A 55,052-nucleotide genomic window follows, 5' to 3' on the forward strand; every position below is an offset into this window, starting at 1 on the left:
TTCAACTGTGCGGGAAGACAAATTTGTTAAAGAGGGCTTAACGTTTGACGATGTATTGCTCATTCCAGGAAAATCTGAGGTTTTGCCAAGGGATGTTGATTTGCGAGTACAATTGAGTGAGAATGTGAAGCTGAATATTCCTCTGATCAGTGCTGGGATGGACACCGTAACGGAGTCTGGACTTGCAATCGCCATGGCTCGCCAAGGTGGTATCGGGATTGTCCATAAAAACATGACCATCGAGCAACAAGCAAGCGAAGTAGATCGTGTAAAACGCTCTGAAAGTGGCGTTATTACCAATCCATTCTCTTTGACCCAAGAACATACCGTTGAAGAAGCGAATGCTCTTATGGGTAAATATCGTATCTCCGGTGTTCCTATTGTCGATGCGAATCAAAAACTGATTGGAATTCTCACCAACCGCGATCTGCGCTTTGTGCATGACTTCTCCATCAAGATCAAAGAGGTTATGACCAAAGAAAATCTGGTGACGGCTCCTGTTGGTACTACACTGCAACAGGCAGAATTGATTCTGCAACAACATAAGATTGAAAAGCTCCCATTGGTGGATGAGAATAACACCCTGCGTGGACTCATTACGATTAAAGATATTGAAAAAGCAATCCAATACCCAAATGCAGCAAAAGATAACCAAGGCCGCTTGCTGTGTGGTGCTGCTGTTGGGGTATCTGCAGACACGTTTGAGCGTGCAGCAGCACTTGTACAAGCTGGCGTGGACGTTTTAGTCATCGATACGGCTCATGGGCATTCCAAAGGCGTAATTGAAACGGTAAAAGCAGTTCGCAAAGAATACCCAACGCTCACCATCGTCGCAGGAAACGTTGCAACTGGAGAAGCTACTCGTGATCTGATCGAAGCTGGCGCATCTGTAGTGAAGGTTGGTATCGGTCCTGGTTCCATTTGTACAACTCGTGTTGTAGCGGGTATCGGGGTTCCGCAAATTACAGCGATCCACGATTGTGCACAGGTAGCTCGAGAGTACAATATTCCAATTATTGCCGACGGCGGCATTAAATACTCCGGTGATTTGCCAAAAGCAATTGGTGCAGGTGCTTCAGTGATCATGATCGGAAGTCTGTTCGCTGGTACAGAAGAAAGCCCAGGTGAATTCGAGATTTTCCAAGGGCGTCGTTTCAAGGTATATCGCGGAATGGGATCGATTGGCGCGATGAAAGCCGGTAGTAAGGACCGTTACTTCCAAGAGAACGCACAAAAGCTCGTTCCGGAAGGGATCGAAGGCCGTGTTCCTTACAAAGGCCCGTTGGCGGATGTCACGTATCAGTTGATTGGTGGACTGCGTGCAGGTATGGGATACTGCGGAGCGAAGACCATCGAAGATTTGATTCAAAACTCCCAGTTCGTTCGTATTACCGGCGCTGGCTTGCGTGAAAGCCACCCACACGATGTACAAATTACTAAAGAATCACCTAACTACTCAATTTCCTAAGCGAAAAATGATACGGAAGACCTACGTCCCCTTTCTTTTATAAAGAGAGGGGATTTTTACTAGGTACTAACATATGGAAATAGGGGGAATCTCGCTTCAAGCTACCCTGCAACCTATGGTACACTTACAATTGTGTGCTTGTTTCATAAAAAATGAAATCGACAGAAATAGGAGAGTGAGAGATTACATGAAGCGAAAGACATGGACAAAGCGATTGACGGGTCTGTTCCTTTCTGTCGCTGTTTTTGCTACAGCAATGGGAGGAATGGTTTCAAAGGTGGAAGCTGCCCCTGTAGCATCTCAAGCGAATCTACAACTGGAAGCGAAGTCAGCCATTCTTGTTGAGGCATCGACGGGAAAGGTTCTCTATAGTAAAGATCCTGACGTAGCACTTCCGCCTGCGAGTATGAGTAAAATGATGACCGAATATCTGGTTCATGATGCCATCAAGCAAAAGAAAATGAAATGGGATGATGTCGTCCCTGTAAGTGAATATGCGTTTTATATCGCTAAAATTTCTGATTCGTCTGGTGTGTATTTGAATTTAGGCGAATCCTTTACGGTTAAACAATTGTACGAAGCGATGGCAATTGTATCGGCCAATGACGCTACTGTACTTTTGGCTGAGCATATCGCAGGCAGTGAGGCAGCCTTTGTTGAACTGATGAACAAAAAGGCAGCAGAGCTTGGTATGAAAAATACTTCGTTCGTCACTTCAACTGGTTTGCCAGCCGATGAGTTAGGTCCATACTCAGTTCAGACCGATCAAAAAGAAAACCTGATGTCTGCTCGTGATTCAGCGATTCTTGCCCGTGCGCTGATTCACGATTTCCCGGATGCGTTGGAGACCTCCAAAAAACCAATCTTCACCTTCCGTACAGGTACACCAAATGAGTGGACTAAGAAAAACTATAACTGGATGCTGCCTAGTCTGATCAGTTACTACCCAGGTGTAGACGGATTAAAAACGGGGCACACAGATGCAGCAGGTTTTTGTTTTACAGGTACGGCTGTTCGCGACAACATGCGTTTGATTAGCGTCGTGATGAAAGCAAGCACCGAGTCAAAGCGTTTTGCTGAGACGAGAAAACTGTTTGACTACGGTTTTGGCAATTTCAAACTCACAAAACAAATGGACAAGAATGTACCAGTCAAAGGCTTTGAAACAGCTCCTGTAAAAAACGGTGTAGAGGTAACTGTACCAGTCGTTACAGGCAGTGAAGTAAATATGATCACCAAAACCGGTACGGAAGCAAAATACACGCCAACGGTTACCTTCCAGGAGCTAACCGCACCGATTCAGCAAGGACAAGTTGTCGGTAAGATCGTTTTGAAAGAAGAAGGTATGAAGGAATCGGATTACTTGCAGCCTGAAGACGCAGCAAAAGCAGGTGTGGATATCGTAGCAGGACAGGCAGTAGAGGAAGCAAGCTGGATTCGTCTGTTCTTCCGCAGCATTATAGAGTTTTTCAGCAATTTGTTTAGCAGTGGAACCGGAAATTAAATAACTATTGTTTTCCCCTACATCTATCGTTTACAATGACGGTAACAGGAACCATAACACCGCATAACAGTTTCGGTTCTGACTCATGATGTAGGGGGTATTTGTAATGGTACAAGTAGGAACGTCCCGCGTTAAAAGAGGTATGGCTGAAATGCAAAAAGGCGGCGTCATTATGGACGTCGTGAATGCTGAACAAGCGAAAATTGCAGAAGCAGCGGGTGCTGTTGCTGTAATGGCTTTGGAGCGTGTACCGTCTGACATTCGTGCAGCTGGTGGAGTTGCGCGTATGGCTGACCTTAGCATTGTAGAGGAAGTACTGAATGCTGTTTCGATCCCTGTTATGGCAAAAGCTCGTATCGGTCATTTTGTTGAAGCGCGTGTTCTCGAATCTCTGGGTGTAGATTATCTCGATGAGAGTGAAGTGCTCACTCCGGCAGATGACTTGTACCATATCAATAAAAAAGAGTTCACTGTACCGTTTGTATGTGGCGCCCGTGATCTGGGTGAAGCCCTCCGCCGTATTGGGGAAGGTGCATCCATGATCCGCACAAAAGGAGAGCCAGGTACCGGAAACATTGTAGAGGCTGTTCGTCACATGCGCACGATGATGTCCCAAATCCGTAAAGTGCAAGCCATGTCCTACGATGAACTGATGGCGGAAGCCAAAAACCTGGGTGCCCCATACGAACTGCTTGAAGAGGTACACAAAACAGGTAAGCTGCCAGTTGTAAACTTCGCAGCAGGTGGAGTAGCAACACCAGCAGATGCTGCCCTGATGATGCAACTCGGTTCCGATGGCGTGTTTGTTGGCTCTGGTATCTTTAAATCAGAGAATCCAGAGAAGTTTGCTCGCGCGATCGTGGAAGCGACCACCCACTACACGGATTACGAACTGATTGCTCGCGTATCCAAAGGCTTGGGGACGGCAATGCCAGGAATCGAAATCTCCAAAATTCGTGAAGCTGATCGCATGCAAGAGCGCGGCTGGTAAGGTGAGTAGCATGAAAATCGGCGTACTCGCTCTACAAGGAGCTGTAGCAGAACATCTGCGAATGCTAGAAGAGGTTGGTGCCACAGCTGTCCCGGTCAAAAGAGTAGAAGAACTGGATGACCTTGATGGACTGGTCATTCCTGGCGGAGAAAGCACCACGATTAGCAAGCTGATGCACAAGTACGGATTCATGGAGGCGGTTCAAGAGTTCGGTAAGGCGAACAAGCCGATCTTCGGAACTTGCGCAGGAGCGATTCTTCTGGCGAAACGGATTCAAGGACAAGACGATTACCATTTAGGCTTGATGGATATCAAAGTGGAGCGGAATGCTTTTGGTCGCCAAAAGGAGAGCTTTGAAGTCTTGATGCCTGTTGCCGATGTGGGGGCAGATTACCCGGCAGTGTTCATCCGGGCACCGTATATCATGGAAGTGGGAGAGAACGGTCAAGTCTTGGCTAAGCACGAAGACAAGATTGTTGTCGCCCGAAGCGGTCACTATTTGGCAGCAGCCTTTCACCCAGAATTGACCGAAGATACAAGACTGCACAAATACTTTCTCGACATGGTTAAGGAATACAGAAGCTAGTTGTCATACCGGAAGATCGGGCCCTTAAAAAGGCGCCGATCTTCTTTTTTCTGTAAAGATCGAGGTGGGCTGCTCTTTACATACGTATAGAACCTGTAGTACAGTTAACAATAATAGTATTCATGAATGAGAATGCGATGATGAGAACAAGTACTTCACAAGAGCCAGGCCTAGAGAGTCGGTGGTAGGTGCGAACCGATCCGGTTATGTGAGGGAATCCATCTCGGAGTGGCAAAGGAACAACAACTTTGTCCGGAACCGTCCCGTTATGACGGAAGAGTGGACATATGCATGAAGGATTACTGCATGTGTCAACGAGGGTGGCAACGCGGGTATACAACACTCGTCCCTTACCAGGGGACGGGTGTTTTTTGTTTTTTTTCAAAACGATTCGGAGGGATTTACACATGTTGGACGTAAAAGTATTACGCCAGGATCTAGAAGAAGTAAAACGCCGTTTGGCTCACCGTAATGAAGATATTTCTGCGTTGGATCAATTCGTAGAAGTAGATGAAAAGCGTCGCGAAGTCATCCAAGAAGCAGAAGCGTTGAAAAATAAGCGTAACACGGTATCCGAACAAGTAGCGGTTATGAAACGCAATAAGGAAAATGCAGACCATCTGATCGCGGAAATGAAAGAAGTAAATGAGCGCATCAAGGCTTTGGATGAAGAGCTGCGCCAACTGGATGAACAGCTGGAGTTCATTTTGCTGAGCCTTCCGAACCTTCCGCATGAAAGCACGCCGATCGGTACGACAGAAGACGATAACGTGATTGCCTGGACATGGGGAGAGCCACGTGCGTTTGACTTCGAGATTAAGCCTCACTGGGAGCTGGCTAGCCAAGCAGGCATCCTCGATTTTGAAACCGCGGCAAAAGTAACAGGGAGCCGTTTTGTTTTCTATAAAGGCTTGGGCGCACGTCTGGAGCGCGCACTGATGAACTTCATGATGGATTTGCACTCGAACGAGCATGGCTATGAAGAAGTGATCCCACCGTTTATCGTCAACCGTACGAGTATGACGGGAACGGGTCAATTGCCTAAGTTTGAAGAGGATGCATTCAAAATCGAGGGACCAGATTACTTCCTGATTCCAACGGCAGAGGTGCCAGTCACCAATATGCATCGTGATGAAATCATGGATGGAGCGGATCTCCCTCGCTATTACACTGCTTTCAGCGCATGTTTCCGCTCGGAAGCGGGTTCTGCCGGGCGTGATACGCGTGGGTTGATTCGTCAGCATCAATTCAACAAAGTTGAGCTGGTGAAATTCGTGAAACCAGAAGAGTCTTATGACGAACTCGACAAGCTGGTGAAAAACGCTGAAAAGGTACTTCAACTGCTTGGACTACCATACCGTGTTCTTAGCATGTGCACAGGCGATCTCGGATTTACGGCTGCGAAGAAATTCGACATCGAGGTTTGGATTCCGAGCGGCGACACATACCGTGAGATTTCGTCTTGCTCGAACTTTGAAGATTTCCAAGCGCGCCGTGCCAATATCCGTTTCCGTCGCGATACGAAATCGAAGCCGGAATTTGTGCATACATTGAATGGTTCTGGTTTGGCGATTGGACGTACAGTAGCAGCGATCTTGGAGAACTACCAAGAGGCAGACGGAGCAATCGTGATTCCAGAAGTTCTTCGTCCATACATGGGCGGAGTAGACAAGATCGCACCGAAGTAATAACCGAGAGATTTAAAAAGCAGCTCTTGATCCATAACGGGTCAAGGGCTGTTTTATATTGTGTACTAATACAGGCGAATTTTTTTAAAAAACGTGTTGCACTGTACTAATCTCTGTTATATAATAAAAACAAATTTTAAGAATATTGTTTTAATACAGAAATGGAGGAATGGAGAATGGACTGTTATCGGTGTGAAGGAAACGGAGAACAAAATTGCCCAAGATGTGGAGGCGTTGGTCGTGATGCCAACGGAGCGGCTTGCCACAAGTGCATGGGAGACGGGCATGTATGCTGCAGTCATTGTAGTGGCAGCGGGTATCAGGAGTAAGGACATTTTTTTTGTCACTACTGTTATATAATAAAAATAATTTTATCAATCTGTACCATAATAACTTTGAATTGAGGGAGGAGGGGCTGTTTTGACTACCGTACCAACGAATCCATATCCGCTGGAGGTGCAGATTTCCGGTGAGATGCACCCTGGTTATCAAGAAATCCTGACACCAGAAGCGATTCAATTCGTGATGAAGCTGGAGCAAAGGTTTGGCGACAGACGACAACAATTGTTGGCGAAACGCGTGGAGCGTCAATTGCAAATCGATGCAGGCCAACTGCCGGATTTTCTACAGGAGACAGCGGACATTCGTAAAGGAGATTGGACTGTTGCTCCATTGCCCAAAGATTTGCAGGACAGACGGGTGGAGATTACAGGACCTTCGGGTGACCGAAAAATGGTCATCAATGCACTGAACTCGGGTGCTCGACTTTTCATGGCTGACTTTGAGGACGCGAACTCACCGACCTGGGAGAACACCATCCAAGGCCAAATCAACATGAAGGATGCGGTACGCCGCAATATCTCTTACATCAGTCCGGAGGGCAAATCATACACCCTCAATGAAAAGACAGCGGTTTTGATCGTGCGTCCTCGTGGCTGGCATCTTGAAGAAAAGCACATCCTCCTCGATCAAAAACCGATCTCCGGTAGCCTGCTTGATTTCGGACTTTACTTTTACCACAACGTAGATGCTCTTATCGCGAATCAGACAGCACCGTATTTCTACTTACCGAAACTGGAAAGCCACTTGGAGGCTCGACTCTGGAACGACGTCTTCCTTTTCGCGCAGGATGAATTAAATATTCCACGCGGTACAATTCGGGCGACAGTATTGATCGAAACGATTCTCGCAGCCTTTGAGATGGATGAGATTCTGTATGAGCTGCGCGAGCATAGTGCAGGACTGAATTGCGGACGTTGGGATTACATTTTCAGCTATATCAAAAAGCTGCGGAATCAGCCTGATGTGATTACACCGGATCGTGCCCAAGTAACCATGACCGTTCCGTTCATGAAAGCATACACAACGCTGGCCGTGAAGACTTGCCATAAACGGATGGCACCCTGCATCGGCGGAATGGCGGCACAAATTCCGGTGAAAAATGACCCGGTACAAAATGCTGAAGCCATCGCCAAAGTGCGCGCTGACAAAGAGCGGGAAGCGTACGATGGACATGACGGGACTTGGGTTGCTCACCCTGGGCTAGTGCCAGTAGCTATGGAAGTGTTCGATCGCCTGATGAGAGAGCCGAACCAAATCTGGTACAAACGTGAAGACGTAGACGTATCTGCTAGTCACCTGCTGGCAGTCCCAGAGGGCACGATTACAGAAGCGGGTGTCCGTACGAACATAAGCGTAGGCTTGCAGTACATCGAGGCTTGGTTGCGAGGCTCTGGAGCTGTGCCGATCAACAATCTGATGGAGGATGCGGCTACAGCAGAAATTTCCCGGGCACAGGTCTGGCAATGGATGCGTCATCGTCACGGAGTCTTGCAGGATGGTAGAAAGGTGACGGAAGGCTTGGTGAAGCAGTGGCTGAGTGAGGAGCTGCAAGCGATCAAGCAAGCAATTGGCCAAGAGAGGTACGACAACAGCAAGTATACGATTGCAGGTGATCTGTTCTTGCAATTGGTAACGACAGAAGATTTCGAAGACTTCCTAACGGTACCGGGTTATCGCTATTTGTAAAAATAAAAAGAGTGGGGGAAATGAAAATGACGAAAGTAAACAAGCAAGGCGCGATTCAACAGGTGGAGCAAAGCTGGCAGGGGGAGCGGTTTGAAGGGATTACACGCCCGTATACGGCAGAAGATGTCGTTCGTCTGCGCGGTTCCGTACAAATCGAGCATACGCTGGCTCGTCTGGGAGCAGAGCGTCTGTGGGAACTGTTGCATACCGAGCACCATATTAAAGCGTTGGGGGCTTTGACTGGGAATCAAGCGATTCAGCAGGTAAAGGCAGGATTAAAAGCGATTTATTTGAGTGGCTGGCAGGTAGCGGCCGATGCCAATCTGTCTGGTCAGATGTATCCTGATCAAAGCCTCTACCCGGCAAACAGTGTGCCACAAGTCGTAAAAAGAATTAATCAGGCATTGCAACGGGCGGATCAGATCGATCAATCAGAGGGAGGTACCGACACGCATTGGTTTGCTCCAATCGTAGCAGACGCGGAAGCGGGTTTTGGTGGCCCGCTCAACGTCTTCGAATTAATGAAGGGTATGATTGAAGCGGGCGCAGCAGGCGTGCATTTTGAAGACCAGCTGGCTTCCGAGAAAAAATGCGGTCATATGGGTGGAAAGGTGCTCATTCCGACGCAGGCGGCTGTACGTAATCTGATTTCCGCCCGATTTGCAGCAGATGTGATGGGAGTCCCGACGATTATCGTGGCGCGTACCGATGCCAATGGCGCTTTCCTAATCACTAGCGACATCGATGAGCAGGATAAACCATTCCTGACGGGTGAACGAACAGCAGAAGGATTCTTCCGTCTACGCGGCGGATTGGATGCAGCGATTGCGCGTGGCCTTGCGTACGCTCCTTATGCAGATTTGATCTGGTGCGAGACTTCTGAGCCGAATCTGGAGGAAGCACGCCGTTTTGCAGAAGCGATTCATGCCAAATATCCGGGCAAACTGTTAGCGTACAATTGCTCACCTTCCTTTAACTGGAAAAAGAAGCTGGATGAACAGACCATCGCTCGCTTCCAGGAAGAGATCGGCGAGATGGGCTACAAGTTCCAATTTGTCACGCTCGCTGGCTTCCACTCTCTGAATTACAGCATGTTTGAACTGGCGCGCGGCTATCGTGACCGCGGAATGGCTGCTTACTCTGAATTGCAGCAGTCTGAGTTCGATAGCGAAGTCCATGGCTATACGGCCACTCGTCATCAGCGTGAAGTGGGTACCGGGTATTTCGATGAGATTGCGCAGGTCATCTCTGGCGGCAATTCCTCTACGACTGCCCTCAGCGGGTCAACGGAAGAGGAGCAATTTGCTCACAATTAAAGAGGAAAAACGAAGGCCTAGGTGGTTCTCTGGTATTCAGAGGGCCACTTTTTGCGTTCACTTCTATTTTTCATAGAGTCTTAATAGCTTTTTAACAACGCATTTATATCAGTTTCATTTTGATTGTGTACGATTGGGTTAGAAAAAGCCAAAAGACCAAACACAAATAAAAACGAAAAGGGGCCTTAAAGATGAGAGGGAACCAGTTAAGCTGGAAACGAACCGTTGTTGTCATGACATCTGTTTTTCTGCTTGCGGGATGTGCCACCGAGACGAAATCAGGCACTTCTCTGGATACGTCGCAATTGACCCTGGATCAAATCGTGGAAAAAGCGAAGCAGGAGGGAGAAGTCAACTCCGTGGGTATGCCAGACACGTGGGCAAACTGGGGGGAGACCTGGAGCAATCTCGGAAAAGAATACGGCTTGAAGCATACCGACACAGATATGTCGAGCGCAGAAGAATTGGCTAAGTTTGAAGCAGAAAAAGAAGACGCTACTGCAGATATCGGTGATGTAGGTATCGCTTTTGGACCGTTAGCCAAGCAAAAAGGGCTGACGCTGCCTTACAAAACCTCTTACTGGAACGACATTCCCGACTGGGCAAAAGATGATGAAGGACATTGGTTGCTAGGCTATACCGGAACGCTGGCTTTTATCACTGACAAGACAAAGGTGCAAAATCCCCCGAAATCCTGGGCAGATTTGAAAAACGGAAGCTACAAGGTCGCGATCGGCGATGTCATGAAAGCGAACCAGGCGCAGTTTGCCGTTTTGGCCGCCGCCTATGCTAATGGGGGAGATGAGAAAAATATTCAGCCCGGCATTGACTTTTTCGCTGAATTGGCCAAAAACAAACGGCTCAGTACGAGCGATCCGAGCCTTGCCAATCTAGAAAAGGGTGAGGTCGAAGTCGCAATCTTGTGGGACTTCAATGCGCTCGGGTATCGGGACAAAATCGACAAAAACCGCTTTGATGTCCTCATCCCGGAGGAAGCATCAGTCAGCAGCGGGTACGCTACAGTAATCAACAAGTACGCCAAGCACCCACACGCTGCCATGCTGGCTCGTGAATATATTCTCTCCGACGCTGGACAGTCCAATTTGGCTCGCGGCTATGCACGACCGATTCGCGCCAACGCCAAGCTGGATGAATCCGCTAAAGCCATGCTGCTCCCCGATGATATGTATAAAAACGCACGTCCGGTGGGCGATTTGACTGCTTGGGAAGAGACGGCTAAAAAGTTGCCGCAGTTATGGCAAGAGAAGGTGTTAATCCATGTGCGCTAGCAAGCTCGCCATGATTGTGCTCGACGGATTGAGATTTGACACAGCCGTCTCGCACATGGGGTATCTTCATCACTTGGTCGAATACGGCATTGCGGCCCGTTTTCAGGTGAGATCGGAATTACCCAGTCTGTCTCGTCCCTTGTACGAGGTTCTTTTAACAGGAACTCCTGTGTGGAAGAACGGTATTTCTAGCAATCAGACGGTTCGGCTTTCGCATCAGGAGAGTCTCTTTCATCTGACGCGGAAAAACGGGATGTCCAACGCTGCTGCCGCTTATGGCTGGGTAAGCGAGCTATATAACAAGGCTCCATTCAATCCGTTTCACGACCGGATCCAATTGAACTCCGACAAACCGATACAAAACGGGATGTTCTACTGGGAGGATCACTATCCGGATACACACTTGTTTGCTGACGCCAACTTTTTGTTGAATGGATACAATCCAGATTTTCTTTACGTCCACTCCATGAATATCGACGATGATGGCCATAAGCATACGGCCGATTCAGCGCAATATCGAAATCGCGTTCTGGCGGCAGATTCGATACTGGCAAATGTGCTTCCTGCGTGGATCGATGCGGGTTATCAAATCATCGTGACAGCTGATCACGGGATGACAGCCGATGGAAATCATGGTGGTACTTCTAGCGCTGACCGGGACGTTCCCTTGTTTGTCATCAGCAACCTGATATCTCCGGGGATTCGCGAGGAGGCAATTCCGCAATTGCAGGTGGCTCCGCTTGCCTGCCATTTGCTCGGCATCTCCCCCTCGAAAGAGATGCAGCCATTGAACGTATGAGGGCTGAGCAAGACGTCTCCCTAAGGGGGCGTCTTTTCCTCTAAGAAAGGAGCTTTTGCGATGAAACGATTTGTCAGTATGTTTTGGGTCACGACGATTCCGTTCTTTGCAATGATCGCTCTGTTTCTTCTCGTCCCGTTGCTTTCCATGATTGGAGGGAGCTTTCAGGCCGAGGGGGGCGGCGGTTTTACCATAAGTAACTATCGTGAGATTTTTTCAAATCCGTATTACTTGCAGGCTTTCGAGAACAGTGTGCTCATCTCGTTCCTGTCTGCTCTCATTGGAATCGTCGTTGCTGTTTTCGCCACCTATGCGATTACCCGTTTCCCACAGGCTCTGCAACAGCGAGTGCTTGTCATTACCAATCTAACCTCCAATTTTGCGGGGATTCCGCTCGCTTTTGCCTTCATTGTCCTGTTGGGAAACAGTGGATTGTTTGTTTTGCTCGCGAAGCAACTGGGGATTGATTTTGGTCAGTCCTTTACTCTGTATTCGTGGAGCGGCTTGACGCTTGTCTATATTTATTTTCAACTGCCTCTGGCGGTAATGCTTTTGTATCCCCTGTACAACGCTATTCAGAAGCAATGGATGGAAGCGGCTGAGCTGCTTGGGGCAAGTCCATGGGAGTTTTGGCTGAGAATCGGGTTTCCGGTACTCCTTCCGGGTATCGTCGGCACATTCAGCATTCTGTTTGCCAATGCAATGGGTGCTTATGCTTCTGCCTACGCGCTCACCGGGAGCAACTACAATCTGGTGCCCATTCGGATTGGTGCGCTAGTATCTGGCGACATTTTTGCAAGACCCGAGCTAGGTAGCGCACTCGCAGTACTGCTTGGCCTGACGCTTGCCGCCGCCCTGATCGTGAACGAGTGGCTGACGCGGAAGATTCGGAGGGATTTATCTTGAAGCGGATCAGTTTGCCATCCTTGTCGTTTGCGTTGGTCATGCTGTATTTGTTTTTGCCAGTAGCTGCTACCATCCTCTACTCACTGGCAACCGAGTGGAATAGCACGGTCTTGCCGGAAGGACTCACAGGAAAATGGTTTGCGGAGCTGTATGCCGATCCCCGATTCTTGCAGGCATTCGGACGTTCCTTTCTGCTCAGCTTTCTGACCACTGTCGTTGCTGTCGTCATTATTGTACCTGCTGTATTCTCCATTATCGTCTACGCTCCCAGGATGGAGAGGCTGGTTCAGATTTTGGTGATGCTGACCTACGCCGTTCCGGGTGTCATTATGGCGGTCGGATTGATCCGTACTTATTCCGGAAACGGAATTCCCATGGTCATCATCACAGCAGGGGCGTATTTGGTCGGTTTGCTTCCGTATCTTTATCAGGGAACGCGCAACAGCCTGCTTGCCATGCAGGCACGTTCGTTGATGGAGGCAGCCGAGCTATTGGGTGCGAGCCACTGGCAGGCCTTCGTACGGATTATCGTTCCGAATATCATGTCTGGAATTTTCGTGTCCTCACTCTTGTCGTTCTCCATTTTGTTTGGTGAATTTGTTCTGATTAACATTCTGGTGGGAGGAAGGTACGAAACCCTGCAGATGTATCTGTACGCCAAGCTATCGTCAAGTGGACATGTCGCCAGCGCGATTACGGTCACTTATTTTGTCCTGATGGCTATTATCACTGGCCTGGTTGTAAAATTCACGCGCCGAAGCTTCGCACGCAAGGAGGTCCCCTGATGAGTTACGTCCAAATCAAAAACTTGTCCAAAACCTTTCACGGTCAACACGTGCTGCAGCAACTTGATCTTGCGATTGAAAAAGGCGAGCTGGTTACCTTGCTTGGCCCTAGCGGGTGTGGCAAAAGTACGCTGTTACGAATCCTCAGTGGTTTGACGGCTCCTGATACAGGCATGATCTACATTGACGGCAAAGATGTGACGGACGTGTCGCCAAAAAACAGGCAGATCGGCATGGTGTTCCAATCGTATGCGCTCTTTCCCAATCTTACGGTCAGTCAAAACATTGCCTTTGGCCTGGAAATGAACAAAATCTCGAAAACGGAGATTCGTCTGCGTGTCCAGGAAATGATTGAGCTGGTGGGATTGGTGGGAAAGGAGCAGGCTTACCCACGAGAATTGTCTGGTGGTCAGCAGCAGCGTGTCGCACTTGCTCGTTCTCTGGTCACCCGGCCAAAAGTACTTTTGCTCGATGAGCCACTTAGTGCGCTTGATGCCCAGATTCGAAAAAATTTGCAAAAGCAGCTACGCACCATCCAACGTGAGTTAAATATGACGACTGTGCTGGTTACTCACGATCAAGAAGAAGCCATGGCTGTCAGCGACCGCATCTACATCATGAATGGCGGAAGAATCGTTCAGCATGGCAGCCCTCAAGAGATTTACACGCAACCTCATTCTGAATTTGTCGCTCGTTTCATTGGCAATTACAACGTGCTGACTGCCGAACAGCTTACCCGAATCATGCCTAAACTGTCCCATCCGGCAGTTGAACGTTTTGCAATCCGCCCTGAGACGTTTCGTGAGCAGCCTTTGAATGGGGAGGACATCTGTTTGACCGGGAATATCGCTCAGGTAACCATGCTCGGCAACATTACCCGTTACGAGCTGAACATTGGTGATGTTCCTGTACTGGTGGACACTCTTCATCTGTCCTTCGAGCAGGAGCAGATAGGCACAACAAAAACATTGTATGTAAGTCCCAAGGATGTGATTCCGCTTTATGACACTATTGCCTGAAGAACGACAGCAAGTGATTCTCGCCGAATTGAACCGCCACGGTAAAATTCAGGTGATGAGTCTGGCTAAAACCCTGGCAGTAACACCGGAGACCATACGACGTGATCTGGACCAGTTGGAGCAGCAGCGTTTGTTAAAGCGAGTGTACGGAGGAGCGATCCCTTATCATTTGGCGAAACGCGAGCCGCATTTTGAAAAGAAACAGGCGATCCAACAGACGGCAAAAACGAAAATCGGGCAGATCGCGGCAGAACTTTTGTCTGACGGGGATACTATCGCGCTCGATGTCGGGACGACAACATTGGAATTGGCACGTGCTATCAAGGGCCTCAATCAATTAACGATTGTCACGAATTCGCTCCCCGCCGCTTCTTTACTAAACGAGCTGTTAGAAGCCAATCAATTCAACGGTCAGGTCATTATGCTGGGGGGGCTGACCCATCCGGCCCAAAAATCGGTTGCCGGGGCGTTTACCTGCGAGCTGCTCTCTCGTTTTCATTTTGATAAAGCGTTCATTTCTTGTGGAGGGATCACGGCCGATGGCTTCACGGATTATGACATGGAAGAAACGCTGTGCTCGACCATGATGGTACAGCGATCGGAGCAAGTCTATGTATTGGGAGACACATCGAAGATCGGCCAAACGCAATTTTTCCATATTTGCGGCTGGCAGGATGTCAGCGCGGTTGTTTGTGACCAGCCGATGCCAGATGAATGGCTATCGTCTGGCATGCAAACTACCTGGATAAGCGAACATCCGGGAAGGAGAGATTTCACATGTTGATCGACTATCATCTTCATCTAGAAGAAGGGCCTTTTTCATTGCGTTGGCTCGACCGTACCAATATGGCTCTCGACCATTTTTACCCGTTGACTGAACCTCGACATACCCGTGCCTGGCTGCTGGACAGTCTTGCGCGATTAAATAACCGCATGTCTTTGGGGGCATACGACCCATCCTGGATCGATCTGTATTTACGTGAAGCGTTAAACAAAGGCTTGAAGGAAGTGGGGATCGTCGATCATTTATACCGCTTTCGTGAAGCCCGTCCTTACTTTGAACGATATATGGAGCTGGGGGACACCGAGTTGGGTCGTTTGCAGCGAACGTGGCTTAATCAAGTATGCACTGAGAGCCTCAGTGACTTTTGTGTCGCCATTGAGGAAGCAAAGCAGCGTTGGTCGGCAAGCGGTGTGGAGTTGCGGTTGGGGCTGGAAGCGGATTACTTTATTGGCGGGGAAGCAGAATTGGAAAGCTTGCTCGCAGGTGCTTCGTGGGATTATGTGATCGGTTCTGTTCATTTTTTGCAAGGATGGGGCTTTGACAATCCCGAGACTCGCCATCTGTTTGAGCAGCATGACCTGAAACAGCTATACACGGACTTTTTCCACACCGTTGAGTCCATGATCAGGAGCAACTTGTTTGATTTTGTTGCCCATCTGGACAATTTGAAAGTGTTCTCCTATCGTCCAGAGGAATCGGAGCTTGTTCCCTATTACCACCGAATCGCAACTGCTTTGAAGGAAACGGATACAGCGACCGAAATCAATGCGGGCTTGTACTACCGCTATCCCGTTCAGGAAATGTGCCCCAGTCCCGCTTTCCTCGATGTTTTGGTGGCGCATGGTGTTCCACTGACACTCTCGTCTGACGCGCACTTTCCTGATGATATTGGCAGATATGTGGCGGTGAATCTGGAGATCCTCGATTCAATGGGGGTAACGGAGATTGCCACTTTTTTCGGTCGTCAACGGATCATGAGGCCAATCTGCTATGCTTGACTGTGAAAAGCAGCGTGTTTTGAACAAAATAGGATTGAGATGCAAAAAACCTTGGGATGCCAAGGTTTTTTTGTTGTCTTTAGATCTTACTTGTATTTGCCGAAAAATGGATAAACACATATAATAAGAAAGTAGGTGCGGCGTCAGAAAAAGTCTCTTTGTCGCAAATCATACTTGTCCCCGTAGCTCAGCAGGATAGAGCAACGGTTTCCTAAACTGTAGGTCGGAGGTTCGAATCCTCTCGGGGACGCCATTGTAGGAAAAACCTTGGTTTATCAAGGTTTTTTCTTTTTTATGCATCCCCTCTCATCGTTTATTTGGAAAATACTGAGACGTAGATCATGTCTCACACGTATACCTTGTAGCAAAAAACGCTGGAGATAAGGGGTGTTTCCTTTGAAAAAAGTGATCGTAAGCATGGTCTTGGCTATTTTCTTTAGCGGCTGTAGCTCAGATGCGGTCGTACAAAATCAGACTGCCGCGCCACCTGCAAAAGAGGCAGCGAACACTGGCACAGAACAGAAACAATCGGTGGACAGCACTACAAGCTATGACAAAATTGCGGGCTATTTGCAAGAAGAGAGCAACAAAGCTTTCTCCCCCTACTATGAGCTGCTCGAGTTTACCCTGTCGGATTATGAAGAGAAAACCGTAGATGGAAAAGTAGAAGCTACATTCGGATATCAAGTGAAATACAAAAACTTTGACAAAGACCCTGACACCGTAGACTACATCAAGGCTGCAAAAGAAAAGAACGACCCCAACTACAAACAGCTGTATGATGAGTATTTGCAGCCCAAGGACATGAATTTTCATTTGAAAGCGGTAATGGAAGATGTGGACTCCATAACGCTTTACACCAATGTGAGTCCAAAAGGAATCCAATGGGAAAAGGCAGTCATGTCTGATTTCATCATAAAATAGCGACTTGATTGTAGGCCGCGTAGTCACGCGGTCTTATTTATTTTTCTCGCACCAGTACTCGTACTCATTGTCGATCCAATCTTTAATATGGTCGTAATTCTCCCAAGTATCTTCCACGTGATACACACTTGGCTCACAATCAAACGCTTCTAGATAATGATAGCGATACTCCCCAGTTTCGAAATCGAAGTAAAACATCGCGAACTGGTTTCCTTCTTCATTTAGCATGTCTTTAGCCAATACTCCACCCGTCTTCTCATAGACCTCAGGACCAGTCATCTTCCTTTGTTTAAATTCAGCGATTAGGTTTTCGTAACTCTTTTGGAAATCCTCGCTAACCATATCATTATCAATCAACCAGCCAATGAAAAAGCCTGTATGTACATATGCCTGTTTTCGAGGAAGATCCTCCTCAAAGTTTTCGTAATGATATTTCGCTTTATCGTATATCGTTGTCATTAGCAAATCCTCTCTTTCTTTGATAACTGGATGAATGGTCTGAATCTTTTGTGTATGGTAGAATAGTTTACCAACAAATGTGAATCGGAGGAGCATGTCGGATGCAAAATGATAAGCGAATCAAATTCATTAACCCTGAAACAATGCCACCTACATTCGGCTACACCCATGCGGTGGAGGTTCGCAACGCACGGACGATTTATGTATCGGGTCAGGTGGCTCTCAACAAGGAGGGCCAAGTGGTCGGCATAGGTGATTTAGCTGCACAGACAAAACAAGTTTTCGAAAATATCCAATTCGCGTTAGAAGCGGCAGGTGTCAGCTTTGATCATGTAGTGAAATTAACCTTTTTCGTGACGGACATCTCCAAGATGCACATTGTCCGTGAGATTCGAGATCAGTACGTGAATACAGAAACCCCGCCAGCGAGCTCTGCTGTTGAAGTGAGCAAGCTCATTAGGGAAGAGCTGTTGATCGAGATTGAGGCCATTGCCGTGGCAGATATGTAGTTGTCTCATCCCCCTTCTGTTCGATTATTCATCGTTCAGAAGGGTTTTTTTATGCTCATTTGGGAAGATTATGGAGCGAGATAAGCGGATCGGAGTTGGTTGCATGAATTATATCATCGCAGGAATAGGTTTGATTACAATATTTTTGCTTGCTTGGCTGGCAAGTAGTGATAAAAAGCACATTCGGTATCGCCCTATCCTCATCATGATTCTGATTCAGATCGTACTTGGCTTGCTGCTGTTGCGAACCAGTATTGGACTCATTCTCATATCAGGCATTGCCAACAGTTTTTCCACACTCCTGAAGTATGCCTACGAAGGGATTAATTTTGTCTTCGGTGGCATTGCGAATCCGGGTGCGACGCCGTTTTTCTTGCAAGTTTTGCTGCCCATTGTGTTCATATCGGCACTGATCGGCATTTTGCAGTACACAAGGATACTCCCTTTATTCATTCAGTACGTAGGGCTCGTATTGAGTAAAGTGAATGGCATGGGAAAATTGGAGTCTTATAATGCGATTGCTTCGGCGATTGTTGGGCAGTCCGAAGTGTTTATTACCGTGAAAAAACAGCTCGGTGCCATTCCCGAAAACAGGCTGTATACGCTGTGCGCCTCTGCGATGTCCACCGTATCTATGTCGATCGTGGGTTCCTTCATGACCATGGTCAAGCCGGAGTATGTGGTAGCTGCATTGGTACTCAACTTATTTGGTGGTTTTATCATTGCTTCCATTATTACGCCGTATGAAGTGGAGCCGGAAGATGACTTATTGGATCAAGAGAGGGGAGAGAAACAGGCCTTCTTTGAAATGCTCGGGGAGTACATTCTGGATGGATTTAAAGTAGCCGTGGTCGTTGCCGCGATGCTGCTCGGATTTATTGCACTCATTGCGATGGTGAACGGGTTATTCAGTGCAGTATTCGGTATCTCGTTCCAAGCTTTGTTAGGGTACGTCTTTGCCCCGCTCGCCTTTCTTATGGGGGTTCCCTGGCACGAAGCTGTACAAGCGGGTAGTATCATGGCTACCAAAATAGTGGCGAACGAGTTTGTCGCCATCCTCGAATTTACGAAGATTCAAAGCCAGTTAAGCGAAAGAACGATCGCCATCGTGTCTGTGTTTTTGATCTCGTTTGCGAACTTTGGCTCCATCGGGACAATTGTTGGCGCGGTAAAAGGCTTGAATGAAAGACAAGGAAATGTCGTCGCCCGGTTTGGATTGAGGCTGTTATACGGGGCAACACTCGTCAGCATTTTATCAGGAATTATCATCAGCGTTGTGGTGTAAGGGGGACCCTTTCTGGGGTCTTTTTTTGTTAGGGACAGTTTCGTAACCAAATGATGGGGAGTAGCGTCTATCAATTGAGATATTCGTCTTTATTTCTCGGATCGTATCCTTCATCAAAGGAATGGGAATCACGGTTGTTACGCTCTATGAGGACTCTCTGCTTCCGGCGCTTGGCAATCCAATCGATGATAGCTCCAATCAGCAAGAGACCTCCGAAAATAAGTACGACGAGTAACCAGAGTGGCATTCATCCAACACCTCACTTTTTACTAAAAGATACGTCATACGAGTGATGAAGTTGCGTTGAGACCATTCAAGAGGAAGAAAAGGAGCGAATTCGGATGAGAAAATGGGTGTGTATGACCGTAATGGCAGGTTTGATTGTGGGAGGCTGTTCATCTGAAACGAGCGTACCAACAGATTCTAAACAACAGCCTGTAGCCGAGCAGAAGCAAGAGACGGGAAATGCCAGTGGTGACCAAAAGCAAGAAAATCAATCCACTACTGAGGGCCAAATCATTCTGGATGATCAATTTTTAAAACTGCTCGCCAAAAACGAAATCAGTGGCTTCGATATCCACATCGGGATGAAGCGGGATGAGGTTTCTGCGCTATACGGCAAAGTAACGAAACAGGATTATTGGGATGGCGGGCGTTATGAAGTCTTTGAGAAGCTAAAGAGTGCGCTCATTTATTTCGATGGGCAAGATCGCGTATATGGAATTGATTTGGCCGGTCTTCATCTCAATGAAACGAATCTGGACACCATTCGTAAAAATCTGGGGGCGCCCGTTAGTGAAGAGAAGAGCATGGCCGACCAGGATTATGTCATGTTTTTTGAAGCGGGAGACAACTCCGTATTTATTAGTGCAAAGGACGAGCAATCACCAGCAGACAAAATAAGGGTCATCAATAAAAAAATGATCGAGGAATCACCGCAAAAGGAATAAAAAAAGCCAAGTCAGAGGGCTCCAAAATGTGCCCTTCGACTTGGCTTTTATATGTTTCACAATGGTATTACTCCACCGATCTTTTTCCAAACAGAATAGCGTCGAGTGCGAACTTGGTGCTGCCGCTGATACCAAGAGCAACCAACATCGCAAGCAAGGCCAGATCCAATTCATAACCAGCTCCACCTTCACCGCCCATGAAGCCGGCAGCGAGCTTGGCCTTAAAGATCGCACCAAGCATGACAACAGACAACGCACCTGCGAACACGCGAGTACCCAGACCCAGAATCAAGGCAATACCACCTACTACCTCCAAGAAGGCTACCAGATAAGCAATGAATGCAGGAAGTCCCATGGTCCCGAAGAAACCAGCGACATTCTCCAGCCCCATTTGGAATTTAGCCACTCCGTGAATGGCAAAAGTCAGACCAGCAATCACACGTAGAATAAGTGTGCTCCATTCAAAACGATTAGACATGTATGAATCCCTCCGAAAATTTAAATGCGTAATAAAGTTACTTTTCGTTAGTAAGTATACAATAATAATTTCCTAAGTCAAGTGATTCAATAAAATCCCAGTAGTTGGCAAGTGCGATTTTCAAGGTTGATTCACATCATTGCTTTTGATGGATGGAACAAAGAGCGGTATACTGAAAGGAGAATGAGGTGATACCTATGAAGCAGTCTACCCTCTGTCCAAAGTTCGAAAAAGGTATGCAGTTGTTGGGGAAGCGATGGACAGGTCTAATTCTATTCCAGTTGTTGTCGGGACCACAGCGATTTTGTGCATTGGAAGGGGCCCTGCCAGTAAGCGGAAGGCTACTTTCTGAGCGTTTGAAGGATTTGGAGAAGGAAGGACTCGTGCATCGGCAGGTGTTTACTGATTCTGCTCCTGTCCGCGTAGAGTATTCCTTAACGGAAATGGGGAAAGCTTTGACTCCAGTGCTCAAAGGAATTGAGTCCTGGTCGCAGAGCTGGATCGAGTTGAATGCAGACGAAATGGCGAACGACAGCGAAGAATAACACAGCCTATATAAAAAAGCATCAGGAGAGTATGCCTGACGCTTGCCACGATGAAAACCCCTGGAGACAGGGGTTTTTCTGTTATCCGTTAGTTAATCTTTAAGAAGGATTTTCGTTCTTTTCTTGCAAAGCCTTCCACTTTAAAAATTCAATATGGCGCTTGACCTCAATTAGATCCTTCTCTGTCAGGCCATCGACATCCAAAAAGGTCGCCGGTGTTTCCCGGACAGAACCGCGTTGCCAAGATGGTTCCTCCGTGCGACCGTGGAGAAAATCGGTGGATACTTCAAATAAATCTGCGACTTTGGAAATCAGATGAGCATCGACGCCCTTCTTTTCACCTGACTCGATCCGCGAAAGTACTGTATTATGTATGCCCAGCTTTTCAGCTAATTGAAGTTGTGACCATTGTTTTTGTTCGCGCAGCCATTTTATGCGTTGACCAACTATGGACATCGTGAAACCACCTCTATCGTTTTGGCAATTCCATTCTAACAATTTTCCAAAACGGAAAAAACAAGATTGCTAATATGACAAAATCTGTGTTGACTTTGCTAAAATTGAAAGGCTATGATGTAACTATAAATATTTGCCATTTTTGCAAATCAGGAGGGGATAACTGGTGGAACGGCTCAACCTCCCGTTTATCGCGCAACGACGTAATGAGTGCAAGCTAACCTTGCAAGAAATGGCGGAAGCACTCGGGTTTCGAAATGCTTCGACATACTTGAAGTACGAGAAGGGAGAATATGACTTCAAGGCTAATCATTTGCCAGTGTTGGCGAAAAAGCTACGATGCAGCATGCTTGATCTTTTTATCAGAATGGTTTGCTGATTTAGCAAAAGGAGTGGGATGGATTGAACGCTTGGGAGGCAAATAGAAGGCAGCTGGAAATATGGAGAAAGACCGTCGCTTACGAAATTGAAATGATGGCGCCACAGAGTATGCCAGCTTGCGAGGGATTTCTCGAGCGCTTAGTCATGTTTGAAAAGGAGTTGGAAAACAACGCGCGATGCCCATATAGTACGACACATGGTGGGAATGATGCCGGGTCGCGTCCGTTACCCATTCAGGAAGCAGAAAAAAGCCCGGTACGGATTTCACCGTGACCGGGCATTCTTTATCTTTTACAGCTTGCTAATCTCTTCTTTTAGCAGCTCGGAATGGGTTCCGAAGACGACTTGCACGCTTCCTTGACCCAGTCGCATAACACCTGCTGCACCGAGGTCCTTCAAAGCTTTGTCATTGACCTTCTTATCGTCCTTTAAGATGAGACGCAAACGAGTGATGCAAGCGTCTACGCTAACGACGTTTTCTTTTCCACCAATGTGAGTGAGCACTTGGATCGCTTTATCCTGCATCGAATTGTTCCTTCCCGTAGCTGTAGTTGTCATTTCTTCGTCATCCTCACGTCCCGGTGTCTTGAGGTTCAGCTTCACGATTAGGAAACGGAACAGGGCGTAGTAGATCACGGCGAATGCCAGACCAATCGGGATGATCATCCAAGCATTCGTAGAGAGGTGGTAGTTGATACCGTAGTCGATCAGACCCGCTGAGAATCCGAAGCCGTGCTTGATGCCCAAAGAGGTCACGATATACCCGGACACACCCGTCAATATTGCGTGAACAAAATACAAGAGTGGAGCAGCAAACATAAACGCAAACTCAACTACCTCGGTAATACCAGTCAGGAACGAAGCGAGAGCTGCACCAATAAACATAGAAGCAACTACTTTGCGTTTTTCTGGACGCGCTGAGTGAATAATAGCGAAAGCCGCTCCAGGAAGTGCGAACATCATGATCGGATAGAAGCCAGTCATAAACATTCCTGCGGATGGGTCTCCCGCAAAGAAACGATGCAAGTCGCCGTGTACCACTTTTCCTGTCGCATCAGTAAAGTCACCGATTTGGAACCAGGCAATCGCATTGAGTACGTGGTGCAGACCAAATGGAACGAGCAATCGGTTGAAGAATCCGAAGAAGAAGGAACCAGTTGCGCCGAGACCTACGATCCAAGAACCCAATGAGTCAAGGGCAATCTGGATCGGCCCCCAAATGATTCCGAAAATCAAGCCGACGACAACCATGGAAAGGGAAGTGACGATCGGGACGAAGCGTTTTCCACCAAAGAAGCCCAGCCATTCAGGCAGCTTGATCGAATGGTAGCGGTTGTAGAAAAACGCTGCAATAGCACCCGCCAAAATACCGCCAATGACACCCATGTTCAGTTTTACATCATCCGCAATGAAAGGCATGGCAGCAGGAACAGCTGCAAGTACTTTCGTCAATACGACGTAGGCAATGACGGCGGCCAAAGCAGCAACAGCATCTCCAGCCAAGCCAATCGCAACACCGATAGCAAAGATTAATGCCAGGTTGTCAAAAATGGCTGAACCACCAGCAGCCAAAAGCGGAGCGATGTACGTGTCCATAAATGCACCAAAGGCGCCGAGATTGAGATCCTTCTCGAATTTGAGAAGACCAAAGCTTTGCAAAATCGCTGCGGCTGGCAACGTTGCGACCGGGAGCATGAGGGCTCTCCCAATCTTTTGCAGAAAAGCGAGCATAGGATAAAACCTCCTTGGAATGGGATGAATTTATCAGGGAAGCCGCTCTCCGGATGAATGGCAAAATGATGAGGGCACAAGGAATAAGCCGGAGAGAGACCATTCTGATCGATAATATGGAAGCGCTTTCACTATTCGGGCGACAAAACCTTTTATAAGGCTCTGTCTTTCAGATACTGAACGACCTCGTCTACAGTAGAGAGTGTAAGGACGTGTTCAGCCAATCTTTTCGCTTCCTCTAAGCTGGTGGAGCGGATACGTTCTTTGACTTTTGGCATGACCGAAGCGGCACCGCTGAACTCATCGAGCCCCAATCCGAGCAAGAGCTTGGTTGCCAACGGATCTCCCGCCATTTCCCCACACAGCCCGGTCCAAATACCTGCCCGATGGGAAGCCTCGATGACTTGGGAAATCAGTCGTAATACGGCTGGATGGTAGTAGCTGTACAGCTCGGCGATATTGGCATTCATCCGGTCTACTGCCAGCGTATATTGAACGAGATCATTCGTGCCGATGCTAAAAAAATCTACCTCTTTCGCAAACACATCTGCTTGCAGGCAGGCACCCGGTATCTCCATCATCATGCCGACTGCGATATTCTCGTCAAAAGCGATCCCTTCTGCCCGTAGCTCTGCTTTTGCCTGCTCCAGCAATCGTTTGGCTTCACGAAGCTGCTCCATATGGGAAATCATCGGGAACATGATCAGCAGGCGACCGAATGCACTGGCACGCAAGAGCGCGCGTAATTGCACCAGGAACAATTCCGGTCTGGCTAACGAGATGCGCATGGCGCGGAAGCCAAGGAACGGGTTTTCCTCCTGTGGTAGCGCGAGTGCTGGCAAATGCTTGTCGCCGCCAACATCCAAGGTGCGAATGATGACTGGCTTGTCGCCAAAAGCAGCGGCTACATGCTTGTATGCAGCAAATTGTTCGGCCTCATCGGGAAGGGTGCTTCGATCCATGAACAAAAACTCGGAGCGGAACAAACCGATTCCTTCTACACCAGATTCGATCAATGCATCAGATTCTTCTGGCACAGCCATGTTTGCCATCAGGTGAACACAGTGGCCATCGGTGGTTTCGGCAGGCAGTTCCTTAATGGCTTCGTACAATTGGCGTTCCTTTTCTTCCTGCGCGGCTTTTTCCTGATAGGTAGCCAGTGTACCCGTATCAGGTGAAACAATCAGTTGTCCAGAGGTTCCATCGATGATCAGCAAGCTTCCGGAGTCTACTTTTTCCATCAAGGCATCGCCTGCACCCATGACAGCGGGAATTCCGAGAGAGCGTGCCAAGATGGCTGCATGAGAGGTAGCGCCGCCTTTTGCCGTGACAATTCCTCGTACATGCTGGAGTGGAAGCTGAAGCGTCTCGGATGGGGTGACGTCCCATGCAACCAGGATAAAAGGCTCCTCCGGGTAGGAGATGACGGTGTCACCGCCCGAAATATTTCGAATTAGACGGCGGCTCACATCACGAATATCATCCGCGCGCTCTTTCATGTAGGCATCGTCCATACTCTCAAAGAGAGCGATGAACTGATCCGCTACTTGCGAAACGGCGGTAGATGCCGCGAGTTGTTGATTTTCGATGAGCGCACTCATCTCCCCGACAAATGCCGGGTCATCCAGAAAGGCGATATGAGCAGAGAGGATGGCTGCCTTTTCCGAGCCTAGTTGTTCCTCTGTTTGTTCTTTTAGCTTTTCTAGTTGTTCGCGTGCTTGCTCTACACTCTTGCTAAGTAGTCCAAGCTCCTGAGTCGTATCTACTGGAGTGATGGACTCTGCCTGCGTGATGGCTGTTTCGTGTGTGAGGCGTAAAACAGGGGCAATCGAAATACCAGCGGAAACCGGGATTCCTTTTAACATACATCCTTCACCTTCCTGTCCGTCGTTTACACTATATGTTTGACGAGGATTGCTCCAATAGCTGCTGAATCGCAGTTGCTACGTTTTGTTCATCCGCTCCGTCGATCTGAACGGTCAGGGTATCGCCTTGGGAGACACCCAACGTCATGATGCCAAGAATGCTTTTGCCATCTGCGTGTTTTGTCCCTTTGCTCAACGTAATCTTTGACTGAGATTGCGACGAACAATTCACGAGTAGAGCAGCTGGTCTCGCGTGGAGCCCACCCTCTACATTGACGGTTACTTCAAATTGAACCATGCTGTACCTCCCTCAACCATGCACTTCGTTTATTTTAAGACGACAGTCATGAGTGGCTCTTGACCTGCTTGCACAGTTGCTTTTGCCACTACATTTTTTTCAGCAACCCGATCACCGTTTGTAATGACGATGGGTGTCACAATCGGACAGCCCGCATCCTCCAGTACGCTCTTGTCGAATTGGATGAGCTTGTCGCCAGCTTTCACTTGATCGCCAACCGAGACAAATGGGGTAAAGCCCTTCCCGTTTAATTTCACGGTATCAATTCCAATATGCATCAATATCTCAAGACCACTTTCAGTCGACAGCCCGATAGCATGGTGAGTAGGGAAAAGATGTGTTACCTTTCCATCGACAGGGGAGACGAGAGTGTCTGCACTTGGCAGAATCGCTACACCATCACCGACGACTTTACCTGCGAATACAGGATCAGGAACTTCGGACAGAGGGAGTACGGTACCTGTTAATGGTGCAAGAAAGGTTACCTCTTGTTGTTGTTTTTTCCGGGAAAAAAGACCGCGTAGCATAATATCCTCCTTTTGCGTCTGAACCAAAAAAGGCATGAGACGGTTGAATTCATACGACGACATACTTACTATGTCCGTATGATCTCACCGCTCATGCCTAGTCGAGCTAGTAACACGCAGGATTATGATTTAATTTTGTTGTAATAAGCGATAAAGGTGCAGAGCCATGTAACCAACCTCGTCTTCTGGTACAGCGATCTCAAGACGGGTGGAGATGTATTGAGCCAGCTCTGTTGCCAATTGATAGGCTTCTGGCATAGTGGTTTTGACTCGGTCCAAAAGCGGGTTCTTGATGAATTTTTGTTGACGGATGCGCTCAACGGCAAAGCGCAAATGGGTAATGAGGCGAACGTAATCAATCGTACTGCGTTCAATCGTAATGGCTGTTTGCTCTTCAATCAGGCTTACCAACTCTGTGATGATGTTGGTGAATTGGACAGCCTTTTTTACTGGGACGTAGCTGATCGCGGAATGAATGTGCAAGGCCAGAAATCCGATTTCACTGTCGGGAATGTCCAGGTCGAATGCGTTTTTGATCATATCCGCTGCCCGGTTCGCCAGTGCGTACTCCTTCGTGTACAGCGTCTGGATTTCGAACAAGAAGGGATTCACGATCTCCATGCCGTTATTGAGCCGATAGATCGCAAACTGGATATGGTCAGGCAAGGCAACGTGGACGTGTTCGTTCAATTCTGGCGTGATCTCACTCGCAATGAGAGCGATGATTTCTTCCGCAATTCCTACGACAGCAGGATCTACTTGGCTCAGAATGTTCTGATACTGCTTCTGATGACTTTCATTTTCGAGCCTGAAGCGCTTTTCCACTCGCAAGTCATGGGCGGGGATGGTATTCCCGGGTTTTGCGCCAAATCCGATTCCTTTTCCGAACAGGACAATTTCTTGTCCGGATCCGGGTTCTTCCACGAGTACGACATTATGGTTCAACACACGCGTAATTGCGTACGTTTTTTCCTTTTCACGGGACAATCCATTCCACCACCTTTAGATAGACAAAAACGGTCCATGACCGTATTTGCTTACCGCAAGCGGTCACATCCAATTTAATGAAAAACGCCGATGAACCATGACGTTAATCAGAAAAAAGAGCCGAAAAAACCTTTTTAACAAGAAAAAGATCTTCTCGGCTCATGCCTGCATTACCAGTAACACGCCTTGTGAAAACGCTTCAATTAAAGCTTATGATAGCTCACGTCTCGTACATTGTCAATCACTCTGTGAGCGGGAAAAACACGGTGGGCAGGAGATGCAGCAGCCTGTCCCGAATTGTTTGAACCAACAGGATAAGGGCAAAACAAAGCCAGGCGGACGCCCCATTAGCAATCCGCCTGTTTTGTTACTTGGTGTACTTGTCGGCAATCGTAGATGCACAGAAGGAGTTCGGTTTGATCTCGGCACGAAAGTGATTGGTTTCTGCTAAGCTCAACAAAGACTGGATAAACTTACGGGTAGGACCATTCGTGCCGATATCAAAATGCAGGCGGATGGGAGTATCTAAGTGGCGGTCCCGCAAATATTGGCGTACTTCTGTGGCAAGTCCGACTGCGTACATCGCTTCCTGGAATATACGCTGCTGCAAGGATGAGTACCGGCGTTCCTGAAATTTGTGATAAAAGAAGGTACCCCCATGGCCGGGACGGATCACTGTGATAACAAGAGCAAAAAAAGTCCCGCGGCTTTTTAATTGAGAGTCGGCCCCCACAATAATTTCAAATGGACCACCTATTGATGAGATGGTATGTTCGATGTGGGAAAACACTTCTTCTTTTGCCAGTAGACCTCTAGTCGGACTGTGAAAGCGATCAAATAACGTATTTGCAGAGGTTAAGCCCACTCACATCCCTCCAGAAAGAGGCTAACAATGATTTGCATACTTCTCCTTACATCATTAATGTATGTAATCTCGCAGATAGTATGTGAACGGGTAGGGACAAAAACATCTTGAATCAACTTTTTTTTGGGTAAAAGGGTCCGTTTGTTGGGACGAAAGAATGTTTTTTGAAGGAGCTTTAGGGAAACGTGATACAAGAAAATGAACATGATTACTATATGAAACAAGCCATGGAAGAGGCCCGGAAAGCCGCTGCGATTGGTGAGGTTCCAATCGGTGCGGTCATCGTGCGCGACGGGGAAATCGTAGGTCGCGGCTACAACTTGCGGGAAACACAAAAAGACCCTACCTTGCACGCCGAATTGATCGCGATACGGGAGGCGAGTGAACGCTTGGGTGGATGGCGCTTGATCGGGTGTACGCTGTACGTGACGTTGGAGCCGTGTCCAATGTGTGCGGGTGCAATCGTTCAAAGTCGCATCGAAAAGGTCGTGTATGGCGCTCGCGATCCAAAGGCAGGATGTGCCGGGACATTAATGAACCTGCTCGCGGAGCCACGCTTCAATCATCAGGTGCCAGTTATCGAGGGTGTGCTTGCAGAGGAATGCGGGCAGATGCTCAAGGAATTCTTTCGTGGATTGCGCAAAAAAAGACAGCCGGTACAGGAATGACCGGGCTGTCTGGAAAACCGTCTGTTTGCAGGCGGTTTTTATTTGTTTACGTTTTGCAGCATGTGCAGCTCTTCTTCGGTCAGTTCGCGATACTCACCAGGGGCGAGTGACGGGTCAAGGTGAAGCGGGCCCATACGAATCCGTTGCAGATACACGACATGCAGGTCAAAAGCAGCAAACATCCGCTTTACCTGATGGAACTTTCCTTCCATGATGGTGACACGAATCTCTGACGTTTCTCCCGAAGAGATAATCTCCAGCTTGGCTGGCAGTGTAGTGAAGTCCTCTAATTCCACGCCTTTGGCAAACTCCTGAACATGACGCTCAGTGACCCGGCCCTCGATACGGGCAAAGTACTCCTTGTCCACTTTCTTTTTCGGGGACAAGAGGCTATGGGAGAGATGACCGTCATTGGTCAAGAGCAAGAGACCCTCTGTATCAATATCCAGTCGGCCTACAGGGTGCACTTTGATTGCCCACTCGTACGGGAGCAAGTCCACTACGGTTTCATGGACATTGTCCTCTGTAGCTGAAACCACCCCCGGTGGTTTGTTCAGCAAAACATATACCCAGCGCTTAAAGTTAAGCGGTTCTCCATCCACAAGGATTTCTTGCTCCTCGGCAATGACATGCATTCCTGGGTCTGTTGCGACAACGCCGTCTACGACGATCAGTCGCTGTTTTACTAATGCTTTCACTTCCTTGCGCGTGCCGATTGCCATATTGGCCAGCACCTTGTCCAAACGTTCACGTTTCATATATGTTCCTCGCTTTTCTTCTGATCGGATACCAATCGTGTGTGCTGTTATTAGTTTGGCCTAATGAGCCGCGCAAATCAAGGGGCATACAGAGGAATGAGTCTTGCATTTTTGACTGTATTTTGCTATAGTAAGTAATGTTTCTGACAAACTAAATATGGAGAGATACCCAAGTGGTCATAAGGGGACGCACTCGAAATGCGTTAGGCGTCGTGAGGCGTGCGTGGGTTCGAATCCCACTCTCTCCGCTTAGATTTTCGGATCGAAGAGAATGAAGCATATTTTTGCCAGTGCGGCAGAGATATGCTTCATTTTTTTGTATCAGTTGCCGCCACTTGTGAATGCCGCTGCATCCGCTATTGCGATGGGATTATCGACCCTGGAAAATCGATTTCCCTCACTCTACATTTCGTTACGTTATATGTCGATATATTTATTGGTTTCATATATTTGCATCTGAGGAGTGGGAAACATGAGTGGCAAGTTGGGAAATACAATGGGGAGAACAGGGCTTTCACTTCGCACCAAATTACTTGCGGGGTTTCTTACAGTTGTTGCGTTGCTGGCATTTGTCAGCGTTTTTGCATTAAGCCAGATCAAAGGAGTAACCACGATATCTGGGGATATCAATAAGTCATGGATGCCAGCAGTTACCCTTCTTGGCACGATGAATGGAGACATTTCGGATGTGGAGCGTCTTGCGCTCGATATTATCGTTGAACAGAACGAGGAGGAGCTCACGAAGCAGAAGAAGGTTCTGGATCAACTGCTCGTCAAAATCGAGGATGAACGGAAGCAACTTAAGACGCTTGTGTATGCCAGTAATAAGGAAGGCAGTGAGGCTGCCAATCTGTTCGAAGAGTTTAACAGCAAATACGATGCATACTTGGAAAAAATGCCTGAGTTCGTGAAGTTGGGCAGAGAAAACAAATATGATGAGGCAAGCAAGTTACATAGCGTGGCCTACCCATTGTGGTACGAGGCCAATGATAATATCAAGAACTTGATCGATATATACAGTGAGGGGGCCGGACAGGTTAGTCAAAGCGCTTCAGAGCTTTCTCAGCAAGCGTTTGTTATCATTCTGGTGTCTACGTCCGTAGCGGCTGTTATTGCACTGCTCATCGCCTTCTTCATGTCACACATCATCTCAAAACCTGTCCAGAAAATGAATCAGGCCGCTGTCCGAATCGCGAGTGGCGATCTAACGGGCGAGACGATTGTACTGCGTAACAAGGACGAGTTGGGCACGCTGGCGGCTTCCTTCAACACGATGACAGCGAATCTGCGCACCATGATTGAATCGGTGGCTACGACTTCTGAGCAAGTAGCAGCTTCGTCGGAGGAACTGCTAGCGAGCGCCGAGCAAAATGCGCAGGCATCGGAGCAAATTTCCCAAACGGTCGAGGAACTGGCCGTAGGTACCTCCGAACAGGTCAATATTGTCAAGAACTCCTCGCAGGCCATGGGCGAAATGGCTTTGAGTTCGGAACAGATCGCACAGCTGGCACAGAGCGTATCGGTATCGGCCGTTGACGCGGCCAAACAATCTGAGGAAGGTAATATGATTATCAAGTCAGCGGTCGAACAGATGAGTGCTGTCCGGAATTCCATCACGTCCCTTTCCGAGCTGGTTATGGGTCTGGGAGAACGTTCGGCAGAGATTGGAACGATCACCGAGGTCATTAACAATTTGGCAAGTCAGACGAACCTGCTGGCGCTGAATGCGGCGATTGAGGCCGCCAGAGCCGGGGAGCATGGTCGCGGATTCGCTGTCGTTGCCGAAGAGGTTCGGAAGCTGGCCGAAGAATCCTCATTGTCTGCGCAGCGAATTACTGACCTCGTGCAGCTGATCCAGAATGATACAAGGCAAGCGGTTGAAGCCGTTAAAATGAACAGCGACGAGACGCGAAGCGGCATGGAGATTGTCACAGCAGCCGGACAGGCATTCGAGAATATCTCGAATGCAGTCAACAAGGTGGCAAGTGAGATTCAGGAAGTATCCGCAGGCGCTGAACAGATGGCGGCAAGCGCGGACGAGGTCGTCAATTACGTAGAACAGATTTCGGCGATTGCAGAGGAAGCATCTAGTGGCGTGCATAACGTATCTGCCGCTACGGAGCAGCAGCAGGCTTCCACAGAGGAGATCGCTTCGTCAGCGGATTCCCTCTCGAAGATGGCGGAGGAGCTTCAGGAGCAGATCAACAAGTTCAAAGTATAATTCAAAACCAGACTGCTTCTTCTGTTTGCTTGGGCGGCAGAAGAAGCGTTTTTTTTGGAAAAGAGCAATTCATAGGGACCTCCAAGGATATATCCGATTAACTTGATGGTATGGTTACAAATAAATATCACGATAATCCGAGACTCTAGTCTCTCTAACACTTTTTTTCTCCATTTTTAAACGCCTCCACTGAATAACGTATTATCGTCAAAAGGTGCTGTCCTCCTAGATAAAAGCTTAGGTGGGACAGCATTTTCTTTTTTCTATCAAAAAAACTGTAAGCAAATCTCATTTTTGCGTCTAATAAGGTACAAACCCATAAAAAGGAGCGTACGAATGGATTCCGATGACCGAATAGAGCGATGGTTCCAGCAATACGGCCATGATATTTACAATTACCTCGCGTATTTTACCGGACGGAGAGATGTCGAGGATTTAGTCCAAGAAGTTTTTACAAAGGCGCTTAGAGCCTTATCAGGCTACGAAGGAAGGGCACAGCCCAAGACATGGCTTCTGACCATCGCACGCCATACAGCGATTGATAATAGGCGAAAGCAAAAAATGATGGACTGGTTCCCCGAAAACGTCCTCCGACTCCTCACTTCCAAAGAGCGTACACCTGAGAAGGCATTGGTGTTAAAGGAACAGTTGCAAGAAGTATATGAAGCGATGAATCACTTGAAAAGCACGTATCGAGAAGTTCTCATCCTGCGGTTGATCGAGGGAGTATCTACAGCAGAGACGGCAGAAATCTTGGGCTGGAGTGAAGCAAAAGTCAGCACGACGCTCCATCGTGCGATCAAGGAATTGCAAAAACAAATAGGCAATAGCGGCAGGGAGGTTAATCTACATGACGCCATCTTTTGAAGAAAAAGAGATAAGCACAGTGCTGCAAGCATTTCCGTCGCTTCAGATGGACGAGGACAAACGACGTGAAATCGCGGGTCATATCCGTCGAGAAAGGGAGCTGCTCGAACAAATGAAAAAGCGCAAAAAATATGCCAAGGTAATCGGAGGCGCAGTTGCTTCATTGGCTTCATTGGCTTTATTGTTTATCGCTTATCAGTGGATGCCTTCGGAGGCCGTGCCGAGCGCACAACAGATGAATACTGAGGGGAGTCAAAAGGTACAAGCCGCAGGAACGACATCCCAAGCAGATAAGGTTCTGACCCTCGATTCACAAATTCAGGACTATATAGAAGAAGCGATACATAAGACCAACAAAGCCTATCAGCCTGAAAATATGACGGTAATTGTTACCGATCCAAATAACGGAGAAATTCTTGGGATGGGGAATCTGAAAAGACCAACTGACCGAGTTCCACACATAGTCAGGGCGATGTCAGATCCTGTGGTCGCATTTCCGATCGTGACGTTGGCGGCTGCTATTGAAGAGGGGAAGTATAAGAACTACGAAACTTATGAGTCCGGAACTTACGAGATTACCCCGGGCAAGTTTATAAAAGACCATAATGTTGGGAAGGGCTGGGGACAGATTGCGTATTTAGAGGGTATCCAACGTTCTTCTCAAGTCGCTTTTGCCAAGCTCAGTGAACGGATACCAGAGGACTCGTTACAGCAATATTTTGAACGGTTCGGTTTTGGAGCGAAAACGGGCACAGAACAATTAAATGAACAGTCTGGAAAGATACCAAACATGGATACTCCCTATGATAAGGCAATGGCAGCTTATGGACTTGGGGGTTCTGCCTCTCCCATTCAACAAGTAGCTGCTGTCGGGGCCATCGCCAACGGGGGTGAATTGATGAAACCACATGTCACGAGGGAGGAAACGAATCACATTGACAAAGGGCGTCGAGTCATATCAGTAGAAACAGCCAAACAGGTTCGAGCAATTTTAGAGACGTTAGTAAACAACAAACCTGGCTCAGATACAGCCTTTTCCATAAAAGAGCATACAGTCGCTGGGCGTACAGGAATAGTGCAGAAACGCGACCAGCAAGGAAATTTCATCGATGGAAAATATACGTATTCATTTATCGGATTTGCACCAAGCGATGATCCAAAGCTATTGGTTTACATAGCTGTTGATAATCCGAATACAGACCTCTGGGTAAGATTATGGGGACAAGAAATTGTTGCTCCCCCTTTCAAAGAAATCATGGAAAACAGTTTGCAGTATCTCCAAAAACGATAATCAACCCATCCATCAAAAAAGGAAGCATAGCGGTATACCCCTAAAGGTATCCGAATGCTTCCTCTTTTTGTTTTCCCCATTCTACTTCTTACAAAAATAAGGCCCGCACCACTCGGTTTCATGGGTCTTCACATACGTCCACGTAAAGTCCTTATCCACGATGTACACATCGTATTCCTTTTCCAAGTCCGCGACAGAAAACCTCGCAGCATTTTCCAAAATCAGAACTTCGTTAGCAAGCTGGTAAAACACATAGTACGACTCATGGGCCACCTGCTGAAAGGCTTCATCCGCTTCCTCGCGTTCAAGACAATCTCTCAGTTTATAGCTGAATAAATGCCACAGATACCCCTGGTAGCCGTCTTTATTTTTGAGAAAAATCCTCTCTTTATCCTCTTCGGTCAGATGGCTCGCAAAATGCTTTTCCCATTCTTCCCGTAAGTATGGTCCCCAAATAGACAGCTCTGTTGTCTTCGTGTTCTTTTCCTTCATCCGGTCAGCTAGTTTCATTGGGCGCCTCCATGTTGATACAAGTTCATTTCTAAGAAAATACGTATGAAAGAGTAGGTCGGTCACGTTTCGACTATTGACAAAGAAAAACGAGGCGCATATTATAATACCCATAGGGGTATATGTATAAAGTTGATTGATCACATTTTCATTCAAAAAGTAGGAGGTAGACAACATGTCCGTACAATCGAATTTTTCTGCTGATAAAACATTAGATTGCAAAGGCTTGGCATGTCCAATGCCTGTCGTACGTACAAAAAAAGCAATGGAAGAGATGTTACCGGGTCAAGTGATGGAGGTACAGGCGACGGATAAAGGGTCATTGGCTGACCTGAAGAGCTGGGCAAACAATACGGGGCATGAATATTTGGGCTCGATTCAGGAGGGGGAAGTATGGAAGCATTTCCTGCGAAAAGCGAGTACCCATGAGGTGAAGGAGGAGACGAATTTCTTGCGGACCATATCTAATGAAGAACTGCAAAAAAAGCTGGAAGCCAACGAGAAGCTGACGCTCATTGATGTGCGAGAACAGGCAGAATACGCTTTTCACCGCATTCCTGTAGCTATTTCAATACCCCTGGGAGTATTAGAGCAGCGTTTGGATGAGCTACAGCTCGATGACGACATCTACATGATCTGCCGATCCGGCAAACGCAGCGACATGGCATGTCAGTTGCTGGCCAAAAAAGGTTTTACCAAAATCACCAATGTGCTACCGGGTATGTCCGGCTGGAATGGCCCGGTAGAAAAACAATAAGGGGGAGGGAAAGATGATGGAACAACAAACAAGTGTGAAGGTGATGACAGCACACGAGCTAACGCAGCTTCTCTTTGCGCAGGAGGAATTGTTTATTCTAGACGTTCGCAATACGAGCGATTATGAGAATTGGCGAATCGAAGGGCATCGAGTCGTGAGCATGAACATCCCTTACTTTGATTTGCTGGATGGGGTGGAGAGTGTTCTGGAGAAAATCCCTGTGCATCAAAAGGTGTTGGTTGTCTGTGCAAAAGAGGGCTCGTCTATTTTTGTCGCAGAGATGCTGGCAGAAGCGGGTTTTACGGATGTTTCTTACCTGCAAGGAGGCATGAAGGCGTGGAGTGATCATCTGGAGCCAGTGAAGGTGGGAGAACTCCGTGATGGCGGTGCGATTTATCAGTTTGTCCGCATTGGGAAAGGCTGCTTGTCTTACATGATCGTATCAGGAGGGGAAGCGGCTGTCGTCGATACATTGCGGATGACGGATGTGTACGAAGCATTTGCAGCAAAGCATCAATGGACGATTAAGCACACCATCGATACCCATCTGCACGCCGACCATATTTCTGGTGGAAAGAAGCTGGCAGAACGACTCGATGCATCGTATTGGCTTCCAGAAAAAGATGCGGAAGAAGTTACGTATTTCTATCGTAAGCTAGAGGAAGGGCAGGAAATCCAGGTGGGTGCAACCAAAATCGCGATCCTGCCGATCTACTCCCCCGGACATACCATCGGGAGTACGTCGCTGCTTGTCGATGATACGTATTTTCTCACAGGAGACAGTCTGTTCGTAGCTTCGATCGGACGTCCGGATTTGGCTGGGAAAGCAGAAGATTGGGTGGGAGACCTGCATAACACCTTGTATAATCGATATAAAGAGCTTCCCGAGCATTTAGTCGTGCTGCCTGCTCATTTTGGCAGCTACACGGAGATTGGTCCAATGGGTGTCGTATCTGCCCGGTTGGGTGACTTGTATCGCAACAATCCAGGGCTAACGATTGCGGATGAAAGTGAATTCCGGCATATCGTTACGCATCATTTGCCGCCGCAGCCGAATGCGTACCAAGAAATTCGTCAAGTGAACATGGGGAAATTAAAACCGAGCGAAGAGGAACAACAAGAGATGGAAGTAGGGCCAAATCGCTGCGCCATTCACGATAAATAACCAAGAGGTAGTTCAAAAAATCGTCTTTTGATCACGCATTTATATAACAGGAGGAATAAAAAATGGCGGATATGGTGGTAGATACAAAAGGCCTGGCTTGCCCGATGCCAATCGTCAAAGCAAAAAAAGCAATGGACGGAATGCAATCTGGTCAAACCATGGAGGTACTCTCGACGGACAAAGGCTCTCTGAACGACTTCACCGCTTGGGTCAAGCAAACCGGGAATGAGCTGGTTTCCCATGAGGTTGAGAACGGTGTATACAAATTTTTAGTGAAAAAGCTGTAGGGAGACAGAAGCGAGCACTTTTGGATGAAGCCGCTAACGGTTCGTGTCGTGCTCGCTTACTCCTGATTTTCATAAACGATACGTACGCCAAGGTGCGTATAGATTTCTTCTTTGTAATGGCCATTTGGGCACTGCTTTTCACTGAACAAGGCATTATTGTGTGAGCGCAAAGGTTCTTGGCAGGTGGGGCACCGATGCTGAAAAATGGATTTGAAAAAGGGAATCATTGAAATCACCTTATTCATAGTTATTTACTTGGAATTAATTTTACTTGAAGATGGTTCATTTGAAAAGAGGGTTGAGCATTCCGATGTGTTAGGTAGGAATGCAAGGAGGATATATGGACGTTTTGCAGCTTCTGCTTATGGTCTCTATCGGTTTTGTCGGCTCCTTTTTTTCCGGGTTGCTTGGGATTGGCGGAGCGATCATCAGCTATCCGATGCTCCTGTTTATACCACCGGCACTAGGGGTAGCGCAGTTTTCCGCCCAAGAAGTTTCGGTGATATCGATGTTTCAAGTATTTTTCGCGTCGCTGTCTGGCGTACTGGCTTTCCGCAAAAGAAACGGGAAAAACTCGCCCCTGATTCATAAAGGACTCGTCAGAGATATGGGGGTAAGCATCTTGGCGGGAAGCCTGATTGGTGCAGCTCTCTCCCGATACTTGGCGAATGAAAGCATTAATTTGGTGTACGGGATACTGGCAATCATCGCTGTGATTTTGATGCTCGTGAAAAATAGAGGGACAGAAGCGGCAGCAGGGGAGGTCGCATATAATCGCTTTATTGCTGCTGGTGCTGCATTTGTTGTAGGAATCGTATCCGGGATTGTCGGTGCAGGGGGAGCGTTCATCCTCATTCCGATCATGCTGACCGTGCTGAAAATACCTACGCGGGTGACGATTGCCTCATCATTGGCTATTGTATTCATCTCCGCAATAGGTGGTGTGATCGGGAAGCTGTCGGGTGGGCAAATTCCGCTCTTGCCCGTTTTGTATACGGTCATCGGAAGTGTTTTGGGGGCGCCGGTGGGCAGTATGGTCAGCGCCAAGAGCGATGTGAAATATTTGCGTTATGGCCTGATTGTGCTGATTTGTGCAACGGCGATCAAGATTTGGAGTGACATTCTATAAGGAAAGACGCTTTTCGTTGCAAAAGCTTCTTTCGCTTATTTTTATACCTATACAAGTATGAGTATTATGAAGGAGTGTTCTTACATGGAAAAACAAAAAGAAAAAACGACGATTGTGTTGTTTAGCGGTGACTTGGATAAAGCAATTGCAGCCTTTATTATTGCGAACGGAGCTGCTGCCTATGATCATGATGTCACGATTTTCTTCACCTTCTGGGGACTCAATACGATGCGCAAAGACGAGATCGTGAAGGTAGAAAAGGGATGGCTTGAAAAAGCGTTCGGTTGGATGATGCCAAGGGGCGCCAAGAAGCTCGGACTGTCTAAAATGAACATGATGGGCATGGGGCCAGAAATGATCAAGCATGTCATGAAAAAGCACAATGCCCTGACGCTTCCACAACTCATCGAGCTGGCACAGGAGCAGGGAGTGAAGCTGGTCGCTTGTACGATGACGATGGACTTGCTCGGCCTCAAGCAGGAGGAATTGCTTGACGGAATGGAGTATGCAGGTGTAGCTGCTTATTTGGGGGATGCGACACAGGCAAAAGTAAACCTGTTTATTTAATACAGCCCGCGTAGGCGCTTGGCTTGACATTGCCTGTATTTCGCATAAGATACCTGTATGTAAGTTAGTTCCAAGATTGATACGTATGCCTTGTCGGGAAACAGGAGGAATTCTTATGGATTACAACTATAGTGACGATATCAAAAGACGTTTAAAACGAATCGAAGGACAAGTCCGCGGTGTGCTGAAAATGATGGACGAGCAGAAAAACTGCAAAGACGTAGTAGCGCAGCTCTCTGCCGTTCGCAACGCTTCAGACAAGGCGATTGCCCAGATTGTAGCGGAAAACCTGCAACGCTGTTTGTTAGAGGAACAGGCTGCTGGAGGAGACACGAGCAAGCTGGTGAAAGAAGCCGTAGAGCTTTTGGTCAAGAGCCGTTAAACCGATTTTGGAGAGGAGCTTCCTATGAGTTTCACTACGATTCTTTTGCTGTTCGCCTATGCGGTCATTATTTGGTATCTCATCTCTCGCTTCCTTCCTGTAAAGGGGTTGGAAAATCTCAAGTCAGATCAGTTCAAGGAACGGGTTAACCAAAAAAGCAGGGTGCTGCTCATCGATGTACGCGAACCGCACGAATATAAAGCGGGTCACATTCCATCAGCAGTGAATATCCCTTTGTCTGCGCTCGACCAACGTGCAAAAGAAATTTCCAGCAAAAACGATATATTGCTATACTGCCGGAGCGGGATGCGTAGCAAGCGGGCAGCAAAAATTTTAAAGAAACACGGCGTTTCGCAGATGGCTCACCTGCAAGGCGGGTTCATCACCTGGAGTGGTCCGAAAAAAAAGAAGTAACAGCTAGCACCTGGTGTATGTGTGAATACCCCGGTGCTTTTTTATTTGTTAAAAAAACAGGGTTGACATTTCGTTTCGTTGTAACTAAAATGATTACAACAAGGCGATGCGGTAAACGCCTATTCTTTTTGGAAGTGTTGTAACTAATCAAGTTACATCTAAAACATACAAAACGGAGGGAATATCATCATGAAGATTGCAATTGTAGCAGCAAGCGGTAAAGCAGGTAAGGTAATTATGAAAGAGGCGTTGGATCGTGGCCATCAAGTGACAGCGATTGTGCGTGATGCATCCAAAATCGAGCAAAAAGATGTAGCTGTGATTCAGAAAGATGTGTTTGACCTGACAGCAGCAGATTTGAATGGATTTGACGTAGTCGTAAACGCTTTTGGCGCACCAGCAGGTCAAGAACATCTGCATGTCGAGTCTGGGAAGGCTCTGATTGAAGCATTGAAGGGTGCTCCTTCTACTCGTTTGCTCGTTGTAGGTGGTGCAGGCAGTTTGTTTGTAGACGAAGCCAAAACACTGCGCCTAGTAGAAACTCCTGATTTCCCTAAGGCTTACTTGGCAACTGCACAAAAGCATGGAGAGTACTTGCGTGTATTGGAAGAATCAAACGGCATTCAATGGACGTATATCAGTCCATCTGCCTTTTTTGACGCAGCAGGAGAGAGAACAGGCGCGTACCGACTCGGAAAAGACCATCTGTTAGTGAACGCGAACGGACAGAGCTATGTGAGCTACGCTGACTATGCAGTGGCGATGCTCGATGAAATCGAAAATCCGAAGCATCAAAATGAGCGCTTCACAGTAGGCTCCTAATCTCGATTGAAATTAGGCTCTACCTGAACACAAAGACCAGCTTCCTACCAAAGGATAGCTGGTCTTTGTTGTGTATCGAGATTATCGGCCAATCCCACCAACGAATGGGTAGGAAAACGGGCGTCCATTTAAGGAGTAAAGGATACCTTTAATCGGGTAGTAGATCGCCATCAGTCCAAACACAATCAGGAACGGAATCCCGATCAACAAGAAGGTGAAGAACCAGGAAATCGCGATGAGCACCGTCATAATGATATGGAAGAACAAAGCTTGCAGCGCCATATTTTTGGCGTCACGATTTTGTACGAGCAGCCAGACCAGAATGGGCACAAGGATCGGTGCAAAAAATGTGCTAGCGTGCGTTATGACTTTTACACCTCTATAATCCATAAATAAGTCCTCCTTGATTCGATGTAAATCTTGATCTAGTGACATTGTAACGTATAGAAATCACTCAAAAAACCATCATAAGCGTGATTATTTACTCCGACTATAGACGGAGGAATTTTTATTTACATTCGTTTACTGTTATAGTAGTAAGAAAATCTTTTGTTTTTGGTAGATAATTCGTAATGTTTTTTGGATATGATATATGGATAAGCAAGAACTGAGAAGGGAGTATATAAACATGATGATCGATTGTCATCATCCATCCAGCATGAAGGATCGGATGATGTTCTTCTATAATTTTTTGCGGTCACCTGGCCAAGTTGGCAGTATTACTCCTAGCTCCCGTGCGCTTTGTAAACAAATGGTTGCGCCCATCGACTGGGAGCAAGCACATACAATTGTGGAATTAGGAGCAGGAACGGGGATTTTTACGAAGTGGATCGAGCAAAAGAAAAAACCGGAAGCCGTACTGGTATCCTTTGAAAAGGAGACCAAGATGCGCATGAGGTTGGAACCACAATTTCCCGATGTACGATTCCACGAAGATGCGGTAGATTTGAATCGGGTTCTTACGGACGCAGGACTGGGGAAAGCCGACTGTATTTTGTCAGGATTGCCATTTGCCAACTTCCCACAAGAGCTGCGTGATCAAATTATGGATCAGGTATATCATGCGCTAAAACCAGGCGGAGTATTTGTCGCCTTTCAATATTCGCTGCAAATGAAAAAGCAGCTTTCCTCTGTATTTGAACAAGTATCGGTGAAAATGGTTCCATTGAATCTGCCACCTGCCTTTGTCTACATCTGCCGAAAGGATGATGGTAAGGGTGTTGGCTAGGAGGATTTCAAAATGATTGTCGATATGCTGTCCCAGTCTGTGGGTCAGTTTGGGTATTTTGCGCTTTTCTTTATGTTATGGCTAGGGATTGTTGGTATGCCGATTCCTGACGAGGTGATCGTGCTGTCTGCGGGAGTGCTGACCTCGATGGGACTTCTGCATGTCTTTCCTGCATTTATTGCAACCTATTTGGGTGTTGTGTCTGGGCTGTCATTGGGATATGTGCTCGGGAGATGGCTAGGTGCACCTGCACTGAACTGGATTAGTCGCAAAAAAGGAATGAACAAGTATGTAGAGCAAGCGCAGTCGCTGCTCGATCGTTACGGAAGCTACGCTCTATGTATCAGCTATTTCTTTCCTGTCGTCAGGCATGTGGTTCCTTACTTGGTCGGGATCGGGAAAATGACGTTTCCACGGTACGCTCTGTTTTCGTACACAACCGGTTTTGTATGGACACTGATCTTGTTTTTGCTTGGTCATTTCATGGGAAATAAGGTGGAGCTGCTTACTTCTTATGTGGCCTTGTTAAATAATCGAACTGTGATTTTTTCTGTATTAGGTGTACTCGTTCTCATTGCTGCTGCTTATTATGGATTTACCGTTTGGAGAAAACAAAAAAGCATGGCAGCTGCGCCACAGCCACTGATGATCGATCCTGATCGAAAAGAGTAACCCGAATGGAATAATGACGAAGTCAACAACCCCTCTGCGTGGAGCAGAGGTTTTTTTATTTTTATCATAAAAAAACCCGTCCGTCTGTGCGGTAGTGGCACAATGGATGGGCTTTGGACAACGTTTATGAGGTAACCTTGTTTCTTCGAATGTTTCGCTGGCGCAGCCATTCCGGCAAGATGATTCCGAGTAAAATGATCAGGACACCGCTGACTTGGAGTATAGAGACAGATTCATTCAGAATGACATAGGAGGAGAGTACAGCCATAGGTAGCTCAGCTGCTCCCAATATGGCTCCCATCCCCGGTCCGATGTGGGGCATACCATAATTGAAAAAAACCGTCGGGATCAAAATCCCGAAAAAGGCGAGTAAAAATACGTATGGAAACAACCCGTCCAACAATGCTCCGTTGAATAGAAAAGCAGGTGGGTAAATCAGGCTGGCCAACAGAAAAGAGCCCGTCGCCATGCTGGAACTACGAAGCCACGGATTAACAGAAATGGCGGTTTTCCCGCTGAACAAAATAAACAACGTAAAAGAAACGGCTGAGAGAAGGCCGAATATGACACCCAGGATATGAAATTGGGCCAATCCACCGCTCTCAAAAATTCCTCCTGCAAAAAGTGTCCCTGTCAGCAGCAACAGGAGGGAAAAAATCGTCTCCTTTCCAGGCATCTTTCGAGTCATCACAGCTTCAATCAGTACGCCCATCCACGTGAACTGGAACAAAAGGACGATGGCGATCGAGGCTGGGATATATTGCAGGGCATTGTAGTACATCATTCCCGTCGAACCGACAGTCAGACCGACAGCGACCAATAGTAGCAACTGGCGAAGGGGAGGCTTGGTCCGCAGGAAGAAAAGAGCGGGTATCCAGGTCAGCACAAAGCCCAAAAACATTTGCCCACCAATTACCTCTGCGGGCGAATAGCCTTGCTTGTAGGCAAGCTTTACGATGGTTGATAGTATGCCGTAACTACATGCTCCGAGAAAAACCAGGAGGATGTATCTCATCTGATGCATCTCCTCACATACGATAATAATTCTTAGCTAGAATATTACGACAGCGTCCGTTTGTCTATGGATGAAAAAGATTCCATTTTTGGTTCGAACAAAGGTTTACGTTTGATCCCAGCGGGAAATAGTGAAGTGACACTATATAATCGTACCCACTACAAATGGTGTAGCTATAGGATTAGTGAACAGCTGAGAAAAAAGGGGGAGGCTTGTGTACCTGAAGTGGAGGGATCGATTATTTTCCACATTTTTATTATTGATTCTAGGTCCTACTATTTTTATTTGCTTCCTTTTTTATGATCAAGCCAAAGAGGCAGTATTTGAGCTATACAAGACGAACATGGATGCGAATATAGGACTCGTCGATGAACGTCTTTTGTCTCTTTTTCAGTCTATCCAAAAGGATACCGATGAATTGGCGAATAGGCTGACTGTGCGTTTGACAGACGGACCACCTTTTGTAGAAGGAAATAAAAATGGCATCCGGCGAGGATTGCCATCGCAGGAACAAGCCGTCCAAAATCTATTCGAGCGCTTCTCCCACAATCAAAACGTGGTAGGCAATATTGTTTTTCTTGGTGAGGATGGGAGAGTTTTCTCTTTACGCGAAGATAAGAGCTGGAGTGCGGATAATCAATTTATGGAACGAGAGCAATGGGGAACCGGAGAGAACAGGATAGACTTTCTAACCAAAAGAGAGCAAGAGGAGTATCCAAGATCATTTTTTCTCGAGAAGCGCCTGGAGGGTTTGACTCCAAAAGCTACGGGACACTTATTGGTGGAAATCGATCTCGATAAATTGACTGACTGGGTCCGTACCTACGTCGTTCCAAAAGAGTATGGCATGATGGTACTTTCCCCCTCCCGAACCATTATGATTCACACCGATAAAGCGATGATTGGAAGCCATGTTTCGGGGCTTCCTCATTATGAAATGGTGCGCAATCAGTGGGAACAATCCAATGAAAAAGGACTCTTTTCTTTGCTCATCCAAGGCAAGGACATTTATGTATACCGTCAAGTATCTGAAAAAAGCGGTGGTGCTTATTTTGAGTGGTTGCCAAGAGAGGGGATTAATGAACGATTACAACGATTGAACCTCATCTTTTTTGTCACCCTTTTTATCGTTGTTTTATTTGCCTGTTATGTGGCTCATCGTTTATCAAAATGGATTGGTGAGCCGATCTATAGCTTGGTATCCGCCACTGACTCCTTGTTGAAAGGGGACTTTTCTATACGCGTCCCGATACAGGGAATGAAAGAAATAACGCTATTGGAGAATAAGTTCAACACCATGGCAGAACAGATGCATTCGTTAATTACCCGAGAGCGGCAGTATTCGCAACAGAGCCTGGATCAAATCGTTCGCAGCTTTTATTTAGCCGTAGAGATGAAGGACCCTTATACAGCAGGACATTCAGAACGAGTTACACACTACGCCCTTATCATCTATGATTATTTACAGCAACAGGAGCAGCTTGCCTTTTCACGAGATGATTTACGTTATGCTGGATTAATGCATGATATCGGAAAAGTAGCCATTCCGGATCACGTCCTTTTAAAAACAGGAAAGCTCTCACCTGACGAGTATGAATGCATGAAAACTCATTCCATCATCAGTGGAAAAATTGTGGAGCAGATAGAAAACCTGTCTCATATCAGTCCAGGGGTGCGGCATCATCATGAGCGATGGGATGGAAAAGGTTACCCTGATCAGCTCAAAGGGGAAGAAATCCCGCTGATTGGGCGTATTCTTGCCGTTGCAGACACGTTTGATGCGATGACTTCTACACGTTCCTATCGCAAAGACATGTCAGCAAATGAGGCATACGAAGAAATTCTGCGATGCCAAGAAACACAGTTTGATCCCTCCATTGTTTCGATTTTTAAGAAGGCTTTTGAGGATGGAGCTATTCAGATTACACAATCGGCGGATTGCAAGGGAAGAGTTAGTAAGGATAGAGAGATTTCCTAACACTGGATAGGTTTACTCCTTGCTATCGGCTATTAACTTTGGTATTCTAATTCTACCGTGCTAGACGGGGAGGTTGCGGTGCCCTGTAACCTGCAATCCGCAATAGCGGGGTTGAATTCCTATCCTAGGTTTTCTTATGTGAGGCTGCCTTATGGCGGCGGTGTTGAGGAGCGGGTCCTGTGCAACGCGAACCCATGAATCTGGTCAGGTCCGGAAGGAAGCAGCCATAAGTGGATCATCGCGTGTGCCGCAGGGTAGCCTGCTCTGAGCTGCTACCATAAGTAACGCTTGGATAAGAATTATCGAAGATAGGTGCACGGTACTTATCACGCATGTACAGATAGCATGTTTCCAAAGGGAAGCATGCTATTTTTGTTTATGTTTATTTTACGATCCAATTATTTTTTGTTGCAATTTGACGATAACTAGCGAAACATTTCCATGCTTTTCAAGCGGATAGAATGAAGGTTTTATGAGTATTTTCACGAATTTTCATAATAGGCGGAAAGGATTTCGGTTTCTTTCCTTTCAAAATACGTCATAGGCCAGGAGGGACAAGCAATGAGTGCACTTTCTTCGTTACATCTCGTTGGCTCGTCCGGTCGATTGCAGCGGTTCATGCATCAACTGCCTACTGCCGTTTTGTTGGTGAATCAAGCGGGTAGTATCGTGGAGGTCAACGAACAACTGCTTCGTGTAACCGGATATTCACGCGATCAACTAGTCAATCAGCCAATCAGCTCTCTTCTTCCCCATCGAGGTTCCATAGAGCACCTGTATGAGGAATATTTGCGAAGGGAAGAAGAAGTGGGAACCAAAGGCGAGGTCGAACTGGAATGGCGTGATAAACAAGGGAAATGCAGGAACACATCTGTCATGATCATGGCACAGCAAGCAGAAGAACTTCTGTACATGATTCATTTTCCCCAACTCCTAAAAGAAAGCGATCAGCTTTTATCGCAACGATTGCTGACCAAACTGACCTATGATACAAGCATGGGCTTGTTTATCCTCGACGAGAAATCGATCATTATCGAAGCCAGTCAGACGGCGTGTAAGCTACTGGGTATGGAGAGACTGGACGTCATCAATAAGCACGTCGATCAAGTATTTAGCGGCATCCCCGAACCGCATCGGTTCATTAAAAAAGAACTGTTGGAAGGCGTAAAGCTGCAAAATGTCGCGACTTCCTGGACGAATGACAACCAACGCTATGAGCTGATTGTCGACGCAAATACACTCCAAGACGAGTCAGGGAAAATAGTGGGGGCGTTTATTCTTTTCAAAGACATAACAAACCTGCGATCCTTCGCCCAAAAGCTCGAGCGGAATGAACGCTTGGCGATGATCGGGCAAATTGCTGCTGGTACAGCACACGAGATTCGCAATCCCCTTACCTCGATCAAAGGTTTTCTGCAAATGTTCCTCAAGTTATTTGGTGACAGTGGCATGGAGAGGGAGAAAACGTACACCGAAATCATGCTCACAGAAATCAATCGCATCAATTCTTTAGTCAGTGAATTCCTGCTATTGAGCAAGCCGCGTAATATTCAATATTCCATGGTCGACTTAAATACCGTTTTTGAGGAAATTTTGCCGATCGTCGAGTCGCAGGCGAATCTGTACGGAATTGATGTCCAGTTTGCCTCTTGCGGTAAGCTTCCAATGGTCGTCGGGGATAACGAGCTATTGAAGCAAGTGTTCATTAATATCTGCAAAAATGGAATAGAAGCAATGGGAGAGCAGGGATCGCTTCAGATTTCCCATCATTTCGATCAGGATGGCGATAAAGTGAGTATCGATATTCACGATTCAGGTCCAGGTATTCCGCTTTACATTATTGATAAGATTTTTGATCCGTTTTTTACGACAAAAGAGGAAGGGACAGGGCTCGGATTGTCTGTCTGCCAAAAAATCATTCACGATATTGGCGGTCAAATCCGTGTCTCCTCCAAAGGGTTTGGGACGACCTTCCATATCATGCTGCCATATTAGGTGTAGAATGCGTCCCGCACAATTGTGAACGGGGCGTTTTTTAAGTGAGACATGTCCGTTCACTTTGTACGAACGGTGGCAATCGTGTATACTGAATAGGATATAGAAGAGGACTGTGCAGATGGGGAGTGTCACACGAACATGGCTTATACCGCGCTATACCGCGTATACCGACCGCAGACTTTTCAAGACGTAGTCGGACAAGAGCATGTTACGACAACCTTGCGTAATGCTTTACGCGAAAATAGGCTGTCCCATGCCTATTTATTCAACGGTCCCCGAGGTACGGGAAAAACAAGTGCAGCCAAAATTATGGCGAAAGCAGTGAACTGCGAGCAGCCCATAGATGGCGAGCCATGCAATCAATGCGATACGTGTAGAGCCATCTCCAACGGTTCTGTAACGGATGTGCTGGAAATCGACGCGGCATCCAACCGGGGTGTTGAAGAGATCCGCGACATTCGCGACAAAGTGAAATTTGCCCCGAGCGACGTCAGGTATAAAGTGTACATCATCGATGAGGTGCATATGCTGACGACAGAGGCATTTAACGCTTTGTTAAAAACCCTCGAAGAGCCGCCGTCCCACGTCATTTTTATTTTGGCGACGACAGAGCCGCACAAGCTGCCAGCTACGATTATCTCTCGTTGCCAGCGCTTTGATTTTCACCGAATTCCACTGAGAGTGATGGTCGATCTTTTGCAAAGGATTTGCCAGTCACAAGGGGTGCAGGTGGAGGAGCAGGCCCTGCAGCTCGTAGCGAAGATGGCTGAAGGTGGAGCCCGTGATGCTCTTAGCTTGTTGGACCAAGCGATTAGCTATAGCAAGGACGAGGTTCGTGCTAGTGATATTATGCAGATTACGGGCACAGTTGCCCAATCTTACTTTTCTGTGCTTGCGCGACATATTGCCGAAAATGATATTGCGCAGGTCATGGAGCAATTTGATAAAGTCATGGTGCAAGGGAAGGACCCGGAGCAGTTCCTGCACGATTTCCTCTACTATTACCGCGATATGCTGTTATTGAAGACAGCGCCGCAGCTAGAAGAGATTGTCGAGCGGACCATGATTGATGACCAGTTTGCAGAGGTTGCAAAGCTGTACTCGTTTCCAGTGCTTTACGCAGCGATTGAGACCTGCAATCAGGCTTTGTCGCAATTAAAATGGTCGACCTATGCAAGGGTGTTGGTTGAACTAACCCTTGTCAAAATGTGCCAGCCTAATGCGAATGCGACGGAATCTATGGGAGCCTCACCCGTTAACAGCGAGGAACTGACCGCGATGTCCAATCGTATCCGCGTTTTGGAAGAGCGTTTGGTTCAAGTGATGCAAGGTCAGGTGAGCACTCCCGGCCAGCAAAAGGCCGAAGAAACGCGTAAGAGCGAACCAAGGCGCATAGCTGCGGCTTCTGGTGGTTCACGAACCCCGATGAACAGAGTCAGGGAAGTCGCGAAGGCCATGGATGAGAATTTGACGAGACAAGTGCGTGGGCAGTGGAGTCAAATTTTGACCGAACTGAAAAAGATCAAGATCCAGTACCAGGCTTGGCTAGTCAATGGTCAACCGGTAGCTGCCGGCAATGAAGCGGTTGTCGTAACCTTCAACAGTGCTATCCATTGCGATAAGACGATGGAGGCAGAGCTTCGGAGCGTGATTGAGCGCGTTATGTCTACGGTGTTGGGCAGGCCCTTGCAGCTCTTGTCTGTCATGGAGGAAGAGTGGCAAAGTGTAGACCAGCAGGTTGGTCAAAAAGACGCTTCTGATGAGCCAGAAGAGGACCCGTTTTTTGCGGAAGCCATCAAGCTCGTCGGAGAAGGTCTTGTTGAAGTCAAAGACTAAATCATACACTCATAACCATTTAGGGAGGATACCTCAATGAAAAACATGCAGCAAATGCAACAAATGATGAAGCAAGTGAAAAAAATGCAGGAAGAAATGCAAAAAGCGCAAGAAGGCTTGAAAGATAGAATCGTGGAAGGCTCTGCTGGTGGCGGTGCTATCACTGTGAAAATTGATGGACATAAGCAAATCAAAGACATCGTGATCAAGCCAGAAGTAGTAGATCCTGAAGATGTGGAAATGCTGCAAGACCTGGTGCTCACTGCTGTGAACGATGCACTGCGCAAAGCAGATGAAATGGTAGGCAAGGAAATGGGCAAATTTACTGGAGGCATGAACATCCCAGGCCTGTTCTAAAAATTGGGCAGGAAAAGAGGAGTAGGCGATGTTTTATCCAGAACCGGTCTCAAAGCTCATTGATGGTTTTATGAAATTGCCCGGCATTGGTCCCAAAACGGCTGGGCGGCTTGCCTTTTTTGTGCTCAATATGAAAGAGGACGACGTGCTTGATCTGGCAAAAGCATTGGTCAATGCCAAGCGTCAGCTTCATTACTGCTCGGTCTGCAACAATATTACCGATCTCGATCCATGTCATATTTGTCGGGACAAACGCCGTGACGGCTCCATCATCTGTGTGGTGCAAGAGCCGCGAGACGTGGTAGCGATGGAGAAGACGCGAGAGTTTGAAGGGTATTATCACGTTTTGCACGGGGCGATTTCTCCTATGGATGGGATCGGTCCGGAGGATATTCGCATTCCTGACCTGTTGAAGCGCCTCGGTGACGAGCAGGTGAAGGAAGTCATTTTGGCGACCAATCCGAATATCGAAGGGGAAGCAACAGCGATGTACATTTCCCGGCTGATTAAACCTTTTGGCATTCGCGTGACGCGTATCGCCCACGGCTTGCCAGTCGGTGGAGACTTGGAGTACGCCGATGAAGTGACGCTGACCAAAGCATTGGAAGGCAGACGCGACCTATAAAGGAATTTTAAAAAGTTCTCCTTCTTCAGGTTCTCGCCACTTTCTCGGTGCTGAAAGGACGACTTTTTAAATATTATCCTAAAGTACGCTATAGATAGAAAAGAAGACGGGGTCTGCCTGTCTTTTTTTTGTTTCAAGAGGAGGATGCAGGATGCCAGTTATTCGAATGGAGTTTTTGATAGATGCTCCGCGACAGGTCTGCTTTGATGCTGCTAGAAGCATTGATTTGCATATGGAATCAACCGCCAGCACGAAGGAGAGAGCCATTGGTGGAGTAACGAGCGGACTAATAAACCTGGGGGAGACTGTTACCTGGGAAGCCATTCACTTCGGTATCAAGCAGAATTTGACGGTGAAAATCACAGAGATGGAGGAACCGTGCTATTTCGTGGATGAAATGGTTTCTGGCGCATTCAAACGGTTTCATCACACGCATGAGTTCATTCCGATTACGGACAATCAGACGAGGATGATCGACATTTTTGATTACACATCTCCGCTGGGTATTTTGGGAAAGCTCGCGGATTGGTTGTTCCTGGAGGCGTATATGACGAGATTTTTACGAACGCGTAATGAATATCTCAAGCAAGTAGCAGAAGATCAGATCAAAGCTTTGCAATCTTAATAGAAATGCCGGACTTTTTTGAATGGACGAGACATACAGTGAAATAGGAGCGTGAGGAGATGCTGACAGGACCAGGACTGTCGCTTGCGAGTGGGATACGGCGACAAAAGTCCACTCCATGGGCGATCATGCTGTTTATTGGGTATTGGCTCATGTTTGCTGCGGAGTTATCCATGATTCGTTTTCACAAGGGAGTAGACGGAAAGTGGGTCGCTAGTACCGTCGGGCAACCGGAGGTGTGGTTAGGATTACTTGCATTTGGGGTGACGGTATTTAGCTTCCTTGCGACCGTTGGTTTCATTGTGAGCCTGCTAAGAGAAAGACGGCAGCTAACGTCATGGCTGTGGCAATATGACGAGCTTACAGGGAATGATGTACTGCATATTGTAGCTTGGCTGCATGTGTTTCAAACGGGCGTACTGCTGTTGTATGGGTTTTTACTGGAAGGTACCTTCTTTTCCATTGGAACGATCGGAGGGATATTGGAATCAGCTATTTTTCAACTGTTCCTGTTGATTTTGATTCCACTGTGGTTTCGTGGACGACTGGGAGAAATCGGCGTTCGCCGACCTGTACGACTAGGCCAGATGCTGTTGATGCTCGCTGCTCTGTTTCTTTTGATTGCATTAGTGATGGATGCGGTGGTGACTAACCCAATTGCCGACTGGTTTGGACTGTCTCTATCTTCAGAGCGAGAGCAGCAGATCGAAAAAGAGATTGTGCAGGCGAAAGAAACGGATATTTTGGCGGCGCTCACCTCACTCGTGGTCATTGGCATCTTGGTTCCGATTGCGGAGGAGATTTTGTTTCGGGGCGTGATTCAGACTTATCTGGTTCAGAGAATTGGGCCTCTTTTGGGTATTTTCCTGAGCAGTCTCTGGTTTGGGCTCCTACATATGGATCTCGCCCTATTTGCTCCACTTTTTGTCATTGGACTTTTACTCGGATTCGTTCGACATCGGTACCAATCAATCTGGGGAGCCGTTTTGTTGCATGCGTTGAACAACATGACAGGGGTACTTTACTACTTTCAATGAGGGGGAAGCTTGCTGGTGAGTAGGTGGAGAAAAAAAGCACGGTTCGTGGTGGAATGGAATGAAGCGAGCTTGGATGTGGCAGTCAATCAGGCGCGAATGGACTGGCAGCATGCCCGCCATCTTGTGGAGATCAGTGAACCGGATGGCGGTTTGGATGATGTCATTTACTATTTGCATGTGACCGAAAAGCGGTATATGTATTTGCTCGCGCAAGCAAAGCGCGAAAGGAATCGCCAACAGGCATAGGAGGAAAAGCCGATGACTACAGGGTGGGTTATAGCACTGATTGTAGTTGGAATTTTGCTGGTGATTGCCGTCAGCAAATCTGTCACGGGCCCGATCAGGTGGATTGGATTTGGGATCATGCAAGTCGTGATTGGCGCACTATTGCTGTTTTTCACCAATCTGGTTGGAGAGCTGGCTAACTTCCACATCCCGATCAACCCGGTGACGGCTCTGCTCGTCGGACTTCTCCGTTTGCCTGGATTGGCGGCGTTGATTGTCATCAAGCTATGGGTTATGTAAAGGTGTATCGATTCGGTTATCCATCGGTAAGTAAAAAAGCAACGCCGCGATCCTCGTATTTCACACGGCTACGACTTGGCAGACGAAAGGAAGTAAGGAGGGCGAGGAGGCGTGGCAGCGAGACGATCAACGTTCCGGTGATCAAAGTGAGTCCGTATCCTTCCGAAAGCCACACATAAGCCCCGGCTGCAATCGCCATACTCCCAACGTTTACCGTCAGCTCACTTCCCCGATAGACAGAGAGCGGGATGGGAAGTGGATAGCCTGCCCCCCACCATGGAGAGACGAGCATATCGGCAGTTGTCTTTGGCTTATGGCCGCGCAAAAGGGCATACAATCTAAATAAGACCAAATGACAGATCGGTATAACGGGTAGAATCGCTAATGTCACAATCAGCGTATAAGCGGGGACTTGTAGCATGAATGAGTGCCAAATAAGGGACAAGCCTATTAACAGCAGTTGAAAAAGGTAGCCGACGAATTGCCAGCGAAAACGATAGAGCAGCTTATAGCTATAGATCGTATGGGCGGCGGTTTCTTTCATGAGAAGTCACTTCCTTTGACAGCGGTCTGGATGAATGAAAGTCTGCGTTTCCATTATCGCACAGTCGCAAATCTTGAGAAAGCTCATACAACGAATGAAACAAGCCGTTTGTCTAGCCTGATTAGACTGACGGCTTTTTGTTATGGAAAGGATAAAAGGAATGATAGGGGTAGGGCGTAAGGAGGGAAGAAGAGCGTGAAGCTTTGGGTCATTTCAGAGGAGGTTGTAGCCAGATTCGGAAATGAGCTAGGAGCATGTGGAATCGAGCTGGTTGTTTGCAGCACAGATGCTATTCAAGAAGGCGCCAATGGATTTTTGCTGACAAAAGAGAGTGATGGCAAGCTTTTGCAGGAAAGGGTGCAACAGCTGGGGACGGGGCCATGGCTCGCGCTTGTCTACGGAAGTGATGTGCCATACGACTGGGCGGATACTTTACATACCCAATACGAGCACACCGGGGAGTATGAGGTCATTCGCATGGCGTTATTTACCCACGAGCGTGCTTTGCTTGGGGGGGAACCTGATGGGAGATGGATGCGATTCCTCTGTAGGCAGCTCGCTCGATACTCACTGGTGACGATGGTATGCGGGATGCGCGAAGTGGATGAAGCGCTTCGGCAATTGCCTCGCTATCTGGCATGGAAGGAGCAGTTTTATATCGAACTTGGTGCCAGCTGCGATGAGAAGGGAATTTCTCTGCTCCAAGTCAGTCGCGCGCTCGGTATGGACAAACGAATCGGTCACGGCTGGCTCTACCCGTCCCGTCAGGACTCTTCTCTCATCGTTCGATGGCTTGTAAAAGAATGCAGGCTCGTTCTACAAAAAGCCAATATACAGCGGATCGTACTTTGGGGAGAGGATTCGCTATGGGAGCAGATGTCTTCTGACTGGTTGGCTGGAAAGGACGTTGCCATGTACACGGGGGAGGACAAGCCAATTCCGAACAAAAGGATGACGCGTTGGACGCTATACGATTCGTGGCAGGATGCTATAAAGGATGCGGATTTGCTCGTGATCGGGAATGCTGCGGGAACGACCATTGCAGAGCTGCCGTTATCAGAGCTGGTTAGCAGAATGAGGCATTCCTATGTCATTGATGCGGCAGCTTGCTTCCCTGTGCAGGAAGCCCAGTCCTACTTCCAAGCCTACCGAGCTATCGGCGAAAACACGAACGTTTGGGAATGATGCTGACTATAATAGGGTATAATGATTGGTATATTGAGGAAAAGGGCAGGCGTTTTCACTATGGAAAAAGTTGCTCAGCGATGTATCGTCTGTGAACAGGAGCAGAATGACGGAATCGCCATTTGTGAGCAGTTTATCTGTCAACGGTGCGAACAGGAAATGGTCAATACCGATGTACAGGATGAAAAGTATCCGTTTTTTATTCATCAGATGAGACGCATTTGGTTGCGAAAAGATGCGTGAAGAAAGAAGGCATCGGTGCATTCCGGTGTCTTTTTTTTGCTGGATTCATGCGTGTCCAAATCATGCTAAAATAGGGGAATAAAAATAAAGGACGTGAGTCGCGCGTGTTGGAGAGAGATGTTGAATTTCGGGAGCGACAAAAGCGTGCGCCCCTTTATGAACAGCTTGAACGGCACGCCAAGCATCGGCCGCATCCGTTTCATGTGCCAGGACATAAAATGGGCAACAGCTTTGACAACCATGCGAAAAATCGCTTTCAAGACATTTTGGAGCTGGACGTAACGGAAATTAGCGGGACAGACGACCTGCATCAGCCACAGGGTGTCATTGCAGAAGCGCAGGATTTGGCGGCGCAAGCCTTCCATGCGGAACAGACCAAGTTTTTGATCGGAGGAAGTACAGTAGGAAATATCGCCCTCATCATGACGGTATGCAGACCGGGCGACAAGATACTCGTACAACGCAATTGCCATAAATCTGTATTCAACGGCATTATGATGGCGAGAGCAACCCCGATCTTTTTAGTACCTGCCGTCGATCTGGCAACAGGAGTCGCTGCGGGTGTAAGGCGCGAAGATGTAGAGCGTGCGCTGCTTGCACACCCCGATGCCAAGGCAGTTTTTTTGACGAATCCGACCTATTATGGAATGGGTATCGATTTGGCGAAATTGGCGGCTACTGTCCATCGGTTTGACGTACCGCTTTTAATAGACGAAGCTCACGGTGCCCACTACGGGTTCCATCCTGCCTTTCCGCGTTCTGCTATGCAGGAAGGTGCAGATGCTTCGGTCCAATCGACACACAAAATGGGAACAGCGATGACGATGTCCTCGATGCTGCATATTCAGGGGGAGCGGATTGATCGTGAACGGTTGTTCCGCCATCTCGCCATGCTTCAGTCTTCCAGCCCATCCTATGTGCTGAT

63 protein-coding genes, 2 tRNA genes, 1 other RNA gene and 1 other annotated feature (1 of these 67 only partly in view) are annotated in these 55,052 nt (G+C 47.5%); of the genes, 51 read left to right on the plus strand and 15 right to left on the minus strand.

All coding sequences use genetic code 11. The features are described from left to right. Window positions 1-7 precede the first annotated feature (7 nt). From guaB to BBR47_RS00290, 17 genes are all read left to right on the plus strand, one after another. Complete coding sequence (guaB, locus tag BBR47_RS00215; protein WP_012683796.1) at window positions 8-1,468, plus strand: IMP dehydrogenase; 1,461 nt, start codon at window positions 8-10, stop codon at window positions 1,466-1,468. Between the two features lie 187 nt (window positions 1,469-1,655). After that, window positions 1,656-2,972 carry a D-alanyl-D-alanine carboxypeptidase family protein gene (locus BBR47_RS00220; protein WP_012683797.1) on the plus strand — a complete coding sequence of 439 codons (1,317 nt, stop codon included), beginning with the start codon at window positions 1,656-1,658 and terminating at the stop codon, window positions 2,970-2,972. 106 nt (window positions 2,973-3,078) lie between these two features. Next, window positions 3,079-3,963: a pyridoxal 5'-phosphate synthase lyase subunit PdxS gene (gene pdxS, locus BBR47_RS00225; RefSeq protein ID WP_012683798.1), complete on the plus strand. Its 885-nt coding sequence runs from the start codon at window positions 3,079-3,081 to the stop codon at window positions 3,961-3,963. A gap of 10 nt (window positions 3,964-3,973) precedes the next feature. Next, the gene (gene pdxT, locus BBR47_RS00230; RefSeq protein WP_012683799.1) at window positions 3,974-4,549 is read left to right on the plus strand and encodes a pyridoxal 5'-phosphate synthase glutaminase subunit PdxT; all 576 of its coding nucleotides are present in this window, start codon (window positions 3,974-3,976) and stop codon (window positions 4,547-4,549) included. A 128-nt stretch (window positions 4,550-4,677) separates the two neighbouring features. After that, window positions 4,678-4,903, plus strand: a binding site (T-box leader). A 53-nt stretch (window positions 4,904-4,956) separates the two neighbouring features. After that, window positions 4,957-6,237, plus strand: coding sequence for a serine--tRNA ligase (gene serS, locus BBR47_RS00235; protein ID WP_012683800.1), 1,281 nt, complete (start codon window positions 4,957-4,959; stop codon window positions 6,235-6,237). A 192-nt stretch (window positions 6,238-6,429) separates the two neighbouring features. Beyond that, complete coding sequence (locus BBR47_RS29970) at window positions 6,430-6,597, plus strand: hypothetical protein (protein ID WP_231850539.1); 168 nt, start codon at window positions 6,430-6,432, stop codon at window positions 6,595-6,597. Between the two features lie 60 nt (window positions 6,598-6,657). After that, a complete protein-coding gene (gene aceB / locus BBR47_RS00240; RefSeq protein WP_012683801.1) occupies window positions 6,658-8,265 on the plus strand; it encodes a malate synthase A in 1,608 nt (535 codons plus the stop codon). Window positions 8,266-8,291: 26 nt separating this feature from the next. After that, a complete protein-coding gene (gene aceA / locus BBR47_RS00245; RefSeq protein ID WP_012683802.1) occupies window positions 8,292-9,581 on the plus strand; it encodes an isocitrate lyase in 1,290 nt (429 codons plus the stop codon). Window positions 9,582-9,772: 191 nt separating this feature from the next. Beyond that, a complete protein-coding gene (locus BBR47_RS00250) occupies window positions 9,773-10,870 on the plus strand; it encodes an ABC transporter substrate-binding protein (RefSeq protein WP_012683803.1) in 1,098 nt (365 codons plus the stop codon). Further along, window positions 10,860-11,669 (plus strand): alkaline phosphatase family protein, encoded by an 810-nt coding sequence (locus BBR47_RS00255; RefSeq protein WP_012683804.1) that lies wholly within the window; start codon window positions 10,860-10,862, stop codon window positions 11,667-11,669. The genes BBR47_RS00250 and BBR47_RS00255 overlap by 11 nt, the downstream gene beginning before the upstream one ends. Window positions 11,670-11,729: 60 nt before the next feature. Beyond that, on the plus strand, window positions 11,730-12,575 hold the full coding sequence (locus tag BBR47_RS00260) for an ABC transporter permease (protein WP_012683805.1): 846 nt from the start codon (window positions 11,730-11,732) through the stop codon (window positions 12,573-12,575). Further along, on the plus strand, window positions 12,572-13,360 hold the full coding sequence (locus tag BBR47_RS00265; RefSeq protein ID WP_012683806.1) for an ABC transporter permease: 789 nt from the start codon (window positions 12,572-12,574) through the stop codon (window positions 13,358-13,360). The genes BBR47_RS00260 and BBR47_RS00265 overlap by 4 nt, the downstream gene beginning before the upstream one ends. Next, the gene (locus BBR47_RS00270; protein ID WP_012683807.1) at window positions 13,360-14,379 is read left to right on the plus strand and encodes an ABC transporter ATP-binding protein; all 1,020 of its coding nucleotides are present in this window, start codon (window positions 13,360-13,362) and stop codon (window positions 14,377-14,379) included. Before BBR47_RS00265 ends, BBR47_RS00270 begins: the two co-directional genes overlap by 1 nt. Continuing rightward, a complete protein-coding gene (locus tag BBR47_RS00275) occupies window positions 14,363-15,163 on the plus strand; it encodes a DeoR/GlpR family DNA-binding transcription regulator (RefSeq protein WP_012683808.1) in 801 nt (266 codons plus the stop codon). Before BBR47_RS00270 ends, BBR47_RS00275 begins: the two co-directional genes overlap by 17 nt. Next, window positions 15,157-16,161 carry a histidinol phosphate phosphatase domain-containing protein gene (locus tag BBR47_RS00280; RefSeq protein ID WP_012683809.1) on the plus strand — a complete coding sequence of 335 codons (1,005 nt, stop codon included), beginning with the start codon at window positions 15,157-15,159 and terminating at the stop codon, window positions 16,159-16,161. The genes BBR47_RS00275 and BBR47_RS00280 overlap by 7 nt, the downstream gene beginning before the upstream one ends. Before the next feature lie 176 nt (window positions 16,162-16,337). Further along, window positions 16,338-16,414: transfer RNA gene (locus BBR47_RS00285), tRNA-Arg, on the plus strand. Window positions 16,415-16,548: 134 nt separating this feature from the next. Then, window positions 16,549-17,085: a hypothetical protein gene (locus tag BBR47_RS00290; RefSeq protein WP_081437208.1), complete on the plus strand. Its 537-nt coding sequence runs from the start codon at window positions 16,549-16,551 to the stop codon at window positions 17,083-17,085. 33 nt (window positions 17,086-17,118) lie between these two features. Here BBR47_RS00290 and BBR47_RS00295 read toward each other — a convergent pair whose 3' ends face one another. Next, entirely contained in the window at window positions 17,119-17,544 is a 426-nt protein-coding gene (locus BBR47_RS00295) for a hypothetical protein (protein WP_041749188.1), read from the minus strand. 101 nt (window positions 17,545-17,645) lie between these two features. Here BBR47_RS00295 and BBR47_RS00300 point away from each other — a divergent pair, with 101 nt between their 5' ends. Together BBR47_RS00300 and BBR47_RS00305 are read left to right on the plus strand one after the other, a co-directional pair. Next, the gene (locus BBR47_RS00300; RefSeq protein ID WP_012683812.1) at window positions 17,646-18,053 is read left to right on the plus strand and encodes a RidA family protein; all 408 of its coding nucleotides are present in this window, start codon (window positions 17,646-17,648) and stop codon (window positions 18,051-18,053) included. 103 nt (window positions 18,054-18,156) lie between these two features. After that, a complete protein-coding gene (locus tag BBR47_RS00305; RefSeq protein ID WP_012683813.1) occupies window positions 18,157-19,338 on the plus strand; it encodes a NupC/NupG family nucleoside CNT transporter in 1,182 nt (393 codons plus the stop codon). A 70-nt stretch (window positions 19,339-19,408) separates the two neighbouring features. On the opposite strand, the gene BBR47_RS31115 is transcribed toward BBR47_RS00305, so the two are convergent. Next, window positions 19,409-19,585, minus strand: coding sequence for a hypothetical protein (locus tag BBR47_RS31115; protein WP_007719793.1), 177 nt, complete (start codon window positions 19,583-19,585; stop codon window positions 19,409-19,411). Between the two features lie 94 nt (window positions 19,586-19,679). On the opposite strand from BBR47_RS31115, the gene BBR47_RS00310 reads away from it, so the two are divergent. After that, window positions 19,680-20,288: a hypothetical protein gene (locus BBR47_RS00310; protein ID WP_012683814.1), complete on the plus strand. Its 609-nt coding sequence runs from the start codon at window positions 19,680-19,682 to the stop codon at window positions 20,286-20,288. 67 nt (window positions 20,289-20,355) lie between these two features. Here BBR47_RS00310 and BBR47_RS00315 read toward each other — a convergent pair whose 3' ends face one another. Then, the gene (locus BBR47_RS00315; RefSeq protein ID WP_012683815.1) at window positions 20,356-20,766 is read right to left on the minus strand and encodes a DoxX family protein; all 411 of its coding nucleotides are present in this window, start codon (window positions 20,764-20,766) and stop codon (window positions 20,356-20,358) included. Window positions 20,767-20,963: 197 nt separating this feature from the next. Here BBR47_RS00315 and BBR47_RS00320 point away from each other — a divergent pair, with 197 nt between their 5' ends. Further along, a complete protein-coding gene (locus BBR47_RS00320; protein ID WP_012683816.1) occupies window positions 20,964-21,311 on the plus strand; it encodes a winged helix-turn-helix transcriptional regulator in 348 nt (115 codons plus the stop codon). 99 nt (window positions 21,312-21,410) lie between these two features. On the opposite strand, the gene BBR47_RS00325 is transcribed toward BBR47_RS00320, so the two are convergent. Then, window positions 21,411-21,767 carry a helix-turn-helix domain-containing protein gene (locus BBR47_RS00325; protein WP_041749189.1) on the minus strand — a complete coding sequence of 119 codons (357 nt, stop codon included), beginning with the start codon at window positions 21,765-21,767 and terminating at the stop codon, window positions 21,411-21,413. Between the two features lie 166 nt (window positions 21,768-21,933). Between BBR47_RS00325 and BBR47_RS00330 the strand changes: the two genes are divergently transcribed. Both BBR47_RS00330 and BBR47_RS00335 read left to right on the plus strand, forming a co-directional pair. Continuing rightward, window positions 21,934-22,146: a helix-turn-helix domain-containing protein gene (locus BBR47_RS00330; RefSeq protein WP_012683818.1), complete on the plus strand. Its 213-nt coding sequence runs from the start codon at window positions 21,934-21,936 to the stop codon at window positions 22,144-22,146. 23 nt (window positions 22,147-22,169) lie between these two features. Beyond that, window positions 22,170-22,421 carry a hypothetical protein gene (locus tag BBR47_RS00335; protein ID WP_041749190.1) on the plus strand — a complete coding sequence of 84 codons (252 nt, stop codon included), beginning with the start codon at window positions 22,170-22,172 and terminating at the stop codon, window positions 22,419-22,421. Between the two features lie 18 nt (window positions 22,422-22,439). On the opposite strand, the gene nagE is transcribed toward BBR47_RS00335, so the two are convergent. The 6 genes from nagE to BBR47_RS00365 all read right to left on the minus strand — a co-directional run bounded on the left by nagE (window position 22,440) and on the right by BBR47_RS00365 (window position 28,421). Beyond that, entirely contained in the window at window positions 22,440-23,879 is a 1,440-nt protein-coding gene (gene nagE / locus BBR47_RS00340; protein ID WP_012683819.1) for an N-acetylglucosamine-specific PTS transporter subunit IIBC, read from the minus strand. A 152-nt stretch (window positions 23,880-24,031) separates the two neighbouring features. Beyond that, window positions 24,032-25,744 (minus strand): phosphoenolpyruvate--protein phosphotransferase, encoded by a 1,713-nt coding sequence (ptsP, locus tag BBR47_RS00345; RefSeq protein WP_012683820.1) that lies wholly within the window; start codon window positions 25,742-25,744, stop codon window positions 24,032-24,034. A 31-nt stretch (window positions 25,745-25,775) separates the two neighbouring features. Continuing rightward, window positions 25,776-26,042: an HPr family phosphocarrier protein gene (locus BBR47_RS00350; RefSeq protein WP_012683821.1), complete on the minus strand. Its 267-nt coding sequence runs from the start codon at window positions 26,040-26,042 to the stop codon at window positions 25,776-25,778. A 29-nt stretch (window positions 26,043-26,071) separates the two neighbouring features. Further along, a complete protein-coding gene (locus tag BBR47_RS00355) occupies window positions 26,072-26,569 on the minus strand; it encodes a PTS sugar transporter subunit IIA (protein ID WP_012683822.1) in 498 nt (165 codons plus the stop codon). Window positions 26,570-26,698: 129 nt separating this feature from the next. After that, window positions 26,699-27,556: a glucose PTS transporter transcription antiterminator GlcT gene (gene glcT, locus BBR47_RS00360; protein WP_012683823.1), complete on the minus strand. Its 858-nt coding sequence runs from the start codon at window positions 27,554-27,556 to the stop codon at window positions 26,699-26,701. Window positions 27,557-27,923: 367 nt separating this feature from the next. Beyond that, on the minus strand, window positions 27,924-28,421 hold the full coding sequence (locus BBR47_RS00365; protein WP_012683824.1) for a ribonuclease H-like YkuK family protein: 498 nt from the start codon (window positions 28,419-28,421) through the stop codon (window positions 27,924-27,926). A gap of 185 nt (window positions 28,422-28,606) precedes the next feature. On the opposite strand from BBR47_RS00365, the gene tadA reads away from it, so the two are divergent. Next, a complete protein-coding gene (gene tadA, locus BBR47_RS00370) occupies window positions 28,607-29,089 on the plus strand; it encodes a tRNA adenosine(34) deaminase TadA (protein WP_012683825.1) in 483 nt (160 codons plus the stop codon). Window positions 29,090-29,127: 38 nt separating this feature from the next. Here the strand turns inward: tadA and BBR47_RS00375 are convergent, their stop codons facing one another. Next, a complete protein-coding gene (locus BBR47_RS00375) occupies window positions 29,128-29,847 on the minus strand; it encodes a pseudouridine synthase (protein ID WP_012683826.1) in 720 nt (239 codons plus the stop codon). Between the two features lie 159 nt (window positions 29,848-30,006). Here BBR47_RS00375 and BBR47_RS00380 point away from each other — a divergent pair. From BBR47_RS00380 to BBR47_RS00395, 4 genes are all read left to right on the plus strand, one after another. Then, window positions 30,007-30,095: transfer RNA gene (locus BBR47_RS00380), tRNA-Ser, on the plus strand. A 224-nt stretch (window positions 30,096-30,319) separates the two neighbouring features. Beyond that, window positions 30,320-32,068, plus strand: a complete 1,749-nt coding sequence (locus BBR47_RS00385; RefSeq protein WP_012683827.1) for a methyl-accepting chemotaxis protein — start codon at window positions 30,320-30,322, stop codon at window positions 32,066-32,068. Between the two features lie 336 nt (window positions 32,069-32,404). After that, the gene (locus BBR47_RS00390; RefSeq protein ID WP_012683828.1) at window positions 32,405-32,935 is read left to right on the plus strand and encodes an RNA polymerase sigma factor; all 531 of its coding nucleotides are present in this window, start codon (window positions 32,405-32,407) and stop codon (window positions 32,933-32,935) included. Then, window positions 32,919-34,226 (plus strand): penicillin-binding transpeptidase domain-containing protein, encoded by a 1,308-nt coding sequence (locus BBR47_RS00395; RefSeq protein WP_012683829.1) that lies wholly within the window; start codon window positions 32,919-32,921, stop codon window positions 34,224-34,226. Before BBR47_RS00390 ends, BBR47_RS00395 begins: the two co-directional genes overlap by 17 nt. 81 nt (window positions 34,227-34,307) lie before the next feature. Here BBR47_RS00395 and BBR47_RS00400 read toward each other — a convergent pair whose 3' ends face one another. Continuing rightward, window positions 34,308-34,736 (minus strand): DUF4275 family protein, encoded by a 429-nt coding sequence (locus BBR47_RS00400; RefSeq protein WP_012683830.1) that lies wholly within the window; start codon window positions 34,734-34,736, stop codon window positions 34,308-34,310. A gap of 175 nt (window positions 34,737-34,911) precedes the next feature. Between BBR47_RS00400 and BBR47_RS00405 the strand changes: the two genes are divergently transcribed. The 8 genes from BBR47_RS00405 to BBR47_RS00440 all read left to right on the plus strand — a co-directional run bounded on the left by BBR47_RS00405 (window position 34,912) and on the right by BBR47_RS00440 (window position 40,259). Beyond that, window positions 34,912-35,493 (plus strand): sulfurtransferase TusA family protein, encoded by a 582-nt coding sequence (locus BBR47_RS00405; protein WP_012683831.1) that lies wholly within the window; start codon window positions 34,912-34,914, stop codon window positions 35,491-35,493. Between the two features lie 13 nt (window positions 35,494-35,506). Further along, window positions 35,507-36,658 (plus strand): MBL fold metallo-hydrolase, encoded by a 1,152-nt coding sequence (locus BBR47_RS00410; protein ID WP_012683832.1) that lies wholly within the window; start codon window positions 35,507-35,509, stop codon window positions 36,656-36,658. Between the two features lie 62 nt (window positions 36,659-36,720). After that, window positions 36,721-36,945, plus strand: a complete 225-nt coding sequence (locus BBR47_RS00415) for a sulfurtransferase TusA family protein (RefSeq protein ID WP_012683833.1) — start codon at window positions 36,721-36,723, stop codon at window positions 36,943-36,945. 340 nt (window positions 36,946-37,285) lie between these two features. Next, window positions 37,286-38,074 carry a sulfite exporter TauE/SafE family protein gene (locus BBR47_RS00420; protein WP_012683834.1) on the plus strand — a complete coding sequence of 263 codons (789 nt, stop codon included), beginning with the start codon at window positions 37,286-37,288 and terminating at the stop codon, window positions 38,072-38,074. 84 nt (window positions 38,075-38,158) lie between these two features. After that, window positions 38,159-38,641, plus strand: a complete 483-nt coding sequence (locus BBR47_RS00425; protein WP_007719857.1) for a DsrE/DsrF/DrsH-like family protein — start codon at window positions 38,159-38,161, stop codon at window positions 38,639-38,641. 115 nt (window positions 38,642-38,756) lie between these two features. Then, window positions 38,757-39,023: a metal-sensitive transcriptional regulator gene (locus BBR47_RS00430; RefSeq protein WP_012683835.1), complete on the plus strand. Its 267-nt coding sequence runs from the start codon at window positions 38,757-38,759 to the stop codon at window positions 39,021-39,023. A gap of 24 nt (window positions 39,024-39,047) precedes the next feature. Continuing rightward, the gene (locus BBR47_RS00435) at window positions 39,048-39,437 is read left to right on the plus strand and encodes a rhodanese-like domain-containing protein (RefSeq protein ID WP_012683836.1); all 390 of its coding nucleotides are present in this window, start codon (window positions 39,048-39,050) and stop codon (window positions 39,435-39,437) included. A 189-nt stretch (window positions 39,438-39,626) separates the two neighbouring features. Beyond that, window positions 39,627-40,259 (plus strand): NAD(P)-dependent oxidoreductase, encoded by a 633-nt coding sequence (locus tag BBR47_RS00440; protein WP_012683837.1) that lies wholly within the window; start codon window positions 39,627-39,629, stop codon window positions 40,257-40,259. A gap of 81 nt (window positions 40,260-40,340) precedes the next feature. Here the strand turns inward: BBR47_RS00440 and BBR47_RS00445 are convergent, their stop codons facing one another. Continuing rightward, on the minus strand, window positions 40,341-40,649 hold the full coding sequence (locus BBR47_RS00445) for a DUF4870 domain-containing protein (protein ID WP_012683838.1): 309 nt from the start codon (window positions 40,647-40,649) through the stop codon (window positions 40,341-40,343). Between the two features lie 238 nt (window positions 40,650-40,887). On the opposite strand from BBR47_RS00445, the gene BBR47_RS00450 reads away from it, so the two are divergent. Beyond that, window positions 40,888-41,487, plus strand: a complete 600-nt coding sequence (locus BBR47_RS00450; RefSeq protein ID WP_012683839.1) for a class I SAM-dependent methyltransferase — start codon at window positions 40,888-40,890, stop codon at window positions 41,485-41,487. 12 nt (window positions 41,488-41,499) lie between these two features. After that, window positions 41,500-42,159, plus strand: a complete 660-nt coding sequence (locus BBR47_RS00455; protein WP_012683840.1) for a DedA family protein — start codon at window positions 41,500-41,502, stop codon at window positions 42,157-42,159. A gap of 124 nt (window positions 42,160-42,283) precedes the next feature. Here the strand turns inward: BBR47_RS00455 and BBR47_RS00460 are convergent, their stop codons facing one another. Further along, on the minus strand, window positions 42,284-43,174 hold the full coding sequence (locus BBR47_RS00460) for an EamA family transporter (RefSeq protein WP_012683841.1): 891 nt from the start codon (window positions 43,172-43,174) through the stop codon (window positions 42,284-42,286). Window positions 43,175-43,388: 214 nt separating this feature from the next. On the opposite strand from BBR47_RS00460, the gene BBR47_RS00465 reads away from it, so the two are divergent. From BBR47_RS00465 to BBR47_RS00505, 10 genes are all read left to right on the plus strand, one after another. Next, window positions 43,389-45,152, plus strand: a complete 1,764-nt coding sequence (locus BBR47_RS00465) for an HD-GYP domain-containing protein (RefSeq protein WP_012683842.1) — start codon at window positions 43,389-43,391, stop codon at window positions 45,150-45,152. Between the two features lie 55 nt (window positions 45,153-45,207). Continuing rightward, window positions 45,208-45,472: signal recognition particle sRNA large type (gene ffs / locus BBR47_RS29875), an RNA gene on the plus strand. Between the two features lie 241 nt (window positions 45,473-45,713). Then, window positions 45,714-47,147, plus strand: coding sequence for a PAS domain-containing sensor histidine kinase (locus tag BBR47_RS00470; RefSeq protein WP_012683843.1), 1,434 nt, complete (start codon window positions 45,714-45,716; stop codon window positions 47,145-47,147). A 141-nt stretch (window positions 47,148-47,288) separates the two neighbouring features. Further along, a complete protein-coding gene (gene dnaX, locus BBR47_RS00475; protein WP_012683844.1) occupies window positions 47,289-48,986 on the plus strand; it encodes a DNA polymerase III subunit gamma/tau in 1,698 nt (565 codons plus the stop codon). 45 nt (window positions 48,987-49,031) lie between these two features. Further along, window positions 49,032-49,343 (plus strand): YbaB/EbfC family nucleoid-associated protein, encoded by a 312-nt coding sequence (locus tag BBR47_RS00480; RefSeq protein WP_041749751.1) that lies wholly within the window; start codon window positions 49,032-49,034, stop codon window positions 49,341-49,343. 28 nt (window positions 49,344-49,371) lie between these two features. Further along, window positions 49,372-49,968 carry a recombination mediator RecR gene (recR, locus tag BBR47_RS00485; protein WP_012683846.1) on the plus strand — a complete coding sequence of 199 codons (597 nt, stop codon included), beginning with the start codon at window positions 49,372-49,374 and terminating at the stop codon, window positions 49,966-49,968. Window positions 49,969-50,119: 151 nt separating this feature from the next. Beyond that, entirely contained in the window at window positions 50,120-50,593 is a 474-nt protein-coding gene (locus BBR47_RS00490) for an SRPBCC family protein (protein ID WP_012683847.1), read from the plus strand. Between the two features lie 59 nt (window positions 50,594-50,652). Next, window positions 50,653-51,630, plus strand: coding sequence for a CPBP family intramembrane glutamic endopeptidase (locus BBR47_RS00495; RefSeq protein WP_012683848.1), 978 nt, complete (start codon window positions 50,653-50,655; stop codon window positions 51,628-51,630). Between the two features lie 15 nt (window positions 51,631-51,645). Next, window positions 51,646-51,876: a DUF2508 family protein gene (locus tag BBR47_RS00500; protein WP_012683849.1), complete on the plus strand. Its 231-nt coding sequence runs from the start codon at window positions 51,646-51,648 to the stop codon at window positions 51,874-51,876. A 12-nt stretch (window positions 51,877-51,888) separates the two neighbouring features. Then, window positions 51,889-52,155: a pro-sigmaK processing inhibitor BofA family protein gene (locus BBR47_RS00505; protein ID WP_012683850.1), complete on the plus strand. Its 267-nt coding sequence runs from the start codon at window positions 51,889-51,891 to the stop codon at window positions 52,153-52,155. Between the two features lie 16 nt (window positions 52,156-52,171). Here BBR47_RS00505 and BBR47_RS00510 read toward each other — a convergent pair whose 3' ends face one another. Then, entirely contained in the window at window positions 52,172-52,699 is a 528-nt protein-coding gene (locus BBR47_RS00510) for a hypothetical protein (RefSeq protein WP_012683851.1), read from the minus strand. Between the two features lie 195 nt (window positions 52,700-52,894). Here BBR47_RS00510 and BBR47_RS00515 point away from each other — a divergent pair, with 195 nt between their 5' ends. From BBR47_RS00515 to BBR47_RS00525, 3 genes are all read left to right on the plus strand, one after another. Beyond that, complete coding sequence (locus tag BBR47_RS00515) at window positions 52,895-53,884, plus strand: hypothetical protein (RefSeq protein WP_012683852.1); 990 nt, start codon at window positions 52,895-52,897, stop codon at window positions 53,882-53,884. A 60-nt stretch (window positions 53,885-53,944) separates the two neighbouring features. Beyond that, complete coding sequence (locus BBR47_RS00520) at window positions 53,945-54,127, plus strand: sigma factor G inhibitor Gin (RefSeq protein WP_007719893.1); 183 nt, start codon at window positions 53,945-53,947, stop codon at window positions 54,125-54,127. 104 nt (window positions 54,128-54,231) lie between these two features. Then, window positions 54,232-55,052, plus strand: the 5' portion of a protein-coding gene (locus tag BBR47_RS00525; protein ID WP_012683853.1) for an aminotransferase class I/II-fold pyridoxal phosphate-dependent enzyme. The gene runs 652 nt beyond the window's last position; 821 of the gene's 1,473 nt are visible here — the first part of the coding sequence; the start codon lies at window positions 54,232-54,234; its stop codon lies beyond the right edge, outside the window.

The organism is Brevibacillus brevis NBRC 100599, from assembly GCF_000010165.1.
Taxonomy (GTDB): domain Bacteria; phylum Bacillota; class Bacilli; order Brevibacillales; family Brevibacillaceae; genus Brevibacillus; species Brevibacillus brevis_D.

What these genes read in the sequence shown, in the direction of transcription:
- BBR47_RS00480 (WP_041749751.1), top strand. Translation starts at nt 49,032, where the DNA reads ATGCAGCAAATGCAACAAATGATGAAGCAAGTGAAAAAAATGCAGGAA.
- BBR47_RS00295 (WP_041749188.1), bottom strand. Translation starts at nt 17,544, where the DNA reads ATGACAACGATATACGATAAAGCGAAATATCATTACGAAAACTTTGAG.
- BBR47_RS00430 (WP_012683835.1), top strand. Translation starts at nt 38,757, where the DNA reads ATGGATTACAACTATAGTGACGATATCAAAAGACGTTTAAAACGAATC.
- BBR47_RS00490 (WP_012683847.1), top strand. Translation starts at nt 50,120, where the DNA reads ATGCCAGTTATTCGAATGGAGTTTTTGATAGATGCTCCGCGACAGGTC.
- BBR47_RS00415 (WP_012683833.1), top strand. Translation starts at nt 36,721, where the DNA reads ATGGCGGATATGGTGGTAGATACAAAAGGCCTGGCTTGCCCGATGCCA.
- BBR47_RS00520 (WP_007719893.1), top strand. Translation starts at nt 53,945, where the DNA reads ATGGAAAAAGTTGCTCAGCGATGTATCGTCTGTGAACAGGAGCAGAAT.
- BBR47_RS00435 (WP_012683836.1), top strand. Translation starts at nt 39,048, where the DNA reads ATGAGTTTCACTACGATTCTTTTGCTGTTCGCCTATGCGGTCATTATT.
- BBR47_RS00255 (WP_012683804.1), top strand. Translation starts at nt 10,860, where the DNA reads ATGTGCGCTAGCAAGCTCGCCATGATTGTGCTCGACGGATTGAGATTT.
- BBR47_RS00460 (WP_012683841.1), bottom strand. Translation starts at nt 43,174, where the DNA reads ATGAGATACATCCTCCTGGTTTTTCTCGGAGCATGTAGTTACGGCATA.
- BBR47_RS00425 (WP_007719857.1), top strand. Translation starts at nt 38,159, where the DNA reads ATGGAAAAACAAAAAGAAAAAACGACGATTGTGTTGTTTAGCGGTGAC.
- ptsP (WP_012683820.1), bottom strand. Translation starts at nt 25,744, where the DNA reads ATGTTAAAAGGAATCCCGGTTTCCGCTGGTATTTCGATTGCCCCTGTT.
- aceA (WP_012683802.1), top strand. Translation starts at nt 8,292, where the DNA reads ATGACGAAAGTAAACAAGCAAGGCGCGATTCAACAGGTGGAGCAAAGC.
- BBR47_RS00325 (WP_041749189.1), bottom strand. Translation starts at nt 21,767, where the DNA reads ATGTCCATAGTTGGTCAACGCATAAAATGGCTGCGCGAACAAAAACAA.
- BBR47_RS00440 (WP_012683837.1), top strand. Translation starts at nt 39,627, where the DNA reads ATGAAGATTGCAATTGTAGCAGCAAGCGGTAAAGCAGGTAAGGTAATT.
- BBR47_RS00305 (WP_012683813.1), top strand. Translation starts at nt 18,157, where the DNA reads ATGAATTATATCATCGCAGGAATAGGTTTGATTACAATATTTTTGCTT.
- BBR47_RS00320 (WP_012683816.1), top strand. Translation starts at nt 20,964, where the DNA reads ATGAAGCAGTCTACCCTCTGTCCAAAGTTCGAAAAAGGTATGCAGTTG.
- BBR47_RS00375 (WP_012683826.1), bottom strand. Translation starts at nt 29,847, where the DNA reads ATGAAACGTGAACGTTTGGACAAGGTGCTGGCCAATATGGCAATCGGC.
- BBR47_RS00410 (WP_012683832.1), top strand. Translation starts at nt 35,507, where the DNA reads ATGATGGAACAACAAACAAGTGTGAAGGTGATGACAGCACACGAGCTA.
- BBR47_RS00220 (WP_012683797.1), top strand. Translation starts at nt 1,656, where the DNA reads ATGAAGCGAAAGACATGGACAAAGCGATTGACGGGTCTGTTCCTTTCT.
- BBR47_RS00395 (WP_012683829.1), top strand. Translation starts at nt 32,919, where the DNA reads ATGACGCCATCTTTTGAAGAAAAAGAGATAAGCACAGTGCTGCAAGCA.
- BBR47_RS00495 (WP_012683848.1), top strand. Translation starts at nt 50,653, where the DNA reads ATGCTGACAGGACCAGGACTGTCGCTTGCGAGTGGGATACGGCGACAA.
- BBR47_RS31115 (WP_007719793.1), bottom strand. Translation starts at nt 19,585, where the DNA reads ATGCCACTCTGGTTACTCGTCGTACTTATTTTCGGAGGTCTCTTGCTG.
- pdxS (WP_012683798.1), top strand. Translation starts at nt 3,079, where the DNA reads ATGGTACAAGTAGGAACGTCCCGCGTTAAAAGAGGTATGGCTGAAATG.
- BBR47_RS00315 (WP_012683815.1), bottom strand. Translation starts at nt 20,766, where the DNA reads ATGTCTAATCGTTTTGAATGGAGCACACTTATTCTACGTGTGATTGCT.
- BBR47_RS00400 (WP_012683830.1), bottom strand. Translation starts at nt 34,736, where the DNA reads ATGAAACTAGCTGACCGGATGAAGGAAAAGAACACGAAGACAACAGAG.
- BBR47_RS00420 (WP_012683834.1), top strand. Translation starts at nt 37,286, where the DNA reads ATGGACGTTTTGCAGCTTCTGCTTATGGTCTCTATCGGTTTTGTCGGC.
- BBR47_RS00450 (WP_012683839.1), top strand. Translation starts at nt 40,888, where the DNA reads ATGATGATCGATTGTCATCATCCATCCAGCATGAAGGATCGGATGATG.
- BBR47_RS00385 (WP_012683827.1), top strand. Translation starts at nt 30,320, where the DNA reads ATGAGTGGCAAGTTGGGAAATACAATGGGGAGAACAGGGCTTTCACTT.
- serS (WP_012683800.1), top strand. Translation starts at nt 4,957, where the DNA reads ATGTTGGACGTAAAAGTATTACGCCAGGATCTAGAAGAAGTAAAACGC.
- BBR47_RS00280 (WP_012683809.1), top strand. Translation starts at nt 15,157, where the DNA reads ATGTTGATCGACTATCATCTTCATCTAGAAGAAGGGCCTTTTTCATTG.
- BBR47_RS00300 (WP_012683812.1), top strand. Translation starts at nt 17,646, where the DNA reads ATGCAAAATGATAAGCGAATCAAATTCATTAACCCTGAAACAATGCCA.
- BBR47_RS00275 (WP_012683808.1), top strand. Translation starts at nt 14,363, where the DNA reads ATGACACTATTGCCTGAAGAACGACAGCAAGTGATTCTCGCCGAATTG.
- BBR47_RS00505 (WP_012683850.1), top strand. Translation starts at nt 51,889, where the DNA reads ATGACTACAGGGTGGGTTATAGCACTGATTGTAGTTGGAATTTTGCTG.
- BBR47_RS00390 (WP_012683828.1), top strand. Translation starts at nt 32,405, where the DNA reads ATGGATTCCGATGACCGAATAGAGCGATGGTTCCAGCAATACGGCCAT.
- BBR47_RS00355 (WP_012683822.1), bottom strand. Translation starts at nt 26,569, where the DNA reads ATGCTACGCGGTCTTTTTTCCCGGAAAAAACAACAACAAGAGGTAACC.
- BBR47_RS00405 (WP_012683831.1), top strand. Translation starts at nt 34,912, where the DNA reads ATGTCCGTACAATCGAATTTTTCTGCTGATAAAACATTAGATTGCAAA.
- nagE (WP_012683819.1), bottom strand. Translation starts at nt 23,879, where the DNA reads ATGCTCGCTTTTCTGCAAAAGATTGGGAGAGCCCTCATGCTCCCGGTC.
- pdxT (WP_012683799.1), top strand. Translation starts at nt 3,974, where the DNA reads ATGAAAATCGGCGTACTCGCTCTACAAGGAGCTGTAGCAGAACATCTG.
- BBR47_RS00250 (WP_012683803.1), top strand. Translation starts at nt 9,773, where the DNA reads ATGAGAGGGAACCAGTTAAGCTGGAAACGAACCGTTGTTGTCATGACA.
- BBR47_RS00445 (WP_012683838.1), bottom strand. Translation starts at nt 40,649, where the DNA reads ATGGATTATAGAGGTGTAAAAGTCATAACGCACGCTAGCACATTTTTT.
- BBR47_RS00470 (WP_012683843.1), top strand. Translation starts at nt 45,714, where the DNA reads ATGAGTGCACTTTCTTCGTTACATCTCGTTGGCTCGTCCGGTCGATTG.
- BBR47_RS00310 (WP_012683814.1), top strand. Translation starts at nt 19,680, where the DNA reads ATGAGAAAATGGGTGTGTATGACCGTAATGGCAGGTTTGATTGTGGGA.
- BBR47_RS00270 (WP_012683807.1), top strand. Translation starts at nt 13,360, where the DNA reads ATGAGTTACGTCCAAATCAAAAACTTGTCCAAAACCTTTCACGGTCAA.
- BBR47_RS00510 (WP_012683851.1), bottom strand. Translation starts at nt 52,699, where the DNA reads ATGAAAGAAACCGCCGCCCATACGATCTATAGCTATAAGCTGCTCTAT.
- BBR47_RS00455 (WP_012683840.1), top strand. Translation starts at nt 41,500, where the DNA reads ATGATTGTCGATATGCTGTCCCAGTCTGTGGGTCAGTTTGGGTATTTT.
- BBR47_RS00350 (WP_012683821.1), bottom strand. Translation starts at nt 26,042, where the DNA reads ATGGTTCAATTTGAAGTAACCGTCAATGTAGAGGGTGGGCTCCACGCG.
- recR (WP_012683846.1), top strand. Translation starts at nt 49,372, where the DNA reads ATGTTTTATCCAGAACCGGTCTCAAAGCTCATTGATGGTTTTATGAAA.
- dnaX (WP_012683844.1), top strand. Translation starts at nt 47,289, where the DNA reads ATGGCTTATACCGCGCTATACCGCGTATACCGACCGCAGACTTTTCAA.
- BBR47_RS00260 (WP_012683805.1), top strand. Translation starts at nt 11,730, where the DNA reads ATGAAACGATTTGTCAGTATGTTTTGGGTCACGACGATTCCGTTCTTT.